We start from the raw sequence: 48,903 nt of genomic DNA, 5'->3' as shown, positions 1-48,903 counted from the left end.
ACGCATCATCTGCCGCTGGAGCGCATCAACGAAGGCTTCGACCTGATGAAGAAGGGCGAGTCGATTCGTTCCGTCGTCGTCTATTGAGCGAGGAGGCGTTCATGCTGGAACTCGTGGAAGAACATCGTTGTTTCGACGGCGTGCAGCGCATCTACCGGCACGATTCGGAAACGATCGGCCTGCCGATGCGCTTCTCCGTCTTCTTGCCGAGAGAGGCAGCGTCGCAAAAGGTGCCGGCGCTGTTTTATCTCGCCGGTCTCACCTGCACGGAAGAGACGTTCCCGATCAAGGCCGGCGCCCAGCGCTACGCGGCCGAGCACGGCATCGCGCTGATCGCGCCGGATACGAGCCCGCGCGGCGCGGGCGTGCCGGGCGAGACCGATGCGTGGGATTTCGGCGTCGGCGCGGGCTTTTACGTCGATGCGACGCGCGAGCCGTGGGCGCAGCGTTATCGCATGTACTCGTATGTGACGCAGGAGTTGCGCAAGACCGTCGTCGCCGAGTTGCCGGTGCGCGAGGAACGCATCGGCATCTTCGGTCATTCGATGGGCGGGCACGGCGCACTCGTGCTCGCGTTGCGCAATCCGGACTTGTACAAGTCGGTGTCGGCGTTCGCGCCGATCGCGGCGCCGTCGCAATGTCCATGGGGCGTGAAGGCGTTCTCGGGCTATCTCGGCGACGCCCGCGAAGCGTGGAAGCAATACGATGCCAGCGAGCTCATCAAGGGCGATGCCGCTTCGCGCTTCGAGGGCGGCATCCTGATCGATCAAGGGCTCGCGGATCAGTTTCTCGCCGAGCAGCTTCATCCCGAGGTCTTCGAGCGTAATGCGCGCGATGCCGGACATAACGTGACCGTGCGCCGTCACGAAGGCTACGACCACGGGTATTTCTTTATCTCGACCTTCGTCGGCGAGCATATGGCGCATCATGCGCGGACGCTCTGCAAGTAGGTGCCGCGAACCGGTGAGGCAGTGCGGCGCTCTCGCGCCGTAGCGCCTCACCCGGAACGTGAACTGGGAATCGTCCAATGGAGTCTCAAGAGAGCCCGCCTTAACCTGTCGGTCTCGGAACCCTCTGGGACGGGCCGCCGGCGATTGCGTCGCGGACCTCGCTCCAACGCACGATCCCCATGCAAGAAGAAGTCCGCAACGCCGCCGACACGTCACTGACCGCATATTCCTCTGCGGAAACGCTCTATCGCCGCGGACAGTTCGCCGACGCCCTCGCGCTGCTCGATCGTTCTTCTCTCACACACACGCAAGCGCCGATGCTCAATCTCGCGGCCGCCTGCTGTCTTGCGCTCGGGCGTGTTGCCGAAGCCGAAGCGTATTGTCACCGCGCAATCGACATCAGCCCGGATTTTATCGAAGCGCATAACAACCTTGGCATCGCATTGCGCAGAAGCGGGCGCTTCCGGGAGGCGGAAACCGCCTACCGGCGCGTGCTGGAAATCCGGCCGGACCAGGCCTCCGCGCACACGAATCTCGGACGAATTCTCGAGACGCAAGGCGCGCTCGATGCGGCGCGAGCCGCACATCTGCGGGCGCTCGAATGCGATCCGGACGAGGCAGGCGCGCACACCAATCTCGGCGCGTGCTGCATGCAGCTCGGTCGCTTCGGCGAAGCGGAGGCGGTGTTCCGGCGCGCGGCATCGCTCGCTCCGCACGATGCACATGTCCATTTCAATCTCGGCACGGCGCTGAAGAAACTCGCCCGCTTCGACGAAGCGCAAGCCGCTTATCGGCAGGCGCTGACGCTGCGTCCCGACCACGTGGATGCGCGTCTCAATCTCGCGCATCTGCTGCTCGGCATGGGACAGATGCGCGAAGGATGGGCGCTCTTCGAAGCGCGCCATGAAGCCGGAGGCTGGTTCGATCGGCCACGAACCGGTATCCCGATGTGGCGCGGCGAGCCGCTCGCCGGCAAGTCGCTGATCGTGTGGACGGAGCAGGGTTTCGGCGACAGCCTGCAGTTCTGCCGCTATCTGCCGATGCTCAAGGCGCAAGGGCTCGCCCGACTGACCTTCGTGTGCCGGTCCGCGCTGCGCGAACTCTTCGCGACGATCGATGGCGTGGACGCATGCATCACCGTCGAGGATCCAGCAGCGGTCCCCTCGCACGATTTTCAATGCCTGTTGATGAGCTTGCCGCATCGCTTCGGCACAACGCTCGAATCCGTGCCCGCGGCGCTGCCTTATCTGCGGGTGCCGCGTGAGCGGGCGCACGCCTGGCGAGACCGGCTGCCCGCGGGCGGCTTCAAGGTCGGTCTGGTCTGGGCCGGCGATCCGCGCCATCACGCGGCGCATCTGCACGCCGTGGACCGACTCCGCTCGCTTTCTGCGCAAGCGTATTTGCCGATTCTGCGCGTGCCGGGCGCGACCTTCGTCAGCTTGCAGAAGGGCGCGTCGACGCAGCCGGAGATCGACACGCTTCCGCCGGCGTTGCGTCCCGTCGACATGATGAACGAAGTGACGGACTTCGCCGACACTGCCGCGATCATCGAACAACTCGATCTGGTGATCACGGTCGATACGTCGGTCGCGCATCTGGCGGGCGCGCTGAATCGGCCGGTGTGGATACTTTCGCGCTACGACGGCTGCTGGCGCTGGCTATACGAAGGCGATGATTCTTCGCCCTGGTATCCGAACGCGCGGCTCTTTCGCCAGACGCGTCCGGGCGAGTGGGATGAGGTGATCGAACGCGTGGCGGCCGCGTTGCGAGGCGCGCTGAAAGCTCAGTGCCCGCGCCGCCCGAGCAGGCTCGCGCCGTAGACCAGCGCGGCGAGCATCGTGATCCAGAAGCTCGTCGGCCAGTCGGTGTAATAGGCGAGCGTCAGACCGACCCAGGCTTGTCCGAGCGCGAACGCGGCAGCGATGACCAATCCGGACGACAGCCGCGTCGTGACGTTTTGCGCCGCGGCCGCAGGCCCCACCATCAACGCGAACACGAGCAGCACGCCGACGATCTGCGTGCACGCCGCGACTGCGAGCGCGGTGATCGCGAGAAACAACACGGAAACGAGCCGCAGCGACACGCCCTTGGCTTCGGCAAGTTCCGGCTGCAACGACGCAAACATCAACGGCCGCATGATGAACGCGAGCGCGGCGAGACTCACGATCGCGAGCCCCGCCAGCACGACGAGCGTCTCGTGACTCACGCCGAGCACGTTGCCGAACAGAAGCGCGGTCGCCTGCGTCGCATAGGCGGTGAAGAAGTGCAGAAACAGCAGGCCGAAACCGAGCGATAACGAAAGAATCACGCCGATCGCCACGTCGCGCCCCGACAGGCGCTCGCCGAGCGCGCCCATGCCGATGCCCGCCGCGAGCGTGAAGCCGACCATCCCCCAGAGCGGCGGAATGCCGAGCAGCACCGCGCCGGTCGCGCCGGTGAAGCCGACGTGCGAGAGCGCGTGGCCCGCGAAGGTCTGCCCGCGCATCACGAGAAAGTATCCGACGATTCCCGCCAGCACCGCGACGATTCCCGACGCCGCGAATGCATTCACCATGAAGTCGTATTCAAACATTGTGCGTGTGCTTTCCCTTCTTGCCGTGACCGTGCGCGTGGCCATGATCGTGCTCGTGCGCATCTCCGTGGTCATGTTCGTGCTCGTCGCCTTCCTCGTGGGCGTGATCGAGCTTGTCGATCTCGACGTCGCCCGACATCACGAAGATGCGGCCGTTCACGCGCATCACGTCGATGGGCGAGCCGTACAGGCGCGACAGCACGGGCTTGGAGATCACCTCGTCGACGGTGCCGAGCGCCGCGCGGCCGCTGCCGAGATAGAGCACGCGGTCGAGCGAGTTCAGAAGCGGATTGAGCTCATGGGCCGAGAACAGCACGGTGATGTTCAGCTCGCGCTGCACGCGCCGCACGAGTTCGACGACGCCCGTCTGATGACGCGGATCGAGGCTGATGAGCGGCTCGTCGAGCAGCAGCAGACGCGGATTGCCGAGCAGGCATTGCGCGAGCAGCAGGCGCTGACGCTCGCCGCCGGACAACTCCGACAGCGGGCGCGCGGCCAGTTGATGCGCGCCGACGAGCTCGAGCACGCGCTCCACATCCGCGCGGAGGCGCGCATTGCGATGTGGCAGTCCCCAGCGATGCCCGTCCGCGGCCATCGCGACGAAATCGCGGCCGAGCACGCGCCGGTTCGCGAGCCCGGTACGGATCTGCGGCATATAGCCGATGGACGCATTGCCGCGCACGACCGCCTCGCCGTTCACGCGGATCGTCCCGCTCCTGACCGGCACGAGCCCGAGCAGCGCGCGCATCAAGGTGGTCTTGCCCGCACCGTTCGGACCGAGCACGCCGATGAACTCGCCGTTCTGGACCGTAAAGCTCGTATCGTTGAGAATCTCGCGGCCGCCGAGCGCAAGCGTCACGCGGTCGACTTCGAGCGCGGGCTGCGCGGTGCTCATCGTTGCCATCCTTGCAGGGCGACCGCGAGCGCGTCGAGCTGCGACTGCATCCATTGCTGATACGTCTTCTTCGCGGGCAGGGTCTCCGTCACGCTGATGCTCGGCACATGCGCGTCCTTCGCGACGTTGAGCAGGCGCTTCGTCAGGGCGCCCGTCGCCTGACTGTTATAGATGAGCACGTGCACACGGCGCTCGCGCAGATCCTTCTCGAACGCGGCGATATCGGCGGGGCTCGGCTCGGTCTCGTTCATCGACGCCATCTGGAAGCGCTGGTTGCGCATCTCGAAGCCGATCGCATCGGCCATGTAGCCGAACACCGGCTCGGTCGCGGTCACGGGCACGCCCTTGTAGCGCGCCTTCAGCTGCGCGACGCTCGCGTCGATGGGCTTCATCGAGTCGAGGAAGGCCGCGAGGCGCGCGTCGTAGTCGCTCTTGTGCGACGGGTCCGCGGAGACGAGATACGCGCTCACCGCTTTCGCGACGGCGGGCATCGTCGCCGGGTCGTACCAGAGGTGCGGATTGTCGCCGGCCCTCTTGCCGACGAGCTGCGCCGCGACGATCACCGTGCGCTTCTCGTTGCTCTTCGATGCCGCGAGCAGCTTGTCCATCCACGGATCGTAGTCCGCGCCGTTATAGACGACGAGCGCCGCGTGCTGCAACGCGCGCGCGGTCTTCGGGCTCGCTTCGAAGAGATGCGGATCCTCGTCCGGGTTGCTGAGGATGCTCGTCACCTGCACGTGATCGCCGCCGAGCTGGCGAATGACGTCGCCGTAAAAGTTTTCCGCCGCGACGACCGGCACCCGCGCGGTCTGTGCCGATGCCGCGTTGCAAAAGCCGAGCGCGACGGCGAAGCAGGTCAGGACGTGCGCGAATTTCATCGGTTTCCTCGTGTGTGGGCAGCGCGTGTGCCGGTTGTGATCGGATGAGCAGTCAGGCGCCGCGATGCTGCGCGCGATGTTTTTTCTGGCAGTCGCTGCACAGCCCGCTCAGTTCAACGACCTGATGGCGCACTTCGAAGCCATGCGCGGGCGGGCTCGCCGAGAGCGACGACGCGAGTTCGCGGCCCTGGATTTCGAGTGTCGCGCCGCATTCGTCGCAGATGAGGAACTGACTTTCGTGCGGCTTGCCCGCATCGCAACAGGCGACGAACGCGTTCTTCGATTCGATGCGATGCACGAAGCCGTTTTCGACGAGAAAGTCGAGCGCGCGATACACGGTGGTCGGCGGCACGCGCGCGCCGCGCTGCGGTTCCATGGCGTCGATCAGGTCGTAGGCGCCGATCGGCTTGTGCGCCTTGAGCACGAGTTCATACACCTGGCGGCGCAACGGCGTGAGCGCGACGCCGCGCTCGCCCGCGAGGGCTTCGGCGCGCGCCAGCATGGTTTCGACGGATGCGGTCATGTCATGTCGGCCACGCGAGACGTGGCTCGTGCAAGGAGTTGAAGCACGAGCGGACGCGCCGCTCGTCGGACGATTCCGCGATGATATAACGTATCAGAGATGCCTGCACGTTTTGCGACCCGTCTTTCTTCTCCACGCGGCATGCGAGTTGCTCTCCTGCGCCTTGCCAGACGGGTTTTCCCGAAGATTCTGGACGTTTGCGCGCCGCAACATCGAAACCTGTACCGACGCCTTGACACGATCGCGCGCAACGCCGATCATTCGATCAAACAGAGAGCAATTGTTCAGTTGCGGAGCGTTCGCTCACATAAGCGAGGCGCAGAGCACGCTGCCGAACAACGCAAAGAATCGGAGACATCGGTGAGACTGAGAGACAAGGTCGCGATCATCACGGGCGCCGCGAGCGGCATCGGCGAGGCGGTCGCGCGGCGTTATCTGGAAGAGGGCGCGCAGGTGGTGATCGTCGACGTGAAGGACGAGCACGACATGGCGCCGCGCTTTGCGGACGTATCCGCGCGCGTGCTGGCGCTCAAGGCCGACGTTACGCGCCGTGAAGATATCGAGCGCATCGTTGCGTGCACCGTCGAGCGTTTCGGCGGCATCGACATCCTCTTCAACAACGCGGCGCTCTTCGACATGCGCCCGATCCTCGACGAATCCTGGGACGTCTATGACCGCCTCTTCGCGGTCAACGTCAAGGGCATGTTCTTCCTGATGCAGGCGGTCGCCAGGCGCATGGTCGAGCAGGGTCGCGGCGGCAAGATCATCAACATGTCGTCGCAGGCCGGACGGCGCGGCGAGGCGCTCGTATCGCATTACTGCGCGACCAAAGCGGCGGTGATCAGCTATACGCAATCGGCGGCGCTCGCGCTCGCGAAAGAGCGCATCAATGTGAACGGCATCGCGCCAGGCGTCGTCGATACGCCGATGTGGGAGCACGTCGACGCGCTCTTCGCGCGCTACGAGAACCGGCCGCTCGGCGAGAAGAAGCGGCTCGTCGGCGAGGAGGTGCCGCTCGGGCGCATGGGCGTGCCGGCCGACCTGACGGGCGCGGCGCTGTTTCTGGCGTCGTCGGATTCGGATTACATCACCGCCCAGACGATCAACGTCGACGGCGGCAACTGGATGAGTTGATGCACCGCGCTCGCGCGCAGCATGCGGCTTGAAGCGCGGAAAGCACCGTCTATAGTGAAACGGCGTCGCGGCGAATGCGCACGGCGCGAGGCCGGAGGCGAAAGCTCTACAACTGCGAAGGCAGGCGCGGCAGACGCAGCAGACGTGCCGCGCGAAATGCGACACAAGGAAAACCCCGGCAACCACGCGATCCCGGTCGCGCACCCTCAAAAGCAGGCAGCGGCATACACGGCGCTTGCGGTCATGCAACGAGACCGTCCGCGGCGCCCGTGCCAACAAAAAGGAGACGAACCAACATGAAACGCACTCAACGCATCGTTCGGGCACAGCCGCGCGCGCGTTACGCCGTTACGGCGCTTTCGGCCGCGCTCGCCGCTGCCGCGCTCATGCCGCTATCGGGACATGCCGCGACGACCATCACCATCGCCACGCTGAACAACCCGGACATGATCGAGCTGAAGAAGCTCGCGCCCGCGTTCGAGAAGGCCAATCCGGACATCCAGCTGAAGTGGGTGATTCTCGAAGAGAACGTCCTGCGCCAGCGCGCGACCACGGACATCACCACCAACAGCGGCCAGTTCGACGTGATCACCATCGGCACCTATGAGGCACCGCAGTGGGGCAAGCGCGGCTGGCTCTCGCCGATGGCGGGCCTGCCCGCCAACTACGATCTCGAGGACGTCGTGAAGACCGCGCGCGACGGCCTCTCCTACAACGGCCAGCTGTACGCGCTGCCGTTCTACGTCGAAAGCTCGATGACGTATTACCGCAAGGACCTGTTCCAGGCGGCGGGCCTGAAGATGCCCGATCAGCCGACTTACGATCAGATCAAGCAATTCGCCGACAAGCTCACCGACAAGTCCAAGGGCCAGTATGGCATCTGCCTGCGCGGCAAGGCGGGCTGGGGCGAGAACATGGCATTCGTGTCTACCGTCGTGAACACCTTCGGCGGCGAATGGTTCAACGAGAAGTGGCAGGCGCAGCTCGACACGCCGGAATGGCACAAGGCCGTGACGTTCTACTCGGATCTGCTGAAGAACGACGGCCCGCCGGGAGCGAGCTCGAACGGCTTCAACGAGAACCTCACGCTGATGTCCTCCGGCAAGTGCGCGATGTGGATCGACGCGACGGTCGCCGCCGGCATGCTCTACAACAAGGCGCAATCGCAGGTGTCGGACAAGATCGGCTTCGCAGCGGCGCCCGTCGCCGTCACGCCGAAGGGCTCGCACTGGCTGTGGTCGTGGTCGCTCGCGATTCCGAAGACGTCGAAGCAGCAGGAAGCCGCGAAGAAGTTCGCCGCGTGGGCGACGTCGAAGGAGTACATCGAGATGGTCGGCAAGGACGAAGGCTGGGCGTCGGTGCCGCCGGGCACGCGTAAGTCCACGTATGCGCGCCCCGAGTACAAGCAGGCCGCGCCGTTCGGCGACTTCGTGCTGCAGGCGATCGAAACCGCGAACCCGAACGACGCGACGCTCAAGAAGGTGCCGTATAGCGGCATCCAGTTCGTCGGCATTCCGGAGTTCCAGTCGTTCGGCACGGTGGTCGGCCAGTCGATCGCGGGCGTCGTGGCGGGTCAGACGAGCGTCGACAACGCGTTGAAGGCGGCCAATGCCGCGGCCGATCGCGCCGTCAAGCAAGCCGGTTATCAGAAATAAATCCGCGCAGTACCCGGGCCGCTTCGTTCCGTGCGAAGCGACGAAGCGGCCCGCATGCATCATCATCGAGAGGTGACACGATGAGTCAACTGAATCCCCCCATCACCAATCATCACATGGAGGAGTCCGCGGCCGAGCGCGACAGGCGGCGCGCGAAGTCGGTGCGCTGGCTGATCACGCCGTCGACCGGTCTCCTGTTCCTGTGGATGGCCATTCCGCTCGCGATGACGATCTGGTTTTCGTTCTCGCGCTACAACCTGCTGAACCCCGATGTCAAAGGATTTGCGGGCTTCGACAATTTCGAGTTTCTGGTCACCGATCCGGCGTTCGGCCCGTCCATCGGTCATACGCTGACGCTGATCATCTCGGTGCTCGTCATCACCGTGGTGGGCGGCGTGCTGCTCGCCGTGCTGTTCGACCGCAAGTTCGTAGGCCAAGGCATCGCGCGCCTCCTCGTGATCGCGCCGTTCTTCGTGATGCCGACGGTCTCCGCGCTCATCTGGAAGAACATGATCCTGCATCCGGTGTACGGCCTGATTGCCTCGCTGATGCGCTCGCTCGGCATGCAGCCGATCGACTGGTTCGCCGACTATCCGCTCTTCGCGGTCATTCTGATCGTCGCGTGGCAGTGGCTGCCGTTCGCGTTCCTGATTCTCTTCACGGCGATTCAGTCGCTCGACCAGGAGCAGAAGGAAGCGGCGCGCATCGACGGCGCGGGTCCGTTCTCGATGTTCTTCTTCATCACGCTGCCGCACCTGAAGCGCGCGATCGCCGTGGTCGTGATGATGGAAACCATCTTCCTGCTGTCGATCTTCGCTGAAATCTATACGACGACGGGCGGTGGTCCCGGCACCGCGACGACCAACCTGTCATATCTGATCTACGCGCTCGGCCTGCAGCAGTTCGACGTCGGTCTTGCATCGGCGGGCGGCATTCTCGCGGTCATTCTGGCCAATATCGTCGCGTTCTTCCTCGTGAGAATGCTCGCGAAGAACCTCAAAGGGGAGTACGAGTCATGAGCACTCATCCGGTCACTGCAACTACGCGCACACCCGTGCTCGATCACGTCAAGAACGTGGTGCCCGGCATCGTCGCGTGGATCGTCTCCATCCTGCTGTTCTTTCCGATCTTCTGGATGACGATCACCGCGTTCAAGACCGAGCAGCAGGCGTATTCGTCGTCGCTGTTCTTCACGCCGACGCTGGAGAGCTTCCGCGAAGTGTTCGCGCGCAGCAATTACTTCGGCTTCGCGCTGAATTCGGTGCTGATCTCGGTCGGCGTCACGGTGATCTGCCTGCTTCTTGCCGTGCCGTGCGCCTACGCGATGGCGTTCTTCCCGACCAGGAAGACGCAGTCGGTCCTGCTGTGGATGCTCTCCACGAAGATGATGCCGTCGGTCGGCGTGCTCGTGCCGATCTACCTGCTGTGGAAGAACACGGGCCTGCTCGACACCGTGTCCGGCCTCATCATCGTGTACACGCTGATCAATCTGCCGATCGCCGTGTGGATGGCCTTCACGTACTTCAACGAAGTGCCGAAGGACATTCTGGAGGCGGGCCGCATCGACGGCGCGACGACGTGGCAGGAAATCGTCTATCTGCTGATGCCGATGGCGTTGCCCGGCCTCGCGTCGACGGGCCTGCTGCTCATCATCCTGTCGTGGAACGAGGCGTTCTGGAGCATCAACCTGTCGAGCTCGAACGCGGCGCCGCTGACGGTGTTCATCGCGTCGTACTCGAGTCCGGAAGGGCTCTTCTGGGCGAAGCTCTCGGCGGCCTCGCTGCTCGCGGTCGCGCCGATCCTGATCGTCGGCTGGGTCTCGCAGAAGCAGCTGGTGCGCGGTCTCACGTTTGGCGCGGTGAAGTGAGGGTGCGAGCGTGAATCTCACTCCATCCACCGAGGCCAACCTCGAAGATCGCCTGATGATCTGCGACTGCGACGGCGTCCTGATCGACAGCGAGGCCGTGGCGGCGCGCATGCTCGTCACCGGGCTGCAGGCGCTGTGGCCGGGCGTCGACGTCGAGCCGGTCGTGATGCCGCTGCTCGGCCTGCGCATCGAGGCGGTGCTTTCGAGCGCGGCCGATACGGTCGGCCGCACGCTGACGCACGAGCAGGTCGTCGCGATCCGCCGCGCCGTCGAGGCAGCGGCGATTCATGCGCCGATGGTGCCGGGCATCGCTCAAGCGCTCGCGGCCGTGCCGTTCACGAAGGCGTGCGCGAGCAACAGCTTCTCGCCGTATGTCGACGCGGTGCTGCAACGCACAGGCCTCGTGCGCTTTTTCGGCGAGCGGCGTTTCTGCGCGGACATGGTCGAGAACCCGAAGCCCGCGCCCGACGTGTATCTCGCCGCGGCACGCGCGATGCACATCGATCCGCTGCGCTGCCTCGTCGTGGAGGACAGCGTGACCGGCGTGACGGCGGCAAGGGCGGCGGGCATGCCCGTGCTGGGCTTCATCGGCGGCGGCCACGCGACCGAAGGACAGATCGGCGCGCTGGAGAAAGCGGGCGCGCAGGTCGTATTCGACGACATGACGCGACTGCCTCTGCTCGTCGAGCAATGGCTGCAGAACGCGACGTTCGAAATCAGATAGCGATGCGCTTCAAGCGTCGCGAAGGAGACATACATCATGGCTAGCCTGACACTGCGCAACATCAGCAAGCGTTATGAGGAAACCGAGGTGATGCGCAACATCAACCTCGATATCGACGACGGCGAGTTCGTCGTGTTCGTGGGCCCGTCCGGCTGCGGCAAGTCGACGTTGATGCGCATGATCGCGGGTCTGGAAGAAATCAGCGGCGGCGACCTGATGATCGACAACGCGCGCGTGAACGAACTGGCGCCCGCGAAGCGCGGCATCGCGATGGTGTTCCAGTCGTACGCGCTCTATCCGCACATGACGCTGTACGACAACATGGCGTTCGGTCTCAAGCTCGCGGGCGAGAAGAAGCCCGCGATCGACGCCGCCGTGAAGAACGCGGCGAAGATCCTGCACATCGACCATCTGCTCGATCGCAAGCCGAAGCAACTGTCGGGCGGCCAGCGTCAGCGCGTGGCGATCGGGCGCGCGATCACGCGCAAGCCGAAGGTGTTTCTCTTCGACGAGCCGCTCTCGAACCTCGACGCCGCGCTCCGCGTGAAGATGCGCCTCGAGTTCGCGCGCCTGCACGACGATCTCAAGACGACGATGATCTACGTGACGCACGATCAGGTCGAGGCGATGACGCTCGCGGACAAGATCGTCGTGCTGTCGGCGGGGAACATCGAGCAGGTCGGCACGCCGAACACGCTTTATCACGCGCCGGCGAACCGTTTCGTCGCGGGCTTCATCGGCTCGCCGAAGATGAACTTCCTGTCGGGCACGGTCGCGCAGATTCAGAGCGACGGCGTGCTCGTCAAGTACGCGACGGGCGAGACGCAGCTAGTCGGCGTGCTGCCGGGCAACGCGAAGCCGGGCGATGCGGTGACGGTCGGCATTCGTCCGGAGCATTTGCAGCCGAATGCCGCCGACGCGGGCGATTACGGCGTCAGCGCCACGGCGATGACCGTCGAGACGCTCGGCGACGCGGCGTATCTCTATGCCGAAACCGACGTCGCCCCGGACGGCCTGATCTCGCGCATTCCGCCGCTGGAGAAGCACGCGCGCGGCGAGAAGCTCAAGCTCGGCTCGTCGCCGGAACACTGCCATCTGTTCAACGCGGAAGGGCAGGCGTTCACGCGCAAGGTGGTGGATTCGTGGCAGCGGGAGCATGCGACGGCGGCCTGAGACGCGGATCGTCGAACCGGCGGCGCCGCTCGAAAGGGCGGCGCCGTTGTTTTTTGCAAGCCGCGGGCGCGCGCGATAATCTCCCTCATGACCGGCCGCATCCGACGGCCGGCGTCGATCCTCACAAGACATCGCCATGCCCGTCATCAACGAAATCTTCGTCTATCCGATCAAGTCCTGCGCGGGCATTTCCCTGCGCCGCGCGACGCTTCTCGAGACCGGTCTCGAATACGACCGTCACTGGATGGTGACCGATCCGGCGGGCGGCATGTTCACGCAGCGCGCGCATCCGCGCATGGCGTTGATCAGGACGGCGCTCGACAGCGATGCACTCGTGATCGATGCGCCCGGCATGCCGACGCTGCGCACGCCCTTGCGCGCCGAAGCGCTCGCGGATGCGAAGCCGATGCGCGCGACCGTCTGGCGCGAAACCGTCGACGCGCTCGATACGGGCGAGCAGACGGCGCGATGGTTCAGCGAGTTTCTCGGCACGCCCGCGCGCCTCGCGCGTTTCTCACCGACGGCGCGCCGCACGGTCGACGAAAAGTGGACCGCGCCGCTCGTCACGCAGACGCGTTTCGCCGATGGCTTTCCGCTTCTGATCGTAGGCCAGGCATCGCTCGACGATCTCAACGCGCGCCTGTCGACGAAAGGCGCGCAGGGCATTCCGGCGAATCGCTTCCGGCCGAATCTCGTGATCGGCGGCCTCGATGCCTACGAAGAGGACCATGTCGGCGACATGCAGATCCGCGTGCCGGGACGGGACGTGCAATTGCGCCTCGTGAAGCTCTGCACGCGCTGTCCGATGCCGACGATCGACCAGGCTACCGGTGCGCCGGATCCCGAATGGCCGCACGAGCCGCTCGACACGATGAGCGCCTATCGCGCGAGCGATCAGTTCGACGGCGCGCTGACCTTCGGCAAGAACGCGGTGGTCGTAGCGGGCGAGGGCGCGGCGCTGGAAGTCGGGCTGGACGTGGAAGCCGAGATCGGCTTCTGAGGCGTTACGCCTCGAGCGCCGCCTTCGCGCAAAGCTCGTCCGTGACGAGGCCCGACAGCCATTTTCCTTTCAACGCGGCAATCAGCGCTTCGTGCTTGCGTTGACCGCCCGCGAAACCGATCGTCGGGCGTTTCGGCGGCGTGTCGAGCTTGAGGCTCGTCACGCGCGCGCCGGTTTTCGACTGCACGCGCTTGCCGTTGGCGTCGATGGGCAGGCCGAGCCATTCGGCGACCGCGCCCGCGTGCATCATCTCGTCCACTTCGGCGCGCGTGATGAAGCCGTCTTCGTGCAGCGGACAATTCACGCCGACGTTGCCGATGCCGACGAACGCCACGTCGGCGCGCTGCGCGAGTTCATCGACGATGCGATACAGCCGGTGACTGACCCACTGCGCGCGTTCGGCCTCGCTGTCGGCCATGAGCGGCGCGGGCAGCATGAAGTGCTTGCCGCCGGTCTTCTCCGACAGCTGCTGCGCGACGTCGTAGCGGTTCGACGAACCGTCCTGCGCGATGGCGCCGACCAACGATACGAAGCGATGCTGCGGGCGATCGATCTGGCCGATCTGCGCGACGCAGGCCTTGAGCGTGCGCCCGCTGCCGATGGACACGACGAGGGGCTTTTCCTCGAGGAGATAGCGCTCCATCACTTGCGCGCCCGCGACGGCGAGCTTGCGGTCGACCTGTTCGCTCGCGTCGCCGTCGATGGGCACGACTTCGCACATCGCGAGGCCGTAGCGGTCGCTCAGTTGCTTCGCGAGCGAGAGGCAATCGGCGATGCGGTGATCGACCCGCACGCGGATCAGGTTCTTCTCGACGGCGAACGCGACGAGCCGCTGCGCCACCGGACGCGAGATCTGCAGCTTTTCGGCGATCTCGTTTTGGGTGTTGCCGGCGACATAGTACAGCCACGCTGCGCGCGTCGCGAGATCGAGTTTTTCGCTGGATTTCGGCACGTTTTTGGGTGGTTTTGTTTGGTTTGGGCGTGGGGCTTTGTGGGCGTGTTTGTCGTGAAATCCTGATTTCTTAGTGGTCTATTAGTGTTGCCCCTGTGCGGGGCAACGCCAATAGACCGACAGGAATACAAGTTCCATAGAAGCCCAACCGCACCACAAAATCAAGCCAACCTCTCCCGCGCCGGATCAAACAACGGCCTGACATGCCGATACAACTCCCGGAACCCCTTCAAGCGCTGCCGCAAAATCTCATGCCGTTCGGCGTTCGGCATGAACTCCTGCTTGATCTCGGGCTTCGCGAGCACCGTCGCCGGATCACCCCCCGCCGCGAGCCAGCCGAGCCGCGCCGCGCCCAAAGCCGCGCCCGTCTCGCCGCCGCCGTGCGTGCGGGTCGGCGTGTCGAACGCATCGGCGAACATCTGCGCCCAGTACGCGCTGCGTGCACCGCCGCCAAGCATCGACAACGCACGCGCCTGCGTGCCCGCCGATTCCAGCGCGTCCAGGCCATCGGTCAGCGAAAGCGTCACGCCCTCGAGCACCGAATAGCCCAGCAGCGCACGATCAGTCGCGTGCGTCATCCCGAAGAACACGCCTTGCGCATACGGATCGTTGTGGGGCGTACGCTCGCCGCTCAGATACGGCAGGAACAAGGGCGCCGAAGGCAACGCGTCGGCCGGCAGCGCTTCGATCTCCGCGAGCAAGGTCGGCTCGTCCGTCGACGTCAGCTTGCATACCCAGCGCAGGCAACTCGCCGCCGAGAGCACCACACTCATCTGATGCCAGCGATCCGGAATCGCATGGCAGAACGCATGCACCGCCGAGGCCGGATTCGGCCGGAAGCGGTCGCCGATCACGCACAGCACGCCCGACGTGCCAAGCGACAGAAAGCCGTCGCCCGGATCGGTCGCGCCGATGCCCACCGCGCTCGCGGCATTGTCGCCGCCGCCCGCCGCGACGATCACGCCCTCGCGCAGGCCGAACTCGCGCGCAAGCTCCGGCCGCAACGTGCCGGAAGGCTCGCTGCCCTCGGCCAGCGACGGCATCTGGCGGCGCGACATGTCGCATGCGGCAAGCAACTCGTCGGACCAGTCACGCCTCGCGACATCGAGCCAGAGCGTGCCGGCGGCGTCGGAAGGATCGGACACCTTCGTGCCCGTCAGATGCATGCGCAGATAATCCTTCGGCAGCAGCACGCACGCGGTCTGCCTGAAAATGTCCGGCTCGTTGTGCGCGACCCAGAGAAGCTTCGGCGCGGTGAAGCCCGGCATCGCCAGATTGCCGGCGATCTCGTGCAGGTTCGGCGCACGCTCGTAGAGCTCGGCGCATTCCTTGTCGCTGCGCATGTCGTTCCAGAGGATCGCAGGGCGCAGCACGTTGTCGTGCGAATCGAGCAGCACGGCGCCATGCATCTGTCCCGACAGGCCGATGCCGCGCACTTGCGCGAACTCGCCCGGAAACTTCTCGCGCAGCTTGAAGAGCGCGGCGCGCGTGCCTTCCCACCAGTCGAGCGGATTCTGCTCCGACCAGCGCGGCTTCGGACGCGATACGGTGAACGGCGTGCCCGCCGTGCCGATCACGCCGCCGTCGGCGGCGAGCAGCAGAACTTTCACTTCGGAGGTGCCGAGGTCTATGCCTAAGTACATGAACGGACCCTTGGTCGTTGCCGGGATCGGACCCGGCGAAAAACGAGGAGTGAAGCCAGTGCAGCAGGAGGCGCCAATTTAACGCCACGCGGCGCGCCGCGCCATGGGCACAATACCCGAGCGGCGCGGCGCGCGCTTCACCGTTGCGCTTAACGCGGCGATAAGGTTGACGATATGGCTGCGCTCGTGGCTGCGCTTATGGCCGCTGCTTATGGCCGCTGCTTATGGCCGATTGGCGAGCCACGCATCGACCTTCCCCATCGCCTTGCGCATCACGCGCTCGAGCCCTTCGGTTCGTGCCATCTTGCCCCACAGGAGCTTGTCGCCCACGAACGCCTCGATCGGATCGGGCGCCGTGAAGAAGCCATGCGCGACTGCCGGATCCATCACGCCGTCCTGATACGCATAGGGCAGCTTGCCTTCGTGCCAGCGTTCGAGGAAGCGGAAGAAGAGCGCAGGCAGGATGGCGGTCGAATCGGGATCGACGTTGCGCGCGAAGCATTCGGACATCGTCGGCGCGATGAAGCCCGGCAGCTTCGAAAAGCCGTCCGCCGCGACGCGCTGGTTCGTGTCCCTGATATACGGATTGCTGAAGCGGTCGAGCACGACGTCGCGATACCGGGCGAGATCGATCGGGCTCGGCGTGAGGCAGGGAATCACGTCGTCGGTGACGTAGGCATCCGCGAGCGCGCGGATCTCCATGTCCTGCGTGCCTTCGTGAATGTACTGCAGGCCGACGAGCGTGCCCGCCCACGCGATGCAGCTATGGCTCGCGTTGAGAATGCGGATCTTCGCCTCCTCGTAGGGATGCACCGATTCGACCATCTCCGCGCCGACCTTCTCCCAGGCGGGCCGCCCGGCGATGAAGTTGTCCTCGATCACCCACTGGATGAACTTCTCGCCCATCACGGGCGCGCGGTCGTCGACGCCGGTCGCGGCCTTCACGCGCTCGGCCACGTCGGGCGTCGGGCGCGGCGTGATGCGGTCGACCATCGAATTCGGGCACGACGTGTTGGCGATCATCCAGTCGCGCAGCGCGGTCTCGCCGCGCAGTTGCAGGAATTCGAGCATGCCCTTTTTGAAGCGGTCGCCGTTGCTGCGCAGGTTGTCGCAGTTCTGCAGCGACACCTTGCCCGCGCCGTTCTTCATGCGCGCATCGAGAATGGCGGCGAGCGCGCCGTAGATCGTCGTTTTCGCGCCTTTCAGATCGGCGGCGAGATCGGGGTTCGCGGTGTCCAGCCTGTCGTGATCATCGAGGTAGTAGCCGCCTTCGGTGACGGTGAACGACACGATCCTGCACGCGGGGTCGGCGCCCGTCGCGATGAGCGCCTCGAGATCGGCGGACCACGGCACGACCTTCCTGATCGCGCGCACGGTTTCGTACTCGCGCTCTCCCTTCGGCGTCACCGTTTCGAGCGTGTATTCGCCGTTCTGCGCGGCGAGCGCATCGAGCACGGCGTTCATGTCGCCACGGATGTTGCCGACCGCGAGCGACCAGCGCTCGTCGCCGGATTCGATGAGCCTGTGCAGATACCACGCCTGATGCGCACGATGAAAAGACCCGGCGCCGATGTGCAGGATCACGCCGCCGCTCGCGTTGCTGGATTCACTGTTCATGTCGTCTCTTCCTCTGATTGGCTGTGCGCCCGTTCTTCGCGGACGGCCGTTCGCAACGACGCGCGCGTGCGTCATCGCGGCTGTGTGAGCATTTGCTCTTTCGATGATCGAATGATCGTATTCGCCTGGATGAAAGTCAAGGCGCGGGTTTCCCGCAACGCGGCGCAATTTGCGCGCCTTCCACGGGTCACGCGCTGGCGGCGCGCAGGGAGTGGCTCACGCTGCGGTGCGCAAATCCCGGTTATCGAACGGATCGGGAATAACCCGGATAGGCAATGTGACGGCCGTTGAACGAAGGTGCGTGATCGCCTCGTCTCGGGCCGCGGCGGCTCCACTTAACGATAGGCGGAAAAACAGAACGCGGGAGACGGACATGGATTACGTGATCGGCATCGACATCGGCACGCAGAGCACGAAGGCGTTGCTCGTCGATACCAGCGGTGCGATCGTCGCGCAGCATTCGAGCGCCTACCATCCCGACACGCCCAAGCCCATGTGGGCCGAGCAACGGGCATCGGTATGGTTCGATGCCGTGACCGAGTGCATCGCGGCGGTCGTCGCGAAGGCGCGCGAGAAGGGTGTTGCGGCGAACGACGTGAAGGCGCTCTGCGTGAGCAGCCTGTATGGCGGCTCGGGCATTCCCGTCGACGAGAACATGGAGCCGCTCTATCCGTGTCTCATCTGGATGGATCGCCGTGCGACGGCCGAAGTGGACTGGGTGCGCGAGCACGTCGACGTGAAGCGGCTGGAGGCGATCACGGGCAACGGCGTCGACAGCTACTACGGCTTCACGAAGATGCTCTGGCTGCGCAACCATGAGCCGGAGGTATGGAAAAAGACGCGCCATTTTCTGCCGCCGAATGCGTTCGTGATCCAGCGACTGACTGGCGAGCTTGCTGTCGATCACAGTTCGGCGGGCAATATCGGCGGCGTGTACGACGTCGCGAAGCGTGCGTGGTCGCAGGAAGCGCTCGACATGCTCGGCATTCCCGCGGCGATGATGCCGCAGCGTCTGGTGGAATCGTCGGACGTAGTGGCCGGGTTATTGCCGCAATGGGCCGGCAAGCTCGGTCTTGCCGCGGGCACGCCGGTCGTCGCGGGCGGCGTCGATGCGGCGGTGGCGACCTTTGCTGCGGGCGTCACGCAGGCGGGCCATCACGTCGCGATGATCGGCACGAGCATGTGCTGGGGGTACATCAATCAGACCGTCGATGCGAGTCACGGGCTCGTATCGATGCCGCACGTCTACAACGGCAAGCGCGATCTCTATGTGTTCGGCGGCGCGAGCACGGCGGGTCAGTGCGTGGCGTGGTATCGCGATCAGTTCTGCCAGGGCGAGATCGAAGCCGCGAAGAAGATGCCGCACGGTGATCCGCACCGGCTGCTTGAAGAGGCGGCCGCGAAGGTGGCCGCGGGTTCCGATGGCGTGGTGTTCCTGCCGTATCTGATGGGGGAACGCAGTCCGGTCTGGGATGCGCGCGCGAGCGGTACGTTCGTCGGGCTCAATCTGTTCCACACGCGTGCGACGCTGTATCGCGCGGTGCTCGAGGGCGTTGCGTTTGCGCTGAAGCACAACATGGAGGCGGGAAGGCGCGGTGCGCAGTCGCTGGAAGACAGGCTGATCGTTGTTGGCGGCGCGGCGCATTCGGATCTGTGGATGCAGATCATCGCGGATGTCACGGGGTATCCCGTGTTGTCGATCGAGCAGGACGTCGAAGCGGCGATGGGGGCGGCGTTGTTGGCCGCGCTAGGCGCGGGGCTGGTTTCGCGGGAAACGGCCGAAGGCGGGTGGGTTACGCTCGTCGAGCGTGCTCAGCCTGATATCGCGCGGCAGCGCGTGTATGGGGAACGGTTCGGTGTTTATCTCGATCTTTATCCGGCTTTGAAGCCGTTGATGCATCGGTTGCGGGGGTGAGGGTTGGGGGTTTTTTGTTTGTTCTGCTTGGGCTGCTATGAAATCCTGATTGCTTAGTGGTCTATTAGTGTTGCCCCGCACAGGGGCAATGCTAATAGACCGACACGAACACAAGTTCCATAGCAACGCGTAGCGAACCAAAAAAAACCGCTACCGCAAATGCACAGGATGTGCATCAAACACCGGCCCCTGCACGAAGTGCACATCAAACTGCTGCAACGCATTGAACTGCGCTTCATCCGAGACATTGGAAAAGATGAGCGGAATCCTCAACCGATTCGCATAAGCGACAAGATGCTTCACAACAGAATCACGTAAAGCGGCGCCCGCATCCATCTTGATGAAATCGAGCCGCGCCATATCCGACACGGCCATGATCTGCCCGGCATTGGGCAGATTCCCCGCAACCTTGAATCCGTAGCGCTGATAGCTCTTGGTGAGATAGCCCAGAAACGTCTTGTGCGCCACCGCCGCCGCAGGCAATTCGATCACCACGCGCGACGGACTCATGCCGAACTCCATCAGCACGGACGAGAAGTGCAGCCCGTGGTCATACTTCACGCTCTTCAACAACCGCTCGTGCACGCGAAGAAACAAAAGCCCCGGCCGATGCGGCCCGAAGAAATTGAACGCGTGCACCGCCCGCGATAGCCGGTCCAGCGCGACCAGCTCACGATCGTCTTCCAGTTGCCCGAAAGGGTCGCGCGACGTATCGCCGTGAATGAGCGTCAGCGCCTGCACGCCCAGCTCATCGCCAAAACGCTCCGCACTCTCCGGCGAAGCGCTCAAGGTCTGCGGAAAGCTGTGCGTGCCGACATCGAAAATCGGCTCGTAGGCGCTCGAAATGCATAGACCGCCGTAATGCGCGATCGCCTGCCCCGCGTGCTCGTTCTCTCCAAGCACGATATGCGCGCCGAGAAACGGATGCTGCAAGGCGCGGGCGACAAGTTCTGGCAAGGAAGGGGCGATCATGGATGGAGCATTCGAGTTCGTGAGGTGCGCCGTACCGGGCGATTGTCATTGGAATTCTCGATGGTATCAGCGCGCAACACCGCGTCCAGCACCAAATTCACATATTGATATGCCGGAACAAGCGCGTCGATTAAGGGTTTACGAGCGATTTCACTAATCGTAATTGGTTTTACTATTCGTAAAACGCAGCGACGTAAGGCCGCACGGCCTGGCGTCGCCGGCGTGCCGATCATTCGCCGAGGATTCCGACCATGCCAACGTTCGAGACGCACACGGACGCGAACCAGCACTATCAATCCGGCTTTGCCAACGACTTCGCCACGGAGGCGCTGCCCGGCGCGCTGCCGATCGGCCGCAACTCGCCGCAGCGCGCGGCCTACGGTCTGTATGCGGAGCAGCTCTCCGGCACGGCGTTCACCGCGCCGCGCGCCCACAACCGCCGCTCGTGGCTCTATCGCATCCGGCCGGCCGCCGTGCACAAGCCGTTTACGCGCATTCCCGCCGACAGGCTGCGCGCGAAGCTCGTCGCCAGTTTCGCCTCGGGTTGTCCCGACGTGCCGCCGACGCCGCCCAATCAGTTGCGCTGGGATCCCCTGCCGATGCCCGACGCGCCGACCGATTTCATCGACGGCTGGGTGACGATGGCGGGCAACGGCGCAGCGGAATCCATGAGCGGCTGTGCGATTCATCTCTACGCGGCGAACCGCTCGATGCAGGACCGCTTCTTCTACAACGCCGACGGCGAGTTGCTGATCGTGCCGCAACAAGGGCGTCTCGCGATCTGGACGGAGCTCGGCAAGCTCGACGTCGAGCCCTATGAGATCGCGGTGATTCCACGCGGCGTGCGCTTCTCCGTGGCCTTGCCCGATGGCGAGGCGCGCGGCTATATCTGCGAGAACTTCGGCGCGCTGCTGCAGTTGCCGGACCTCGGTCCGATCGGCTCGAACGGGCTCGCGAATCCGCGTGACTTCCTCACGCCGCATGCCGCGTATGAAGACCGCGAAGGCAGTTTCGAGCTGGTCACGAAGATGAACGGCGTGCTGTGGCACGCGGATATCGGCCATTCGCCCCTCGATGTCGTCGCGTGGCACGGCAGCTATGCGCCGTACAAGTACGATCTGCGCCACTTCAACACCATCGGCTCGATCAGCTACGACCACCCCGATCCGTCGATCTTCCTCGTGCTGCAGTCGCCGAGCGACACGCCGGGCGTCGACGCGATCGACTTCGTGATCTTCCCGCCGCGCTGGCTCGCCGCCGAGGATACATTCCGTCCGCCCTGGTTCCACCGCAATGTCGCGAGCGAGTTCATGGGCCTCGTGCATGGCGTCTACGACGCGAAGGCCGAGGGCTTCCTGCCGGGCGGCGCGAGCCTGCACAATTGCATGTCGGGACACGGTCCGGATGCGGAGACGTTCGAGAAGGCATCGCGCATCGATACGTCGAAGCCCGCGAAAGTCGGCGACACGATGGCTTTCATGTTCGAGACGCGCACGCTCATCAAGCCGACGCGGTTCGCGCTCGAAACCGCGCAACTGCAGGCGAATTACTACGAGTGCTGGCAAGGCCTCACGAAACACTTCAACCCGGAGCAACGATGAACGATGCGCTGAAAGCCACGCTTGGCTCCACCCTCAAAAGCTGGATCGAATCCGCGAACGATCCCGCGAGCGACTTCCCGATTCAGAACCTGCCGTTCGGCATCTTCAGCGACGCGGTGAACACACGGCCACGCGCGGGCGTCGCGATCGGCGACTGGATCGTCGATCTGGCCGCGCTCGAAGACGCACGTCTCATCGACGCGCACGGCACTTTCCATGCGCCGCGCCTGAACGATTTCATCGCGCTCGGCCGCGAGCGCTGGCGCGCCGTGCGCATCGCGCTCTCCGGCCTGCTCGCGCAGGGCAATGCGACGCTGCGTGACGACGAAGCGCTGCGCCGCCGCGCGCTCGTGCCCCGCCCGGATGCGACGAAGCATCTGCCCGTCGAGATTCCCGGCTACACGGACTTCTATTCGTCGAAGGAACACGCGACCAACGTCGGCTCGATGTTCCGCGATCCGAAGAACGCGCTCCTGCCGAACTGGTCGGAGATGCCGATCGGCTATAACGGGCGCGCGTCATCCGTCGTCGTGAGCGGCACGCCGGTGCGCCGCCCCAACGGACAACTGAAGTTGCCGACGGAAGATCGCCCGGTGTTCGGCGCGTGCCGCAAGCTGGATATCGAACTGGAGACGGGCTTCATCGTCGGCCGTGGTAATGCGCTCGGCGAGCCGATCGCGTGCGAGGACGCCGAGTCGCACATCTTCGGCATGGTGCTGCTGAACGACTGGAGCGCGCGCGACATCCAGCAATGGGAATACGTGCCGCTCGGCCCGTTCAACGCGAAGACCTTTGCGACGACCATCTCGCCGTGGATCGTCACGCTCGATGCGCTCGAGCCGTTCCGCACCGCGACGCCCGCGCAGGAGCCGCAGCCGCTCGAATATCTGCGTCACCGGGGCGATCACGCGTTCGACATCGAACTGCAAGTGACGCTGCGTGCCGAAGGCGCGCGCCGGGCGACGACGCTCTCCCGCACCAACTTCAAGCTGATGTACTGGTCGATGGCGCAGCAGCTCGCGCATCACACGGTCGCGGGATGCAACACGCGCGTCGGCGATCTGATGGGCTCGGGCACGATCAGCGGACCGACGCCGGAATCGTGCGGCAGCCTGCTGGAAAGCACGTGGAACGGCCAGCGCCCGCTGAAGCTGGAGGAGGGCGGCGAGCGCTCGTTCCTGCAGGACGGCGATGAAATCACGATCACCGGATGGTGCCAGGGCGATGGCTATCGCATCGGCTTCGGCGAGTGCGCGGGGCGGATTCTGGCGGCGCGCGCCTGACTTTCATATCGAACGACGAAGCGGCCCTCATGCGGGCCGCTTCCGCTTCATAGCGAACCCAAAGACCCGGAAGGATTCGACATGGTGAGAGAGACAACCGCGCACGGCAATGTGATCGATGTCGAGCGCGCGCTCGGCGACGCGCATCGGCCCGCATTCCAGATCATGCTGCTCGCGTTGTGCGGGCTGTGCCTCGTGATCGACGGCTTCGACGCGCAGGCGATGGGCTACGTCGCACCCGCCGTCATCGCGGACTGGCACGTGTCGAAGGCCGCGCTCGGGCCGGTCTTCAGCGCGAGCCTCTTCGGCATGCTGCTCGGCGCGCTCGGCTTGTCGGTGCTGGCGGACCGCATCGGGCGGCGTCCGGTGCTGATCGGCGCGACGCTGTTCTTCGGGCTGTCGATGATCGCGACCGCCTTCACGAACGATCTCACGGTGCTGAGCGCGCTGCGCTTCGTCACGGGGCTCGGGCTCGGCTGCATCATGCCGAACGCGATGGCGCTCGTCGGCGAATTCTCGACCGCGGCGCATCGCGTGAAGCGGATGATGCTCGTGTCGTGCGGCTTCACGCTCGGCGCGGCGCTGGGCGGCTTCCTGAGCGCGGCGCTGATTCCCGCGTACGGCTGGCGCTCGGTGTTCTGGATCGGCGGCGCGGTGCCTTTGCTGCTCGCGCTGGCGATGATCGTCGCGCTGCCCGAATCGCTCCAGTTTCTGGTGCTGAAGGGCCGTGAGGCGCGCGCGCGGGCGTGGCTCGCGAAGTTCGATCCGGCACTGGCGATCGATGCTTCGACGCGCCTCGTCGTGCGCGAGAAAGCGAGTGCGGGCGCGCCCGTGGCGGAACTGTTCCGCGCGGGGCGCGGGCCGGTCACGCTGATCCTGTGGGCGATCAGCTTCATGAACCTCATCGACCTGTACTTCCTGTCGAACTGGCTGCCGACCGTGATGCGCGATGCAGGCTATACGCCCGGCATGGCGGTGCTCGTCGGCACGCTGCTGCAGACGGGCGGTGTGCTCGGAACGCTCTCGCTCGGATGGTTCATCGAGCGCTTCGGCTTCGTGCGCGTGCTGCTCGCGTGCTTCGGTCTGGGCGCGGTGTGCGTCGGCATGATCGGGGGCGTCGCGCATGCGCAGGTGTGGCTCTTCGTGGCGGTGTTCGCGAGCGGCTTCTGCATCGTCGGCGGGCAGCCGGCGGTCAATGCGCTCGCCGGCCATTACTATCCGACGACGCTGCGCTCGACCGGCATCGGCTGGAGCCTCGGCATCGGGCGCATCGGGTCGGTGATCGGTCCGCTCGTCGGCGGACAGATGATCGCGCTCGGATCGAGCAACGTCGCGCTGTTTCATGCAGCCGCCGTGCCGGTGCTGTGCTCGACCGTCCTGGTGGCGGTGCTGGCGGTCGTGCGGCGCGAGAAGGGCGGGGCGGTGCAGGCGGCTTGAAATGGCGAAACGGCCGGCCGATCAAGCCAGCCGGCCGTCATGGCGCCTGCAGGTGACGGGCGGCTTGCGGGCGCCGATCCGAAGGCCTACCCGGAGAGGCTCGTCGCCGGGCGGCGCGCCTCCCACCACGCCGCCAGGAGAAACGCCGCAGCCGCCGCCACCAGCACGCCGATCAACGCATCCGCGCCGACGCTTCGCATCAGCGTCCCCGCGACGATCGGCCCGCCGAAGCTCGCCACGCTCCACGACGCGCCGACGATCGCCGTCGCCGAAACCAGCGACGGCCCGCGAAAGCGCTCGCCGCAAGCGACGATCGACAGCGTATAGACACTGCCCGCCGCTGCGCCGATCACGAACAGCAGCGGCCAGCAGATCCACGGATACGCGACCGCCCAGGGCAGAAACGGCAGCAGCGCGAGGACGACGACGCCCGCGCCCGCATGCACCCTGGCGCGTCCGATGCGATCGGCGAGCCAGCCGATCGGGAACTGCATCGTCGTGTCGCCGAAGAGGATCGCGGAGGCGAACAGCACGCCGATGTCCTCGCCGATGCCGTGCGACATCGCGAAGAGCGGCATCAGGGAAAGCGCGAGCGTGTCGAAGAGCGCGAAGAAACCCGTGCCGATCACGAGCGCCGGCATGCGCGGCAGCACGGTGCGCCAGTCTCCGTGCGGGCCTTCCCCGGAGGCGAGCGCGTGCGGCGTGCCGCGTATCGACGCGAGCGCGGGCAGCGCCAGCAGGAAGATCGCGCCGCACACGGCGAAGCGCGCCGCCTGCCAGCCGGCGATCACGCTGACGAGCACGGGGCCCGTCATCTGGAAGAGGGTGAAGTTGGTCGCGTAGAGGGCGACGACGCGCCCGCGCGTGGCATCGTCGGCGAGCTGCGTGACCCACGCCTCGCCGATCGTGAAGAGCAGCATCAGCGCCGCGCCGAACAGGAGGCGCAGCGCGGCCCACAGCCACAGGTTCATCGTGAGCTGCATCGCGATGGTCGCGAGCGCCGCGACGATCACCGTGGCGACGATCGTCCCGCGCGCCCCGAAGCGCCCGGCGAGGCGGCTCGCGAACGGCGCGACGACGAGGCCGCCGCCCGCCTGCACCGCCGTCATCAGGCCGACGATGTCGGTGCCGTAGCCCGCCTGCGTGAGCGCGAGGGCCGTGAGCGGCAGCGTCGCGCCCAGCCCCAGGCCGACCACCGCGACGCTCAGAATCAGCGCGAGAAAATCACGCGAGAGAATTCCCTTCATCCACTGCACCGCCCGGCATGAGTCAGACGGCCTGTCCGATGGCAAGCCGGCGCGCGCGCTTGTCGAGCGTCGCCGAAAGCAGCGTCAGCCCGAACGCGATCGCCGCCATCAGGATGCCGACCCACGGCAGCGACGTGAGCGGCGCGCCCGCGCCGATCACGCAGCCGCCGAGCCACGCGCCCGTCGCGTTGCCGAGGTTGAACGCGCCCTGGTTCAGCGTCGAAGCGAGGTTCGGCGCATCGCTCGCGCGGTTCACGATCAGCATTTGCAGCGGCGGCACGATCGCGAACGCGAGCACGCCCCAGAAGAAGATCGTGACCATCGCGGCAACGGGCTCGTGCATCGTGCCCGCGAAGATCGTCAGAATGACGACGATCGCCAGCAGGAAGGACAGCAGCGAGCGCAACAGCTTCCAGTCCGCGAGCTTGCCGCCGAGCGTGCTGCCGACCGTCAGACCCAGCCCGAAGAGCAGCAGCACGTAGGTGACCGCATGCGGCGAAAAGCCTGTCACGTCCTCGAGGATAGGCGTGATATACGTGAACACCGAGAAGAGACTGGCCGATGCGAGCACGCTGATGCCGAGCACCATCAGCACTTGCGGGTTCTTGAGCACGTCGAATTCGCGCAGGATGCTGGTTTCGCGCATCTCGATATGCCTCGGCAGGCACACGGCGAGCGCGCCCGCCGCCGCCACGCCGATCAGCGTGACGACCCAGAAGGTCGAGCGCCAGCCGGCCGCCTGGCCGAGCGCGGTGCCGAGCGGCACGCCGAGCACGTTGGCGAGCGTGAGGCCGGTGAACATCAGCGCGATGGCCTGCGCGCGGCGGTTCGGGGCGACGAGATCGGCGGCAACCACCGAGCCGATGCCGAAGAACGCGCCGTGGCAGAACGCGGTGACGATGCGCGCGCCCATCAGCACCCAGTAGTTCGGCGCGAGCGCGCACAGCATGTTGCCGACGATGAACACGCCGATCAGGCTCATCAGCGCCTTCTTGCGCGGCATCTTCGCGGTGACCACGGCGAGGATCGGCGCGCCGACCGTGACGCCCAGCGCATAGCCGGACACGAGCATGCCCGCCGCCGGGATCGACACCGCGAGATCGCGCGCGACGTTGGGCAGGAGCCCCATGATGACGAATTCGGTCGTGCCGATGCCGAACGCGGCAATGGCGAGAGCGAAGAGAGGCAGAGGCATGGCGGAGGGCGGACGAAGTGTCACGCCAGGTCGCGCGTCGTCGGATTGAGCGATGCAGGCGCCGAGGCGGAGTCGAAGGCTCGAATTGTACCGAAAGGTATTTTTTGATGCTGGTATAAACCCTGATACTGACCGGCCCTGCCATCCTTCATGCCGAACGGATATTCTTGCGGACGCGGCGGCGGCGCATGAGTCTTGCACTCGCGACGCCGGCATGCGTCAGATGTTTCCGGTAACACGCTCGCCGGCGCGCATTCGTTGCGCGCTGCGGGCGACGATGAGTGTTGGAAAAACGCAGCAACGACTGAACGAAGATGTCACTGATAAAAACCTGTATCCGCGCCGCGATCGCCTCCACGATGTTCCTCGCCGCGCTCGCGCACGCCCAGAGCGACGCCGCCGGCCCCATCGCCACGCAGGCGGGCGCGCTGAATTTCCTGCGCGACGAATCCGGCATGGCGGCGCTCATCGACACGCAGGTCTTCGACCGCTTCGACGCCAAACGCATCGCGCACTTCGACGAAACCACGGGCGCGAGCGACACCGTTACGCGCATGCTCGTGCAGTCCGATACCGGGCCGGTGCTGTACGACTTCCGCCGCAATCCGCCGCTCGTGCAGCGCGTGAATCAGCGCATGACGGTGAAGCGCGTCTTCTGGCAGGGCGAGGAAGTCGTGATGCAGTCGAATCTCGGATGGTACGGATACCGGCGCGGCAAGCTCACGAGGCTGCAATCGTCGACGACGATCTATCACTGAGCGAAGCGCTCACGCGCGCACGGCGAACACGCGCTCCTGCGCGACGACATAGACCATTTCGCCGCGCAAACTGCCGTTCACTTCGAATCCGCCGGTGAACGCGCCGAACGCGGGCAGCACGCCCGCGCGCGAGCCGAAGCGAAAGCACGGCAGGCGCACGCTGTCGATGCGCGTCGCGAGCCGATACACCGGATGCTCGTGGCCTGCGAGCGCGTAGGCGCCGTCCACCGTCTGCGGATGATGGCAAAGCGCCCACGGCCCGAGCATGTGCGGCTCCTTCACGACGTCGACGCCGAACGCGGCGGGCAACGCGCCCGCATGCCTGTCGTGATTGCCTTCGACCAGCACGAGCCGCAATGCGCGATGCTTCGCCCGCCACGTGGCGAGTGCGTCGAGCGTTTCATCGGCATGAGATTCGCGCGCGTGAAGCAGATCGCCCAGAAAGACGATCGACTCCGGACGATGCGTCGCGACGAGCGCATCGAGCCGCGCGAGACTCTCGGCGGTCGTGCCGGCGGGCACCGGAATGCCGCGCGCGCGAAACACGGCGTCCTTGCCGAAATGCGCATCGGCGATGAACAGGCTCTTCGCGAGCGGATCGAACGCCGCGCGTTCGGCGCAGAGTGCGAGCGCGCGGCCGTTCACATCGATCGTCAGCGCTTCGGTCGCCATTTACGCCCCTGCCGCCTTTTCGAGGTCCGCGAGCATGCGCTCGACGCGATCCGACAGTTTCTCGGTGCTCACCTTCTCCCTCAGGCGCGCGACGATCAGCGGAAACGCAAAAGGCGTCGGTTTTTTTGGGTGCGTCAGGACGAGCCGGCTTTCGCTCATCCGTTCGAGCGCCGCGCGGATGCGGCCGAGTTCGAGTTCCTGCAACATGACTTCCTGATCGGCCTGCGCGAGCAGGAGATTACCGCTGTCGTGCTTGCGAAAGACCTCATAGAACAGGCCGCTCGACGCCTGCAATTGACGCGCGCTCTTCTGCCGCCCGGGATGGCCCTGATCGATCAGCCCGGACACGCGCGCGATCTCGCGAAAGCGCCGCGCGGAAAGCTCGGATGCGTTCAGGCTCGCGAGAATGTCGTGCTCCAGATCGTCCGGCGAAAACAGGCCTTCGGCGATGAGCGTCTCCCAATCGAACGGCCGTGCCGACAGCAGTTCGAAGCCGTAGTCGTTCATCGAAATGGAGAAGGTGCCCGGCTGATCGCGAGCCGCGCGCCAGCCGATCAGCGACCCCAGCCCGATATGCGCCATGCGCCCCGCGAACGGATAGCAGAAGAAGTGATGCCCCTCGCGCGAGCGCACCCGTTCGACGACGAGCACGCCCGGCCCCGGCAGCGCGGACCACTTCGCCTGCAAGTCGAGCAGTGGTTCGACGGCGCGCATCTCGGGCTCGTCGTAGATGCCGTCGTTGGCGCGCGCGAGCATCAAGAGCGCGGCTTGCGCCAGCTCCGACGAGAGCGGCATCTTGCTGCCCGCCCATTGCGGCATCGCGCCGCGCGAGGAGGTCGCGCGCTTCACGTAGGCGGTCATGTCGCGCACGCGCACGAGTTCGAGCGTCCGTCCGCCGAAGGTGAAGACATCGCCGGGCTTCAGGCGCGAGATGAACGACTCCTCCATCGCGCCGACGCGCCCGCCCGTCACGTACGCGACGTCGATGGTTGCGTTCGCAACGATCGTCCCGACGTTGTTGCGATGGCGGCGCACGAGGTCCTCGCGCGGCACGCGGTATACGCCGTCGTCACCCTTGACGACGCGATGAAAGTCCGGATACGCCGCGAGCGACGCGCCGCCGCGTTCGACGAACGCGAGCGCCCAGTCGAATTCGGCCTGCGTGAGATCGCGATAGGCGTAGGCCGTGCGCACTTCGTCGAGCATCTCGCCGGGCGTGAAACCGCCGCCGATCGCCACCGTCACGAGATGCTGCACGAGCACGTCGAGCGGCTTCAGGGGCATGTCGCGTCCTTCGATGCGATGCTCCCGGATCGACCAGCGCGCCGCCGCGGCTTCGACGAGTTCGAGCGCGTGCGTCGGCACGATCGTCACGCGCGACACGCGGCCCGGCGCGTGGCCCGATCGTCCCGCGCGCTGCATGAGCCGCGCGACGCCCTTCGGCGAGCCGATCTGGAACACGCGGTCGACCGGCAGGAAGTCGACGCCGAGATCGAGGCTCGACGTGCACACGACCGCCTTCAGTTGCCCGTTCTTGAGACCGAGTTCGACCCAGTCGCGCACGTCCTTGTCGAGCGAGCCGTGATGCAGCGCGAGCAGGCCGGCCCAGTCCGGCCGCAGTTCGAGCAGCGCGCGATACCAGATTTCGGATTGCGAGCGCGTGTTGGTGAAGACGAGCGAGCTTCGCGCGCGATCGATTTCATCGGCGACGGGACCGACCTGCCGCACGCCGAGATGCCCGCCCCATGGAAAACGCTCGATGGTCTCGGGAATGAGCGTATCGACGACGAGCGTCTTCGGCTGCGCGCCGCGCACGACGACGCGCGGCGTGCGCACGGGATGCAGCAGCGCTTCGTGCGCCAGGGCGAGATTGCCGAGCGTCGCGGAAAGTCCCCAGATCTGCAGATCGGGGCGCCAGCGCGCGAGCCGGGCGATCGCCAGTTGTGTCTGCGTGCCGCGCTTGTTGCCGAGCAGTTCGTGCCATTCGTCCACGACGACGAGCCGCACATGCGAAAGCTCGTCGCGAGCGTCGGCGCGGGTCAGCATCAGCGTGAGGCTTTCGGGCGTCGTGACGAGCGCGGACGGCATGCGGCGGTTCTGGCGCGCGCGTTCGCCCGACGATGTGTCGCCGGTGCGCAGCCCGACCGTCCACGGGACGGACAGCGCCGTGACGGCGGTCTGCAATGCGCGGGCGGTGTCGGCGGCGAGCGCGCGCATCGGCGTGATCCAGAGGACCGTGAGGGGCGCGGGCAGCGCATGCGGCTTCGGCGGCGCAGCGGCATGGGCGGCGAGTGCGCCGAGCCACACGGCCCAGGTCTTGCCCGCGCCGGTCGTTGCGTGAAGCAGGCCGCTCGCGCCCCGCCGAATGTCGCGCCACGCTTCGCGCTGGAATTCGAACGGCTGCCAGCCGCGCTCGTCGAACCAGCGCGCGATGCGCTCGTCGATCGGTTTCGCGGCTTCGTTCTCGTCGTATTCGAAAGGCGCGGGCGTGAAGAGCGCGGCGGCCGCGTCGAGCCTGGCCTGAGCGGCGCGCGTGCGCGGCACGCGGCGAGGACGCGGCGCGCGGCGCCTTTCCTTGTCCGTCGGCTCGGGCGCGTTCATGCCATGGCCTCGTTCAGAAAGCCCTTGAGCGTATCGAGCGTGTCGGCGTCCTCGATCGCCTTGTCGGTGCGCCAGCGCAGCATGCGCGGAAAGCGCACCGCGATCCCCGACTTGTGCCGCGGGCTCGCCTGTATGCCCTCGAAGCCGATCTCGAAGACGAGCGTGGGCGTGACGCTGCGCACCGGCCCGAACTTCTCGATGGTCGTCTTGCGCACGATCGCATCGACCTGTCGCATCTCTTCGTCCGTGAGGCCGGAGTAGGCCTTCGCGAACGGCACGAGCGTGCGCACGCCGTCAGCTTCGTCCCAGACGGCAAAGGTGAAATCCGTGTAGAGGCTCGCGCGCCTGCCGTGGCCGCGTTGCGCGTAGAGCAGCACGGCGTCGATCGAATAGGGGTCGATCTTCCACTTCCACCACGTGCCCGACGCCTTCGTGCGGCCGACGCCGTACATCGAGCTGCGCTCCTTGAGCATCAGGCCCTCGACGCCGCGCGCCCGGCTTTCGTCGCGCAATGCGGCGAGGGCCTGCCAGCCGGATGCGACGACCATCGGCGACACGCGCAGCAAGTCGACCGCCAGGACTGACGCGAGCGCGTCGAGGGTTGCTCGCCGCGATTCGAGCGGCTCGGTGCGCAGGTCGCGGCCATCGGCTTCGAGCAGATCGTAGGCGAGCAGCGCCGCGGGCGAATCGGCGAGCACTTTCTTCGTGAGCGACTTGCGCGTGATGCGCGGCTGCAATCGCGCGAACGGCAACGGCGCGCTCGCGCCCGGCTCCCACGCGAGAATTTCGCCATCGATCACGGTGCCATCGGGCAGCGCCGCGCCGAGCGACGCGAGTTCCGGAAAGCGCTCGGTGACGAGATCCTCGCCGCGCGACCAGATCCATACGCGGCCCGCGCGCTTGACGAGCTGCGCGCGTATGCCGTCCCACTTCCATTCGACGATCCAGTCGGCAGTGGAGCCCAGGGTCGCCGGATCGGCCTGCAGCGGATGCGCGAGAAAGAACGGATAGGGCAGGCCGATGTCGCTTTCGTGCGGCGTGTCGACGTCGTCGCCTTCCGCGGCCGGCGCGACGAGGCGCAGATAGCGCGCGGCGCTCGGTTTCTCGCGCGAATCGGTCCAGCCGACCATGCGCTGCGCGATGCGCTTGTGATCGACGCCCGCGACTTCGGCCAGCGCGCGCACGACGAGCTGCCGCGCGACGCCCACGCGAAAGCCGCCGCCGATCAGCTTCGTCAGCAGAAATCGCTCGCTCCAGTTCAGTTCGTCCCAGTAGCTCAGCAAGCGCTCGCGCAGCTCGGCCGGACTCGCGCCGCGCAGCGTGAGCACGCGCTCCTCGATCCATTGCGCGAGCCCGAGCGACGATTCGCGCGACGCCGGCGGCAGCACGTGCGCAATGGTCTCGGCGAGATCGCCGACCGCCTGATACGACTCCTCGAAAAGCCATTCGGGCAAGCCCGCGCGTTCGCGGGCGAATTCGGTGAGCAGGCGCGTCGGCACCGACTGGCGCGGCTTGCCGCCCGCGAGAAAGTACGACGCCCACGCGGCGTCTTCCGGTTCCGCGCCCGCGAAGTACGCGATCAGCGCTTCGAGCTTCTCGTTGGTCGATGTCGTCGCGTCGAGCGCGGCGTAGAGCGTCGCGAAGCGTTTCATTGCGCGGCGCGCTCCGTATTCTGCGGGACGCTTTCGGCGGCGTCGGCTTCGATTGCGTCGTCGCCGTATTCCGTGCGGAAGGCGCCCGCGTCGAGGCCTTGCTCGGTGAGCCAGCGCACCATCGGCTCGACTTGCCCGTGCGTGACGATCACGCGCTCCGCGCCGCTCGCGCCGATCGCGTATTGCAGGCCGGGCCAGTCGGCGTGATCCGAGAGCACGAAGCCGCGATCGACGCCGCGCCGCCTGCGCGTGCCGCGCAGGCGCATCCAGCCCGAGGCGAAGGCGTCGCTGTAATCGCCGAAGCGGCGCATCCAAGGGCTGCCTTGCGCGGACGGCGGCGCGACGATCAGCGCGCCCTTGAATGCCGTCTTGTCCTTCGCGGGTATCGCGCTGACGAGGCGCGTCTGCGGCAACGCGACGCCCGCTTGCGCGTATGCGCGATTGAGCGGCTCGACCGCGCCGTGACAGAAGATCGGACCGATGGCCGCGTCGACGCCCGCGAGAATGCGCTGGGCCTTGCCGAACGAATAGCAGAAGATCACCGACGCGCGTCCCTGCGCCGCGTTGTGCCGCCACCAGGAATCGATGCGGTCGAAGACCTCGCGCGCGCCTTCCCAGCGGTAGATCGGCAATCCGAATGTCGACTCGGTGATGAACGTGTCGCAGCGCACGGGTTCGAAGGGCGCGCAGGTCGGATCGGGCTCGACCTTGTAGTCGCCCGACGCGACCCATACGCGCCCCTTGTGCTCGACGCGCACTTGCGCCGAGCCGAGCACGTGCCCGGCGGGATGCAGCGACACGCGCACACCGTTCACGTCGATTGCTTCACCGTAGGCGAGCCCCTGGACGTCGATGCCCGGCAGCCGTGAAAGCAGCACGCCGACACCCGGTTCGGCCGTGAGATAACGCGCGTGCCCGAAGCGCGCATGATCCGCATGGGCATGCGTGATGACCGCGCGTTCCACCGGGCGCCACGGGTCGATATGGAAGTGGCCCGGAACACAGAAAAGGCCCTCGGGTCGCGCGACGATGAGATCGGAAGAAGTGTTCACGTATCGTTCAAGGATGCGTGCACGACGGCCGCGTGACGCGCGCACTATCGTGCAATGCCGGAGTGTTCGATTCTGGCAACAAAAGCACGCCACGTGCCCGTCACGGCGCTTTCATGAATCGCGACTAGGGTGTAAAAGTTTAATTGGCCCGAGCGTTTGTTTAGCGCCGTTCGTTCAGGACCATTTGCTTGCGAAACACGCGCGCACGGGGCGCGCGCGGCGCAGTCTTCTTCTTATGCCGAACATGGACACGATGGTTGCGCCGACCGCCGCAGAAGCGGTCTGGATCGTGAGGCTCCAGGGCCATCCGCAGTACGACTTCGTGCGCCTGAAACGGGTTTTCAACGACTATGGCTCGCGCCATCAGGTCGTGCTCGTCGACGTCAGGAAACTCCTCGAATGCGCCGACCGCGACGACACCGACTACGTGCTCAAAGCCGTCAGCGACTGGCACGCGGGCAAGGTGCGCGGCATCCGCGAGTTTCTCGACCCCGACAACCCCCGCGTGCCGGAAATGCCGTACGTGACGATCAGCGTGCGGCGCTCGCCCGGCCTGCTCGGGCTTCTCGGCGTGCATCGGGAAGGGGTGGTCGCGTTTCGCAACGGGCAGCATCGTGCGAGATACATGGCCTACGCCGGCGCACTGTGCATGCCGGTCGAAGTGCATGAGCGCGAGGCGCCGCTGTTGCGCGAGATGTGCGCCGCGCCCGACACCACGAGCGCCGAGTACGGCGAAACCTGAGTGCCGCGCGGAACAAGCGCCTAGTCCTGCGGCACGTCCACGACGTTGCGCGGCGCGTCCGCTTCCCATGCCTTCACGTTGCCGAGCGTGGTCGAGGCGATCTCGATCAGCGCCTCGCGCGTGAAGAACGCCTGATGCGCCGTGATGATGACGTTCGGAAACGTGAGCAGGCGCGCAAGGACGTCGTCCTGCAGCAGGCTGTCCGAATGGTCCTCGAAGAAGAGGCCGCCTTCTTCCTCGTACACGTCGAGGCCGAGATGGCCCAGTTGCCCGCTTTTCAGCGCGCCGGTCAACGCATTGCTTTCGACGAGCCCGCCACGCCCCGTGTTGATGAGCATCGCCCCGCGCTTCATGCGGGCAAGCGCGTGTTCGTCGATCAGGTGATAGGTGGACGGCAGGAGCGGGCAGTGCAGCGAGACGATGTCCGAGTTCGCGAGCAGCTCGTCGAGCCCGACATAACGCGCGCCGCGCTCGAGCAGATCCTGGGCGGGCGGGCCGGGATCGTAGGCGAGCACCTGCATGCCGAAGCCGGCCATGATGTTGCCGAACACCCGTCCGATGATGCCCGTGCCGATCACGCCGACGGTCTTGCCGTACAGATCGAAGCCGAGCAGGCCGTTGAGCGAGAAATCGCCGTCACGCGTGCGCGCCACCGCGCGATGCAGCCGCCGGTTCAGCGTGAGGATCATGCCGACCGCATGCTCCGCGACCGCGTGCGGCGAGTATGCGGGCACGCGCGTCACCGTGATGCCGAGACGTTTCGCGGCGTGCAGATCGACGTGATTGAATCCCGCCGAGCGCAATGCCACGAGACGCGTGCCGCCCTCGTGGAGCTTTTCGAGCACGGCGGCATCGACGCCGTCGTTGACGAACGGGCAGACTGCCGTGAATCCTCTCGCGAGGATGGCGGTCTGCGCGTCGAGATGCGCTTCCTGAAAATCCAGTTCGACGCCGAATGCCTCGTTGGCTTGCCTGAAGGTGTCGGCGTCGTACTGGCGGCTGCTGAAGAGAATGAGGCGGGTGGCGTTCGGAGCGGGCATCGTTTCGGGCGAAGTGTGGGTCCGGCGGGTCGTGTCGCCCGCGGCGGCCGTCCGTGCTTCCGGTCGGCCGCGCGTGGCGTCAGCTCGCGGTCGCCGACACGCTGCTCGTTCTCGGCACGGACACGAGCGGCGGCATGGACGACCTGATGATGTCGTCGGGGCGACCGGAGGCGGCCGCGAATTCCCGGCTCAGATAGTCCAGAGCATAGTCGATAAAGAAGCGTGTCTTGGCAGGCAGATACTGACGCCCCGGATAGACGATCGAAACTTTCATGTCCGGGTCGTCGATCGTGTAATCGGGCAGCAGGCGAACGAGCGTGCCCTCCTTCAGATCCGTTTGCACGATGCCTTCGGGCAGGATCGAAAAGCCCATGCTCTTCAAGGTGGCGAGACGGACCATCAGCCCGTTGTTGACCGTATACACCGGCGCGAGCGTGATCTGGTCGGCGGCGCCGTGGCGATGACGGAAATGCCAGGTCTGGCTGCGCATTTCATTCGGCAATCCGACCGAAGATAACGTTTGCAAATCCGCGGGCGCAGCGGGCATGCCATGTTCGGCGACGAATGCCGGCGTGGCGACCGGAACCAGCGCGTTGGTGCCGACGGGACGCTCGATGAGCGCGGTGCTCGACACCATGAACGCCGTGACGATGCCGACGTCATAGCCGTCCTCGACCAGATCGACATGCCGCTCGGCGAGCGTCAGGCGCACGTTGACCTTGGGATAGAGCTTGCGGAAGCCGTCGATGAGCGGCGTCAGCGTGAGCAGCGAGAGCGCGCTCGACGCGACGACGCGCAGCGTGCCGCTCGGTTCGCCCTCGGTGTGCGTGACGGTCGACTCCAGATGATCCAGTTCCTCGAGCAGCGCGCGGCAGCCTTCCAGATAACGCGTGCCGGCTTCGGTGAGAGAAAGGTTGCGGGTGGTGCGATTGATGAGGCGGGTTCTCAAATGCGCTTCGAGCATGGCGATTGCGCGGGTGACCAGCGCATTCGAGACGTCGAGTTGTTGAGCGGCGCGGCGAAAGCTTTCCGTGTCCGCCACGCGCACGAAGACGCGCATTGCATGGATCTGATTCATCTTGGTGCCCTCTCAGAGTTGTGCCACACGGTCCGGACCTACGCCTTATGACGAGCGTGTGTCCAGTTATTGAACAACCTGTGAAGCCGATAATATTGACAGAATCCGGATATTGCAATATCCAGATCATAAAATTTAGGATGCCGATGCTGATTTTTTGGGGTAATTCGGTTCGATCCTTAAAACGCGTGCATTCGCGCGGTCCGAGGCGTCATTCCTAAAGCGGCGGCGCATTGAAAGGCTGGATTATTTCAGTTGAAGGAGATGGCCGTTTTGTTGAATGTCTTCTGATATATGTCGGAAATGTTTAAAAAACCGCATTTTATGGAAATAATCGCGCCTTTTTCGAACTGATATATCAAGCCTTCGAATAAAAGCTTTTATTTATCGGTCCTGATATATCGATTAATTTCTTTCGTGAAGATTACGCGCCGAGACGATTGCTTAACGACCAAGGTACGGCGAACGCGTTCCGATTACCAATAAAAATTGTCGATCCCATGATATTGAATCTGCTTTCCGCGCAGCCCGAGATCGCTCTGTTTTCCAGCCTCGCGATTGGCTATTTCATTGGTTCGTTCAAGCTTGGTCCAATTCAGCTCTGCGGCGTTTGCGGCACGCTCATCGTCGCGTTGATCCTCGGTCAAAGCGGTGCGCGTATTTCGCCCGACCTCAAGAACATCGCTTTCGCGCTTTTCATCTTCGCGCTCGGCTTTACCGGCGGCCCGCAATTCTTCGCGAATATCGGACGCGGATGGCGTTACGGCGCGCTGTCGATCGTCGAGATCGTCGTCGTGATCGCGCTCGTGCTCGGCGCCGTCGTCGTGCTGAAGCTCGATGCGGGAACCGCGGCCGGACTGCTCGCCGGCGGGGCGACCGAATCGGCCGTGATCGGCACGGCCTCCGAGGCCATCAACCGGCTCGGACTGCCGGCCGCCGACACGGCGCGTCTGCAGGCGAATATCGTCACCGCCTACAGCGTGAGCTATCTGTTCGGTCTGGTCACGATCGTGCTTTTCGCGAGCCAGTTCGCGCCGCTCATCCTGCGCGTGAACCTGCGCGACGAAGCGGAGCGCGTCTGGCGCAAGCTCGGCGGCGACGGCGCACTCGGCGAGGCGCAGACGCCTGCCGCGCCGCCGCTCGCCGGACGCGAGCTCAGGGTGACGACGGGCGCGGGCAGCACCATCGGCGAACTGGAAAAGCGCTTCGGCTACAACATCAGCGTGCAACGCGTGCAGCGCGACCGCTCGATCATCAAGCCGCAGGCCCCGGTCGTCCTGAAGGCGGGCGATAGCGTCGTGGTCGGCGGGCGGCGCGAGGCGCTCATCGAGGCGATTCCCGCGATCGGCGAGGAGGTGTTCAGCGGCGGCGTCTCGGATGTCTTCGTCGAGCGTGTGGATGTGATGCTCACGCAGCGCGCGATTCACGGCCTCACGCTCGCGCAGGTGCGCGCCCGCGCCGCGCCCGCCGACGCGCACGGCGTGTTCGTCGCGGCCGTGACGCGTCTCGACAGCACGATTCCCGCACTATCCGGCACGCAGTTGCAGCGCGGCGACGTGCTGACGCTCGTCGGCAACAAGGAAGACGTCGCGCGCGGCGCCGCCCGGCTCGGCTACATGCTTCGCGCGACGCGGAAAACCGACTTCGTCTTTCTCGGGCTCGGCGTGCTGCTGGGCATCGGGATCGGGCGATTGTCGGCGCACGTCGGCGGCATCGACCTCACGCCTGGCACGGGCGGTGGCTGCCTGCTCGCGGGCCTCCTGTTCGGCTGGATCCGCTCGCGCTATCCGCTGATCGGCTCGCTGCCGTCGGCGGCGGCGCAGATCCTGAAGGACTTCGGCCTCTGCACGTTCATCGCGGCGGTCGGACTGTCGGCGGGCGCGGATGCGCTGCGGCTCATCCGCGAATACGGCATCGCGCTGCCGGTCGCGGGCATCGTCATCACGCTCGGGCCGGCGCTCGCGTCGCTTTTCATCGGACGCTGGCTGCTGAAGCTCGAAGTGCCGATGCTGCTCGGCGCGATCGCCGGCCAGCAATGCAGCACGCCCGCGATCAGCGCGCTCGTCGGCGTGACGGGCAACGCGACGCCCGTCATCGGCTACACGATCACCTATGCACTTTCGAACGTGCTGCTGCCGCTGCTCGGGCCGGTGATCGTCGGGCTGGCCGGCAAACTGGGCTGACGCCATGGACTGGCTTCACGACATCTTCCAGAAGTCGCCGGAATCGGCGCTCTTCCTGTCGCTTGCGGCGGGCTATCTGATCGGCCAGATCAACTTCGGCAAGTTCCAGCTGGGCGGCGTGGGCGGCTCGCTCATCGCGGCGGTGGTGGTGAGCCAGGCGGGCGTGCAGATCGACAACGGCGTGAAATCGGTGATGTTCGCCGTCTTCATCTACGCGGTCGGCTACGACTCGGGCCCGCAGTTCTTCAATTCGATCAACCGCAAGACGCTGCGCGAAATCGCGATGGCGGTGTTTCTCGCGGTGACGGCGCTTCTCAGCGTGATCGTCTGCGCGAAGGTCTTCGGGCTGAACAAGGGGCTTGCCGCCGGGCTCGCGGGCGGGGCGCTCACGCAATCGGCGATCATCGGCACGGCGGGCGACGCCATCGCGCGGCTCGGCCTGCCCGCCGACCAGACGAAGGCGCTGCAGGCCGACGTGGCGATCGCGTATGCCGTGACCTACGTGTTCGGCTCGCTCGGCGCGATCATCATCTGCGTGAACATCCTGCCGAAGTTCATGGGGCAAAGCCTGAAGGAAGCGTCGATCGAGGCGGAGAAGGCGCTCGCCGGCGGCGCCGCCGGACCCGGCCCGGGACAGATTTCCGCGCTACCGGCGCTCGTCGGGCGCGCCTATCGCGTGGCGAACGGTGGCGCGGCAGGGCGCACGGTCGCCGACATCGAAGTGGACGACCAGGACCTGATCACCGTCGAGCGCATCCGGCGCGCGGGCCGTGCGCTCGAGCCGCGCCCGGACATCACGCTGGAGACGGGCGACATCGTGCTCGTCGTCGGGCGGCGCGAGGTGATGGTGAGCGCGGCCGCGCACATCGGCGAGGAAGTCGCGGATACGGACGGCATCAGCGTCGTCATGCAGAAGCGCCAGGGCGTGTTCACGAAGCGCGGCATGAATCACACGACGATCGCCGCGGTGCGCGCGCGAGTCGATCGCGACATGCGTCACGGCGTCTATATCCACGACATCGCGCGCGCCGGTCAGCCGCTGCCGGTGCTGCCGCAGACGCGCCTCGAGCACGGCGACGTCATCACGTTCTACGGCTCGCCGCAGGACACGAAGCGCGCCGTGGACGCCGCCGGCTACGAACTGCCGTACACCGACAAGACCGATTTCATCTACATGGGCGTGGGCATCGTGCTCGGCCTGTTGATCGGGCTCGTCGTCGTCGACGTGGGCGGCGTTCCGCTCACGCTCGGTTCGGGCGGCGGCTGCCTCCTCGCGGGCCTCCTGTTCGGCTGGTTGCGGGGCAAGCATCCGATGTACGGCGTCATGCCGCCGGCCGCGTCGCAGTTGCTCAAGGATTTCGGGCTCGCGGCGTTCGTCGCGGTGGTCGGCCTGAATTCCGGGCTGCAGGCGGTCGTGACGGTGAAGCAGAGCGGGCTGACGATCTTCCTGCTCGGCGTGTTCGTCACCCTGTTCCCGCTCCTCCTGACGATGCTCTTCGGCCGTTACGTGCTGCGCTACGACAACGCCGCGCTGCTCGCGGGCGCGCTCACCGGATCGCGCAGCGCGAACCCGGCGTTCGGCGGCGTGCTCGACAAGGCGGAGAGCGCGGTGCCGACCGTGCCGTTCGCCATCACCTACGCGCTCGCCAACGTGTTGCTGACGCTGCTCGGACCGCTCGTCGTCGGCCTGGTTTGAGCGCGGCCGCGGGCGTGCGCCTTGCGCCATAATCGTCGGACACACAAGGAGGCTTGCAATGACCCGATCCGTTCCGACCGTCACGCTGCCGACAGGCGAAGCGATTCCGAAGCTCGGCCAGGGCACGTGGGAAATGGGCGAGCGCCCGAACGCGCGCAAGAGCGAAATCGCTGCGCTGCGCGAAGGCGTCGAGCTCGGCATGACGCTCATCGATACCGCCGAGATGTACGGCGACGGAGAAAGCGAGAAGCTCATCGCCGAGGCGCTCGGCGATGTGCGCGACGAGCTCTTCATCGTGAGCAAGGTGTATCCGCACAACGGCAGCGAGCGCGGCGTGCAGGCCGCGTGCGAGCGCAGCCTGAAGCGCCTGAAGACCGACCGCATCGATCTTTATCTGCTGCACTGGCGCGGGGGCGAGGATCTGGAAGGCGTGGTAGCCGGTTTCGAAAAGCTGAAGGGCGAAGGCAAGATCCGTCACTGGGGCGTGAGCAACTTCGACACCGACGACCTGGAGGAACTGTTCTCGCTCGATGGCGGCGACGCCTGCGCGACCGATCAGATTCTCTACAACGTCGCGCGGCGCGGGCCCGAGTTCGATCTCTTGCCGTGGCTGCGCGAGCACCGCATGCCGGCGATGGCCTATAGCCCCGTCGATCACGCTCGCCTGCCGCGCGGCGGCGCGCTGGAAAGGATCGCGGCGGCGCGCGGCGTGTCGGCGTTTCAGGTGGCGCTCGCGTGGGTGCTGCTGCAGCCCGAAGTGTTCGCGATTCCGAAGGCGGCCGACGTCGCGCACGTGCGCGAGAACCGCGCGGCGCTCGACCTGCGACTGTCCGCCGAAGAACTCGCGGACATCGACCAGCAGTTCGGGCCGCCGAGGTCGAAGCGCTCGCTCGAGATGCTCTGAGGCCGCGCGCGCTCAGGTGCGCATCAGGTGCACGCGTGATGCGCGTGCACCGAGCCGAGCACCGCGACTTCCGCGGGCGTGCGCTTGAGATCGGCTTCGTCGACCTGTTTCGCGTCGGCGAGGAAGTCGTCGATGATCGACGAAACCTTCGTGTCCGTCAGGCACAGCGAGACGCTCTGGGTCTCGCCATCCGACAGCGACGCGCGCTGCGACAGGAACAGCACGCCGTACTGATACCCGCGCACGATGCCGCGCACGGCGCCGACACATTGCCCTTGCGCGGTATTGTCGGACTTCGCGGCGCACTGCTGCGCGAGCGAATAGGCCGAGAAGGTCGGATCCGACGCGCCGGGCGTCGGGGCTTGCGGCGGCGTCTGCGCGTGCGCGGCCAGCGCGACGGCGAAAGTCAGACCTGCGCTGAGCGCGATGGAAAGGGCGGGTTTCACCGGTTGAATCCTCTTTATTGTCGGACATCGAACCGATGAGAGACGTGCGAAGCCGCTTTGGTTCCGGTGACCGCCTCATGCGCCGCTTGCCGATTGCGCAGGATCAGCTTTCCTGACGTTGCAGCGCACGCAGTTCGTCGACGGGAATATGGCAATGGATCGCGTGATCGTTGCCCGCATCGCGGCACGGCGGCGTTTCGGTCTCGCATATATCGCCGATCTTGCGCGGGCAGCGCGTGTGGAACACGCAGCCCGACGGCGGATTCGCCGCGCTCGGCAACTCGCCCGACAGCCGGATGCGCTTCGCGTGCGCCGCGTCCAGTGCCGGCACCGACGACAGCAGCGCTTCGGTGTACGGATGCTGGGGGCCGTCGAAGACATCGGCGGCGCGGCCGATCTCCATGATGCGCCCGAGATACAGCACGGCGATGCGGTCCGAGAGATAACGCACGACATGCAGATCGTGCGAGATGAACACGTAACTCACGCGCCGTTCGCGCTGCAGGTCCGCGAGCAGGTTGAGAATCGCGGCCTGCACGGAGACGTCGAGCGCGGAAGTCGGCTCGTCGCAGACGACCACGCGCGGGTCGCCCGCGAAGGCCCGCGCGATCGCGACGCGCTGCTTGAGCCCGCCCGACAGTTGCCGTGTGCGAGAGCCGAGATAGCGCTCCGGCAGGCGCACGGCTTCGGTCAGCGCGCGCAGGCGTTCTTCCTTCGCCTGGCCATGCAGCGCGGCGAGCTTCGACAGCGACCGCGCGATCAGCCGCCGCACCGAATGCGCGCGGTTCAGCGCGGAATCGGGATTCTGAAAGACGATCTGGAGCGACTTCACCTGCTCGCCGCTGCGCCTGGTCACGCGCTCGGGCAGCCTCGCGCCGTCGAGTTCGAGCGTCGCGCCCTTGTCGGGCGACACGAGGCCCAGGAGCAGCTTCGCGAGCGTCGTCTTGCCGCTGCCCGATTCGCCGACGAGCCCGAGCGTTTCGCCCTGCACGAGATCGAGCGAGACATCGTGGACGGCGCGCACGTCCTCGTCGCCGACGCGGAAGGTCTTCGAGAGATTGCGCGCCGAGAGCGCGAGCGGCAGTTCCTCGCCGTTGGCGACGGGCACCGGCGCTTCGTCGGTCGAGCGCGGCAGGGTTTCCGCGCGTTCGTGATAGTGGCAGCGCGCCATCTGATCGCCGTGCGCCGACGCCACGCGATACGGCGGCGGCGCGTCCCTCAGGCAGCGCTCGTCCGCGAGCTTGCAGCGCGGCGCGAAGATGCAGCCCTGCGTGATCGAGCCCGGCAGCGGCAGCGAGCCGGGAATCGTGTCGAGGCGGCCCGTTTCCTTGCTGCGGCCCTCGCGCGGCAGGCAGCGCAACAAGCCGACCGTGTACGGATGCCGGGGCTGCGCGAAGACATCGGCGGACGCGCCTTCCTCGACGAGCTTGCCCGCGTACAGCACGCCTACGCGATCGCACATGCGCCCGATCACGGCGAGGTTGTGGCTGATGAAGAGCACGGCCATGCCGAGCTCCGCGCGCAGCTGCACGATGAGATCGAGCACTTCGGCTTCGACGGTTGCATCGAGCCCGGTGGTCGGCTCGTCGAGGATCAGCAGCTCGGGATTGCACGCGAGCGCCATCGCGATGACGACGCGCTGCTGCATGCCGCCCGACAGCTGATGCGGATAGCTTTCCATCACCCGTTCCGGCGAGGCGATGCGCACGCGCCTCAGCATGTCGGCGGTGCGGGCGATGGCGTCGTCGGCGGAGACGCCGGTCACTTCGAACGCTTCGGATACCTGACGCGCGATCGTGAGCGACGGGTTCAGCGCGCGCCCCGGATCCTGGTACACCATCGACACGGCGCTTGCGCGCATGCCGCGCAACGCGTCGGCGTCGAGCGCGGCGACGTCGCGCCCGCCGATCGAAATCCTGCCCGCCTTCACGCGGCCGTTTCGCGGCAGATAACGCAGCACCGCGAGCGCCGCGGTGGACTTGCCGCAACCCGATTCGCCGACGAGCCCGTACGTCTCGCCGCGCTTCACGCGCAGCGTCACGTCCTGCAGCACTTCGCGCTCGCGTCCGCGCGAGCGGTAGGACACCGTCAGGCCGACGATCGTGAGCGCGTCGGCCTGATCGCCCTTGGCGGCGCCGAAGGTGGGAAAAGCCGATGGCGGCGGTCCGTTCATCGGTCGAGCACTCCCTGCACGGCATCCGCGACGAGATTCACCGCGACGACGAGCGATGCGATCGCCGCGGCGTCGAACACGACCGTCCACCACGCGCCGCCCGCCATCAGCGTATAGCTTTCGGACAGCGCGAGGCCCCAGTCGGCGGACGGCGGCTGGATGCCGAAGCCCAGGAACGAGAGCGTCGCGACCGCGAAGATCGCGTAGCCGAGGCGCACGGTGGCCTCGACGATGATCGGCGGCAGCACGTTCGGCAGGATCTCCGCGAACATGATGTAGAGCGCGTTCTCGCCGCGCAGCTGCGCCGCGAGCACATAGTCCAGATGCCGCTCGCCGAGCACGGCGGCGCGCACCGTGCGCGCGGTGATCGGCGCGAAGGTGAGGCCGATGACGAGTATCACCGTCGTGTTGCTCGCCCCGACCGCCGCGAGCGCGAGCAGCGCGACGATCACGAGCGGCAGCGCGAGCAGCGCATCGATCACCCGTCCGATGGCGGCATCGACCCAGCCGTCGAAATAGCCGACGACGAGCCCGATCGCCGTGCCCGCCGCCGTGCCGAGCAAGGTCGCGAGCGGCGCGATGGTGAGGATGTCGCGCGAGCCGACGATCACGCGCGCGAACACGTCGCGGCCCAGCTGATCCGTGCCGAACCAGTGATCGGCGGAAGGAGGGCCAAGCGAATTGAGCGGATCGGACGCGTACGGATCGTGGGGCACCAGCCAGTGCCCGAAGAGCGCGCACAGCACCCAGAAGAGCAGGATCAGCACGCCGATGTCGAAGGTGCCCGAGCGCATGAGCGCGCCGAGCGCTTCGAAGCGGCGCGGCTTGACGGGCGCCGGGGCGGCGGTGGTCGTGCTCATGGCGAATCCCCCGACGAATCGGCGGTGCGCAGGCGCGGGTTCAGCACGACGTAGAGCGCGTCCGCAATCAGATTGGCCGCCGTGTAGATCACGCCGATGGTGAGTACGCCCGCCTCGAGCATCGGAAAGTCCTTCGCCCGCGCGGCGTTGTAGATGAGCGAGCCGATGCCCTGATAGTGAAACAGCGTCTCCACGACGACGAGGCCGCCGATCATGTAGCCGAGCTGCGTCGCGGCGACGGTGATGGTCGGCAGCAGCGCGTTGCGCAGCACGTGCCGGAGAATCACGACGCGCTGCGGCAGGCCCTTGAGAATCGCGGTGCGGGTGTAGTCGGCATCGAGCGCCTCGACGGTGCCGGCGCGCGCCATTCGCGCGATATAGCCGAAGAACACGAAGACGAGCGGCAGCACCGGCAGGATCAGATGTTCCAGTTGCGTGAGGATGCCCGCGCCGGCGGGCGCGGTCGCCTCGATCGGCAGCCACTGCAGCCACACGCCGAAGATCAGGATCAGCACGATCGACGAGACGAACTCCGGCACGACCGTCGCGGTGAGGCCGCCGATGCTGATGAGCCGGTCGATCCAGCGTCCCGCGTGCAGCGCCGCGTACACGCCGCCCGCGATGCCGAGCGGCACCACGACGCCGAACGCGAGCGCTCCGAGCTTTGCCGAGTTCCACAGCGCGCCCGCGATGAACGGCGCGACCGGCGCGCGGAACGCGTAGGACGCGCCCATGTCGCCGCGCAGGAAGTGGCTGATCCAGCTCGAATATTGCGTGAGAAGCGGCCGGTCCACGCCCAGTTGATGATTGAGCGCCGCAACCGCCCGCGCATCGGCGAGCGGCCCGAGGATCGCGCGGCCGACGTCGCCGGGCAGCAGCTGGCCGCCGGCGAAGACGATCATCGACAGGAGCCACAGCGTGACGAGCGCGAGCAGCACCCGCACGCCGATGAAGCGCACGACGCGCCGCGTCTTCGCGGAGCCGTTGCGCGGCGTGCCGATGCGGGTCGTTGGCGTAACCGTGCTCATCGTACGGACCTCCTTGCTGCGTTCAACCCGCCGCCACCGTCGCGCGGTCGAACCACATCTGCGAGATGGCGTTGAAGCGCACGCCGGAGACGTTGGCGCGCGTGACGATCAACTGGTCGTAGAAGTAGGGGATCACCACCGGCGTTTCGTCGAGCAGGAGACGCTGGATCTGGCCGGAGAGCTTCTTCTGCGAGGCGACGTCGAGCGCCGCGACGAACTGCGCGACCAGCTTGTCATACTCCGGATTCCTGAAGTGCGCCGCGTTCCAGGTGCCGCCGCTCGTGAGCGGCGCGTTCAGGAACACGTTCGGCACGCCGCGATGCCCGTAATCCGTGATGCCGAGCGGCGAATCGAGCCAGTCCGACTTGCCGAACGTGCCCGATCCGTAATAGAGGTCCTGGCTCTCCACCTTCAACTGGATGCGAATGCCGATCGCCTTCGCCGCGTTCTGCACGACGACCGCGAGATCGGGAATTTCCATGTACTTCTCGGTCGTGAGCGTGATGTCGAAGCCGTTCGCGACGCCCGCTTCGCTCATCAGCTGCTTCGCCTTCGCGACATCGATCCTGCGCTGCGGCACGGTGAGGTCGCTCGACGGAAACACCGGCGCGAACGGGCTGTCGTTGCCCACCTGCGCGCGGCCGCGGAACAGGCCCTTCACGATGACTTCGCGGTCGATCGCGAGCGCCAGCGCCTGGCGCACGCGCTTGTCCTTGAACGGCCCCATGTCGCAGCGCATGTGCATCTGACGATGCGAACTCGACTTCGTGCCCAGCACCTTGAACTGCGGATTCGTCAGCACGGAGACGCCGCCCTGCACGGTGAAGTCGCCCATCACGTCGGCCTGGCGGCCTTGCATCGCGAGAAGCTGCGCCTGCTGGTCGGCGTAGAACGAGAAGCTCACGCGCTCGGGCAGCGCCTTCTCGCCCCAGTAGTCGGGATTGCGCACGAACGACGCGCCGACCTTCGGCGTGTATTTCTCCAGCTTGAACGCACCGGTGCCCATGAAGGTCTTTTCGTACGGCCCGCTGAAATTCGCCGGCAGAATCACGGCGTTATACGTATTCGAGGAAACGTAATACGGGAAATTGCCGTTGGGCGCATCGAGATGGAACTCGACGGTGTGGTCGTCCACGGCCTTCGCCGAATCCTTCGACAGCACGCCCTTCAGCACCGAGAGCGCGGCCGACCCCGCGCCCGGGTCGGACAGGCGGTTGAAGGTCGCGACGACATCCTTCGCCGTCATCGGCTGGCCGTCGTGGAACTTCACGTTCGGGCGCAGCTTGAAGGTCCACACGTCGCCCTTCGCATTCGAAGACCACGACAGCGCGAGCGCAGGCCGCAGGGCGAGATGCTCGCTGTCGTCGTCGATCAGGAATTCGCCCGTCTGATTGATGAGCGCGAGACCCGCCGCATCGGTGACGGTGAGCGGATCGACCGCGCCCGCGGGCATCAGATGCGCGACGCGGATCGTGCCGCCCGGCTTGCCCGCGCCCTGGGCGCGCGCACCCGGCATCCCGAGAATGCCGCCTGCGGTCAAGGCAAAGCCGAGCACGCTCGCATGGCGCAGCAATTCGCGGCGCGTGAGGCGTCCGGCCGTGAACTCGTCGATCGCGTGATTGCCCAACTCGCCCGCAAGCGGGCGAACCTGTTCGAGGAGATGCGCGTCGGTCGAAGATTTCTTCATCGTGTGCGGATGTTGTAGTTGTCGCGCTCGCCGGGTTCGTGCGCCGGGCGAGCGACCAGTCTAGCCGCGCCGAAAAGCGCCGCCGCGTCTTTGCGGGACAGCAAGTTGCGCGCCGCATCATCGCCGCGCGATCGATCGCCCGCTTCAGTGGTCGTGCGGATGCTTGTGAATCGGATCGACCCAATAGACTTCCTCGGGCGTCTCCACGGCATCGATATTGAGATTCACCACCACCGCTTCGTTGTCGCTGCGCACCAGCACGCATTCGAGCGGCTCGTCGGTGCTGGCGTTGATTTCCTGGTGCGGCACGTAGGGCGGCACGAAGATGAAGTCGCCGGGCCCGGCCTCGGCGGTGAACTCGAGGTGCTCGCCCCAGCGCATGCGCGCCTGGCCGCGCACGATATAGATGACGCTCTCGAGCGCGCCATGATGATGCGCGCCCGTCTTCGCATTCGGATGGATCGTGACCGTGCCGGCCCAGATTTTCTGCGCGCCCACCCGCGCCGCGTTGATCGCGGCCGCGCGGTTCATGCCCGGCGTCTGCGGGGTGTTGGTGTCGAGCTGATCGCCCTTGATGACCTTGACGCCGTGCTCGCGCCAATCAGTGTGATGATGTGGGTCGCTCATAGCGGTTTATCGTCTGCGGATAGAAAAAGTCCGTTGCCGCCACCAACCAGCCAGCAACGGACTTCGATGCTACACGGTTTTCGGAGCGTCTCTTATTTCGCTTTCGAGTTGATGATCGCCTCCGACACGTTCGACGGCGTTTCCGCGTAGTGCTTGAACTCCATCGTGTAGGTCGCGCGGCCCTGCGTCAGCGAACGCAGCGACGTGGAATAGCCGAACATCTCCGCGAGCGGCACTTCCGCGCGCACGAGCTTGCCGCCGCCGCCCGCGATGTCCTCCATGCCCTGCACGATGCCGCGCCGGCCCGACAGGTCGCCCATCACGTTGCCCATGAATTCCTCGGGCGTTTCGACTTCGACGGCCATCATCGGTTCGAGCAGCACCGGCTTCGCGCGGCGCATACCTTCCTTGAACGCAATGGAGCCGGCCATGCGGAACGCGTTTTCGTTCGAGTCGACGTCGTGGTATGAA

At 66.0% G+C, this 48,903-nt stretch carries 42 protein-coding genes and 1 pseudogene (1 of these 43 cut by a window edge); 20 read left to right on the top strand and 23 right to left on the bottom strand.

Features of this window, described 5'->3' with window-relative positions:
• The 3 genes and pseudogenes from AWB83_RS36840 to AWB83_RS22455 all read left to right on the top strand — a co-directional run.
• Positions 1–87 (top strand): annotated as a pseudogene (locus AWB83_RS36840) (zinc-binding alcohol dehydrogenase); the annotation flags it as partial.
• Positions 88–101: 14 nt separating this feature from the next.
• Positions 102–950, top strand: coding sequence for an S-formylglutathione hydrolase (gene fghA, locus AWB83_RS22460; RefSeq protein WP_087047832.1), 849 nt, complete (start codon positions 102–104; stop codon positions 948–950).
• Between the two features lie 179 nt (positions 951–1,129).
• The gene (locus AWB83_RS22455; RefSeq protein WP_087047816.1) at positions 1,130–2,770 is read left to right on the top strand and encodes a tetratricopeptide repeat-containing glycosyltransferase family protein; all 1,641 of its coding nucleotides are present in this window, start codon (positions 1,130–1,132) and stop codon (positions 2,768–2,770) included.
• On the opposite strand, the gene AWB83_RS22450 is transcribed toward AWB83_RS22455, so the two are convergent.
• The 4 genes from AWB83_RS22450 to AWB83_RS22435 are packed head-to-tail and all read right to left on the bottom strand — an operon-like array spanning position 2,734 to position 5,818.
• Positions 2,734–3,522, bottom strand: coding sequence for a metal ABC transporter permease (locus AWB83_RS22450; RefSeq protein ID WP_087047815.1), 789 nt, complete (start codon positions 3,520–3,522; stop codon positions 2,734–2,736). The genes AWB83_RS22455 and AWB83_RS22450 overlap by 37 nt on opposite strands.
• On the bottom strand, positions 3,515–4,417 hold the full coding sequence (locus tag AWB83_RS22445) for a metal ABC transporter ATP-binding protein (protein WP_087047831.1): 903 nt from the start codon (positions 4,415–4,417) through the stop codon (positions 3,515–3,517). Before AWB83_RS22445 ends, AWB83_RS22450 begins: the two co-directional genes overlap by 8 nt.
• Entirely contained in the window at positions 4,414–5,295 is an 882-nt protein-coding gene (locus AWB83_RS22440) for a metal ABC transporter solute-binding protein (protein WP_087047814.1), read from the bottom strand. The genes AWB83_RS22445 and AWB83_RS22440 overlap by 4 nt, the downstream gene beginning before the upstream one ends.
• A gap of 52 nt (positions 5,296–5,347) precedes the next feature.
• Positions 5,348–5,818, bottom strand: a complete 471-nt coding sequence (locus tag AWB83_RS22435) for a Fur family transcriptional regulator (RefSeq protein WP_087047813.1) — start codon at positions 5,816–5,818, stop codon at positions 5,348–5,350.
• Between the two features lie 360 nt (positions 5,819–6,178).
• On the opposite strand from AWB83_RS22435, the gene AWB83_RS22430 reads away from it, so the two are divergent.
• The 7 genes from AWB83_RS22430 (at position 6,179) to AWB83_RS22400 (ending at position 13,371) form a co-directional block, all read left to right on the top strand.
• Positions 6,179–6,952: an L-iditol 2-dehydrogenase gene (locus tag AWB83_RS22430; RefSeq protein WP_087047812.1), complete on the top strand. Its 774-nt coding sequence runs from the start codon at positions 6,179–6,181 to the stop codon at positions 6,950–6,952.
• Positions 6,953–7,338: 386 nt separating this feature from the next.
• A complete protein-coding gene (locus tag AWB83_RS22425) occupies positions 7,339–8,607 on the top strand; it encodes an ABC transporter substrate-binding protein (RefSeq protein WP_087047830.1) in 1,269 nt (422 codons plus the stop codon).
• A gap of 80 nt (positions 8,608–8,687) precedes the next feature.
• Entirely contained in the window at positions 8,688–9,626 is a 939-nt protein-coding gene (locus AWB83_RS22420) for a carbohydrate ABC transporter permease (RefSeq protein ID WP_087047811.1), read from the top strand.
• The gene (locus AWB83_RS22415) at positions 9,623–10,474 is read left to right on the top strand and encodes a carbohydrate ABC transporter permease (protein WP_096059385.1); all 852 of its coding nucleotides are present in this window, start codon (positions 9,623–9,625) and stop codon (positions 10,472–10,474) included. Before AWB83_RS22420 ends, AWB83_RS22415 begins: the two co-directional genes overlap by 4 nt.
• Positions 10,475–10,529: 55 nt before the next feature.
• A complete protein-coding gene (locus tag AWB83_RS22410; RefSeq protein WP_087047809.1) occupies positions 10,530–11,198 on the top strand; it encodes an HAD family hydrolase in 669 nt (222 codons plus the stop codon).
• Positions 11,199–11,234: 36 nt separating this feature from the next.
• On the top strand, positions 11,235–12,371 hold the full coding sequence (locus AWB83_RS22405) for an ABC transporter ATP-binding protein (RefSeq protein WP_087047808.1): 1,137 nt from the start codon (positions 11,235–11,237) through the stop codon (positions 12,369–12,371).
• Positions 12,372–12,507: 136 nt separating this feature from the next.
• Positions 12,508–13,371 carry an MOSC domain-containing protein gene (locus AWB83_RS22400; RefSeq protein ID WP_087047807.1) on the top strand — a complete coding sequence of 288 codons (864 nt, stop codon included), beginning with the start codon at positions 12,508–12,510 and terminating at the stop codon, positions 13,369–13,371.
• 4 nt (positions 13,372–13,375) lie between these two features.
• Here the strand turns inward: AWB83_RS22400 and AWB83_RS22395 are convergent, their stop codons facing one another.
• From AWB83_RS22395 to dalD, 3 genes are all read right to left on the bottom strand, one after another.
• The gene (locus AWB83_RS22395; protein ID WP_087047806.1) at positions 13,376–14,323 is read right to left on the bottom strand and encodes a sugar-binding transcriptional regulator; all 948 of its coding nucleotides are present in this window, start codon (positions 14,321–14,323) and stop codon (positions 13,376–13,378) included.
• Between the two features lie 161 nt (positions 14,324–14,484).
• Positions 14,485–15,966: a xylulokinase gene (gene xylB, locus AWB83_RS22390; RefSeq protein WP_087047805.1), complete on the bottom strand. Its 1,482-nt coding sequence runs from the start codon at positions 15,964–15,966 to the stop codon at positions 14,485–14,487.
• A 222-nt stretch (positions 15,967–16,188) separates the two neighbouring features.
• Complete coding sequence (dalD, locus tag AWB83_RS22385; RefSeq protein WP_087047804.1) at positions 16,189–17,583, bottom strand: D-arabinitol 4-dehydrogenase; 1,395 nt, start codon at positions 17,581–17,583, stop codon at positions 16,189–16,191.
• A 373-nt stretch (positions 17,584–17,956) separates the two neighbouring features.
• On the opposite strand from dalD, the gene AWB83_RS22380 reads away from it, so the two are divergent.
• Positions 17,957–19,498, top strand: a complete 1,542-nt coding sequence (locus tag AWB83_RS22380) for an FGGY-family carbohydrate kinase (protein WP_087047803.1) — start codon at positions 17,957–17,959, stop codon at positions 19,496–19,498.
• A 150-nt stretch (positions 19,499–19,648) separates the two neighbouring features.
• Here AWB83_RS22380 and AWB83_RS22375 read toward each other — a convergent pair whose 3' ends face one another.
• Positions 19,649–20,431 carry an EAL domain-containing protein gene (locus tag AWB83_RS22375; RefSeq protein WP_244197848.1) on the bottom strand — a complete coding sequence of 261 codons (783 nt, stop codon included), beginning with the start codon at positions 20,429–20,431 and terminating at the stop codon, positions 19,649–19,651.
• Between AWB83_RS22375 and AWB83_RS37315 the strand changes: the two genes are divergently transcribed.
• The 4 genes from AWB83_RS37315 to AWB83_RS22360 all read left to right on the top strand — a co-directional run bounded on the left by AWB83_RS37315 (position 20,360) and on the right by AWB83_RS22360 (position 24,791).
• On the top strand, positions 20,360–20,578 hold the full coding sequence (locus AWB83_RS37315; RefSeq protein ID WP_244197849.1) for a hypothetical protein: 219 nt from the start codon (positions 20,360–20,362) through the stop codon (positions 20,576–20,578). The two genes, AWB83_RS22375 and AWB83_RS37315, sit on opposite strands and share 72 nt — an antisense overlap.
• Positions 20,579–20,721: 143 nt before the next feature.
• Positions 20,722–22,071 carry a homogentisate 1,2-dioxygenase gene (hmgA, locus tag AWB83_RS22370; protein ID WP_087047801.1) on the top strand — a complete coding sequence of 450 codons (1,350 nt, stop codon included), beginning with the start codon at positions 20,722–20,724 and terminating at the stop codon, positions 22,069–22,071.
• The gene (fahA, locus tag AWB83_RS22365) at positions 22,068–23,354 is read left to right on the top strand and encodes a fumarylacetoacetase (RefSeq protein ID WP_167389146.1); all 1,287 of its coding nucleotides are present in this window, start codon (positions 22,068–22,070) and stop codon (positions 23,352–23,354) included. The genes hmgA and fahA overlap by 4 nt, the downstream gene beginning before the upstream one ends.
• Before the next feature lie 81 nt (positions 23,355–23,435).
• Positions 23,436–24,791: an MFS transporter gene (locus tag AWB83_RS22360; protein ID WP_087047799.1), complete on the top strand. Its 1,356-nt coding sequence runs from the start codon at positions 23,436–23,438 to the stop codon at positions 24,789–24,791.
• 86 nt (positions 24,792–24,877) lie between these two features.
• Here the strand turns inward: AWB83_RS22360 and AWB83_RS22355 are convergent, their stop codons facing one another.
• Positions 24,878–26,038, bottom strand: coding sequence for an MFS transporter (locus AWB83_RS22355; RefSeq protein ID WP_087047798.1), 1,161 nt, complete (start codon positions 26,036–26,038; stop codon positions 24,878–24,880).
• Positions 26,039–26,060: 22 nt separating this feature from the next.
• Positions 26,061–27,233 (bottom strand): MFS transporter, encoded by a 1,173-nt coding sequence (locus AWB83_RS22350; RefSeq protein ID WP_087047797.1) that lies wholly within the window; start codon positions 27,231–27,233, stop codon positions 26,061–26,063.
• A gap of 314 nt (positions 27,234–27,547) precedes the next feature.
• Between AWB83_RS22350 and AWB83_RS22345 the strand changes: the two genes are divergently transcribed.
• A complete protein-coding gene (locus AWB83_RS22345) occupies positions 27,548–27,991 on the top strand; it encodes a hypothetical protein (RefSeq protein WP_087047796.1) in 444 nt (147 codons plus the stop codon).
• Positions 27,992–28,000: 9 nt separating this feature from the next.
• Here AWB83_RS22345 and pdeM read toward each other — a convergent pair whose 3' ends face one another.
• Genes pdeM through AWB83_RS22325 form a run of 4 tightly spaced genes read right to left on the bottom strand, consistent with a single transcriptional unit; the run spans position 28,001 to position 33,968 of the window.
• Entirely contained in the window at positions 28,001–28,663 is a 663-nt protein-coding gene (pdeM, locus tag AWB83_RS22340; RefSeq protein WP_087047795.1) for a ligase-associated DNA damage response endonuclease PdeM, read from the bottom strand.
• A complete protein-coding gene (locus AWB83_RS22335; protein ID WP_087047794.1) occupies positions 28,664–31,264 on the bottom strand; it encodes a ligase-associated DNA damage response DEXH box helicase in 2,601 nt (866 codons plus the stop codon).
• Complete coding sequence (locus AWB83_RS22330) at positions 31,261–32,916, bottom strand: ATP-dependent DNA ligase (RefSeq protein WP_087047793.1); 1,656 nt, start codon at positions 32,914–32,916, stop codon at positions 31,261–31,263. Before AWB83_RS22330 ends, AWB83_RS22335 begins: the two co-directional genes overlap by 4 nt.
• Positions 32,913–33,968, bottom strand: coding sequence for a ligase-associated DNA damage response exonuclease (locus tag AWB83_RS22325; RefSeq protein WP_087047829.1), 1,056 nt, complete (start codon positions 33,966–33,968; stop codon positions 32,913–32,915). The genes AWB83_RS22330 and AWB83_RS22325 overlap by 4 nt, the downstream gene beginning before the upstream one ends.
• A gap of 235 nt (positions 33,969–34,203) precedes the next feature.
• Between AWB83_RS22325 and AWB83_RS22320 the strand changes: the two genes are divergently transcribed.
• On the top strand, positions 34,204–34,710 hold the full coding sequence (locus AWB83_RS22320; protein ID WP_087047828.1) for a plasmid fertility inhibition factor family protein: 507 nt from the start codon (positions 34,204–34,206) through the stop codon (positions 34,708–34,710).
• Positions 34,711–34,730: 20 nt separating this feature from the next.
• Here the strand turns inward: AWB83_RS22320 and AWB83_RS22315 are convergent, their stop codons facing one another.
• Entirely contained in the window at positions 34,731–35,750 is a 1,020-nt protein-coding gene (locus AWB83_RS22315; protein ID WP_087047792.1) for a 2-hydroxyacid dehydrogenase, read from the bottom strand.
• 79 nt (positions 35,751–35,829) lie between these two features.
• On the bottom strand, positions 35,830–36,828 hold the full coding sequence (locus AWB83_RS22310) for a LysR family transcriptional regulator (protein WP_087047791.1): 999 nt from the start codon (positions 36,826–36,828) through the stop codon (positions 35,830–35,832).
• A gap of 500 nt (positions 36,829–37,328) precedes the next feature.
• Here AWB83_RS22310 and aspT (AWB83_RS22305) point away from each other — a divergent pair, with 500 nt between their 5' ends.
• Genes aspT (AWB83_RS22305) through AWB83_RS22295 form a run of 3 tightly spaced genes read left to right on the top strand, consistent with a single transcriptional unit; the run spans position 37,329 to position 41,611 of the window.
• Positions 37,329–39,011: an aspartate-alanine antiporter gene (aspT, locus tag AWB83_RS22305; protein WP_087047790.1), complete on the top strand. Its 1,683-nt coding sequence runs from the start codon at positions 37,329–37,331 to the stop codon at positions 39,009–39,011.
• A gap of 4 nt (positions 39,012–39,015) precedes the next feature.
• Complete coding sequence (gene aspT / locus AWB83_RS22300; RefSeq protein WP_087047789.1) at positions 39,016–40,707, top strand: aspartate-alanine antiporter; 1,692 nt, start codon at positions 39,016–39,018, stop codon at positions 40,705–40,707.
• Positions 40,708–40,765: 58 nt separating this feature from the next.
• Entirely contained in the window at positions 40,766–41,611 is an 846-nt protein-coding gene (locus AWB83_RS22295; protein WP_087047788.1) for an aldo/keto reductase, read from the top strand.
• Between the two features lie 23 nt (positions 41,612–41,634).
• Here the strand turns inward: AWB83_RS22295 and AWB83_RS22290 are convergent, their stop codons facing one another.
• The 7 genes from AWB83_RS22290 to fusA all read right to left on the bottom strand — a co-directional run.
• Positions 41,635–42,057, bottom strand: coding sequence for a hypothetical protein (locus AWB83_RS22290; RefSeq protein WP_087047787.1), 423 nt, complete (start codon positions 42,055–42,057; stop codon positions 41,635–41,637).
• A 103-nt stretch (positions 42,058–42,160) separates the two neighbouring features.
• A complete protein-coding gene (locus tag AWB83_RS22285; protein ID WP_087047786.1) occupies positions 42,161–44,230 on the bottom strand; it encodes an ABC transporter ATP-binding protein in 2,070 nt (689 codons plus the stop codon).
• Positions 44,227–45,090, bottom strand: a complete 864-nt coding sequence (locus AWB83_RS22280; protein WP_087047785.1) for an ABC transporter permease — start codon at positions 45,088–45,090, stop codon at positions 44,227–44,229. Before AWB83_RS22280 ends, AWB83_RS22285 begins: the two co-directional genes overlap by 4 nt.
• A complete protein-coding gene (locus AWB83_RS22275; protein ID WP_087047784.1) occupies positions 45,087–46,118 on the bottom strand; it encodes an ABC transporter permease in 1,032 nt (343 codons plus the stop codon). The genes AWB83_RS22280 and AWB83_RS22275 overlap by 4 nt, the downstream gene beginning before the upstream one ends.
• Positions 46,119–46,140: 22 nt before the next feature.
• Positions 46,141–47,805: an ABC transporter substrate-binding protein gene (locus AWB83_RS22270; protein ID WP_096059384.1), complete on the bottom strand. Its 1,665-nt coding sequence runs from the start codon at positions 47,803–47,805 to the stop codon at positions 46,141–46,143.
• Between the two features lie 144 nt (positions 47,806–47,949).
• Entirely contained in the window at positions 47,950–48,432 is a 483-nt protein-coding gene (locus AWB83_RS22265) for a cupin domain-containing protein (RefSeq protein WP_087047783.1), read from the bottom strand.
• Between the two features lie 92 nt (positions 48,433–48,524).
• Positions 48,525–48,903: the final stretch of an elongation factor G gene (fusA, locus tag AWB83_RS22260; protein ID WP_087047782.1), read on the bottom strand. Its footprint extends 1,727 nt past the window's final position; the window shows 379 of its 2,106 coding nt (coding positions 1,728–2,106); its start codon lies beyond the right edge, outside the window; it ends in the stop codon at positions 48,525–48,527.

Origin of the sequence: Caballeronia ptereochthonis (assembly GCF_001545075.1) — a bacterium.
GTDB classification, from domain to species: Bacteria; Pseudomonadota; Gammaproteobacteria; order Burkholderiales; family Burkholderiaceae; genus Caballeronia; species Caballeronia ptereochthonis.
The sequence above is the reverse complement of the archived record's forward strand: the minus strand, read 5'-3'. Positions and strand labels throughout refer to the sequence as shown.

What these genes read in the sequence shown, in the direction of transcription:
- hmgA (WP_087047801.1), top strand. Translation starts at nt 20,722, where the DNA reads ATGCCAACGTTCGAGACGCACACGGACGCGAACCAGCACTATCAATCC.
- AWB83_RS22410 (WP_087047809.1), top strand. Translation starts at nt 10,530, where the DNA reads ATGATCTGCGACTGCGACGGCGTCCTGATCGACAGCGAGGCCGTGGCG.
- AWB83_RS22380 (WP_087047803.1), top strand. Translation starts at nt 17,957, where the DNA reads ATGGATTACGTGATCGGCATCGACATCGGCACGCAGAGCACGAAGGCG.
- AWB83_RS22270 (WP_096059384.1), bottom strand. Translation starts at nt 47,805, where the DNA reads ATGAAGAAATCTTCGACCGACGCGCATCTCCTCGAACAGGTTCGCCCG.
- AWB83_RS22420 (WP_087047811.1), top strand. Translation starts at nt 8,688, where the DNA reads ATGAGTCAACTGAATCCCCCCATCACCAATCATCACATGGAGGAGTCC.
- AWB83_RS22450 (WP_087047815.1), bottom strand. Translation starts at nt 3,522, where the DNA reads ATGTTTGAATACGACTTCATGGTGAATGCATTCGCGGCGTCGGGAATC.
- aspT (WP_087047790.1), top strand. Translation starts at nt 37,329, where the DNA reads ATGATATTGAATCTGCTTTCCGCGCAGCCCGAGATCGCTCTGTTTTCC.
- AWB83_RS22310 (WP_087047791.1), bottom strand. Translation starts at nt 36,828, where the DNA reads ATGAATCAGATCCATGCAATGCGCGTCTTCGTGCGCGTGGCGGACACG.
- AWB83_RS22295 (WP_087047788.1), top strand. Translation starts at nt 40,766, where the DNA reads ATGACCCGATCCGTTCCGACCGTCACGCTGCCGACAGGCGAAGCGATT.
- AWB83_RS37315 (WP_244197849.1), top strand. Translation starts at nt 20,360, where the DNA reads ATGCGCGATCGCCTGCCCCGCGTGCTCGTTCTCTCCAAGCACGATATG.
- dalD (WP_087047804.1), bottom strand. Translation starts at nt 17,583, where the DNA reads ATGAACAGTGAATCCAGCAACGCGAGCGGCGGCGTGATCCTGCACATC.
- AWB83_RS22280 (WP_087047785.1), bottom strand. Translation starts at nt 45,090, where the DNA reads ATGAGCACGACCACCGCCGCCCCGGCGCCCGTCAAGCCGCGCCGCTTC.
- pdeM (WP_087047795.1), bottom strand. Translation starts at nt 28,663, where the DNA reads ATGGCGACCGAAGCGCTGACGATCGATGTGAACGGCCGCGCGCTCGCA.
- AWB83_RS22315 (WP_087047792.1), bottom strand. Translation starts at nt 35,750, where the DNA reads ATGCCCGCTCCGAACGCCACCCGCCTCATTCTCTTCAGCAGCCGCCAG.
- AWB83_RS22360 (WP_087047799.1), top strand. Translation starts at nt 23,436, where the DNA reads ATGGTGAGAGAGACAACCGCGCACGGCAATGTGATCGATGTCGAGCGC.
- AWB83_RS22415 (WP_096059385.1), top strand. Translation starts at nt 9,623, where the DNA reads ATGAGCACTCATCCGGTCACTGCAACTACGCGCACACCCGTGCTCGAT.
- AWB83_RS22425 (WP_087047830.1), top strand. Translation starts at nt 7,339, where the DNA reads ATGCCGCTATCGGGACATGCCGCGACGACCATCACCATCGCCACGCTG.
- AWB83_RS22350 (WP_087047797.1), bottom strand. Translation starts at nt 27,233, where the DNA reads ATGCCTCTGCCTCTCTTCGCTCTCGCCATTGCCGCGTTCGGCATCGGC.
- AWB83_RS22345 (WP_087047796.1), top strand. Translation starts at nt 27,548, where the DNA reads ATGTCACTGATAAAAACCTGTATCCGCGCCGCGATCGCCTCCACGATG.
- AWB83_RS22445 (WP_087047831.1), bottom strand. Translation starts at nt 4,417, where the DNA reads ATGAGCACCGCGCAGCCCGCGCTCGAAGTCGACCGCGTGACGCTTGCG.
- AWB83_RS22320 (WP_087047828.1), top strand. Translation starts at nt 34,204, where the DNA reads ATGCCGAACATGGACACGATGGTTGCGCCGACCGCCGCAGAAGCGGTC.
- AWB83_RS22265 (WP_087047783.1), bottom strand. Translation starts at nt 48,432, where the DNA reads ATGAGCGACCCACATCATCACACTGATTGGCGCGAGCACGGCGTCAAG.
- AWB83_RS22330 (WP_087047793.1), bottom strand. Translation starts at nt 32,916, where the DNA reads ATGAAACGCTTCGCGACGCTCTACGCCGCGCTCGACGCGACGACATCG.
- fahA (WP_167389146.1), top strand. Translation starts at nt 22,068, where the DNA reads ATGAACGATGCGCTGAAAGCCACGCTTGGCTCCACCCTCAAAAGCTGG.
- AWB83_RS22455 (WP_087047816.1), top strand. Translation starts at nt 1,130, where the DNA reads ATGCAAGAAGAAGTCCGCAACGCCGCCGACACGTCACTGACCGCATAT.
- AWB83_RS22335 (WP_087047794.1), bottom strand. Translation starts at nt 31,264, where the DNA reads ATGAACGCGCCCGAGCCGACGGACAAGGAAAGGCGCCGCGCGCCGCGT.
- xylB (WP_087047805.1), bottom strand. Translation starts at nt 15,966, where the DNA reads ATGTACTTAGGCATAGACCTCGGCACCTCCGAAGTGAAAGTTCTGCTG.
- AWB83_RS22400 (WP_087047807.1), top strand. Translation starts at nt 12,508, where the DNA reads ATGCCCGTCATCAACGAAATCTTCGTCTATCCGATCAAGTCCTGCGCG.
- AWB83_RS22275 (WP_087047784.1), bottom strand. Translation starts at nt 46,118, where the DNA reads ATGAGCACGGTTACGCCAACGACCCGCATCGGCACGCCGCGCAACGGC.
- AWB83_RS22355 (WP_087047798.1), bottom strand. Translation starts at nt 26,038, where the DNA reads ATGAAGGGAATTCTCTCGCGTGATTTTCTCGCGCTGATTCTGAGCGTC.
- AWB83_RS22405 (WP_087047808.1), top strand. Translation starts at nt 11,235, where the DNA reads ATGGCTAGCCTGACACTGCGCAACATCAGCAAGCGTTATGAGGAAACC.
- fghA (WP_087047832.1), top strand. Translation starts at nt 102, where the DNA reads ATGCTGGAACTCGTGGAAGAACATCGTTGTTTCGACGGCGTGCAGCGC.
- aspT (WP_087047789.1), top strand. Translation starts at nt 39,016, where the DNA reads ATGGACTGGCTTCACGACATCTTCCAGAAGTCGCCGGAATCGGCGCTC.
- AWB83_RS22440 (WP_087047814.1), bottom strand. Translation starts at nt 5,295, where the DNA reads ATGAAATTCGCGCACGTCCTGACCTGCTTCGCCGTCGCGCTCGGCTTT.
- AWB83_RS22435 (WP_087047813.1), bottom strand. Translation starts at nt 5,818, where the DNA reads ATGACCGCATCCGTCGAAACCATGCTGGCGCGCGCCGAAGCCCTCGCG.
- AWB83_RS22285 (WP_087047786.1), bottom strand. Translation starts at nt 44,230, where the DNA reads ATGAACGGACCGCCGCCATCGGCTTTTCCCACCTTCGGCGCCGCCAAG.